The 55,530-nt window shown below is 61.7% G+C and carries 55 protein-coding genes (1 of these 55 only partly in view); 30 read left to right on the top strand and 25 right to left on the bottom strand.

The features are described 5' to 3' along the window. Together tkt and AMM41_RS07340 are read right to left on the bottom strand one after the other, a co-directional pair. Positions 1-1,115, bottom strand: partial view of a transketolase gene (tkt, locus tag AMM41_RS07345; protein WP_089955484.1) — the 5' portion only. The gene continues 916 nt to the left of window position 1, outside the view; the window shows 1,115 of its 2,031 coding nt (coding positions 1-1,115); its start codon is at positions 1,113-1,115; the stop codon falls past the left edge of the window. A 92-nt stretch (positions 1,116-1,207) separates the two neighbouring features. Beyond that, on the bottom strand, positions 1,208-2,302 hold the full coding sequence (locus AMM41_RS07340; RefSeq protein ID WP_089955480.1) for an aromatic ring-hydroxylating dioxygenase subunit alpha: 1,095 nt from the start codon (positions 2,300-2,302) through the stop codon (positions 1,208-1,210). Between the two features lie 189 nt (positions 2,303-2,491). Here AMM41_RS07340 and AMM41_RS07335 point away from each other — a divergent pair, with 189 nt between their 5' ends. The 8 genes from AMM41_RS07335 (at position 2,492) to AMM41_RS07300 (ending at position 9,388) form a co-directional block, all read left to right on the top strand. Further along, a complete protein-coding gene (locus tag AMM41_RS07335; protein WP_089956298.1) occupies positions 2,492-3,199 on the top strand; it encodes a sugar phosphate nucleotidyltransferase in 708 nt (235 codons plus the stop codon). Between the two features lie 46 nt (positions 3,200-3,245). Next, on the top strand, positions 3,246-3,587 hold the full coding sequence (locus AMM41_RS07330) for a hypothetical protein (RefSeq protein ID WP_089956295.1): 342 nt from the start codon (positions 3,246-3,248) through the stop codon (positions 3,585-3,587). Between the two features lie 103 nt (positions 3,588-3,690). Continuing rightward, entirely contained in the window at positions 3,691-5,079 is a 1,389-nt protein-coding gene (locus tag AMM41_RS07325) for an aminopeptidase P N-terminal domain-containing protein (protein WP_089955476.1), read from the top strand. A gap of 7 nt (positions 5,080-5,086) precedes the next feature. Beyond that, complete coding sequence (locus tag AMM41_RS07320) at positions 5,087-5,680, top strand: MOSC domain-containing protein (RefSeq protein ID WP_089955473.1); 594 nt, start codon at positions 5,087-5,089, stop codon at positions 5,678-5,680. A gap of 198 nt (positions 5,681-5,878) precedes the next feature. Further along, on the top strand, positions 5,879-8,182 hold the full coding sequence (locus AMM41_RS07315) for an NADP-dependent malic enzyme (RefSeq protein WP_089955469.1): 2,304 nt from the start codon (positions 5,879-5,881) through the stop codon (positions 8,180-8,182). Positions 8,183-8,336: 154 nt separating this feature from the next. Then, entirely contained in the window at positions 8,337-8,750 is a 414-nt protein-coding gene (locus AMM41_RS07310; RefSeq protein WP_089956292.1) for a guanyl-specific ribonuclease, read from the top strand. Positions 8,751-8,780: 30 nt separating this feature from the next. Continuing rightward, complete coding sequence (locus AMM41_RS07305) at positions 8,781-9,206, top strand: barstar family protein (RefSeq protein ID WP_089955465.1); 426 nt, start codon at positions 8,781-8,783, stop codon at positions 9,204-9,206. Beyond that, a complete protein-coding gene (locus AMM41_RS07300) occupies positions 9,185-9,388 on the top strand; it encodes a hypothetical protein (RefSeq protein WP_089955461.1) in 204 nt (67 codons plus the stop codon). The genes AMM41_RS07305 and AMM41_RS07300 overlap by 22 nt, the downstream gene beginning before the upstream one ends. 163 nt (positions 9,389-9,551) lie before the next feature. Here AMM41_RS07300 and rsmA read toward each other — a convergent pair whose 3' ends face one another. Genes rsmA through AMM41_RS07285 form a run of 3 tightly spaced genes read right to left on the bottom strand, consistent with a single transcriptional unit; the run spans position 9,552 to position 14,081 of the window. Continuing rightward, positions 9,552-10,331 carry a 16S rRNA (adenine(1518)-N(6)/adenine(1519)-N(6))-dimethyltransferase RsmA gene (gene rsmA / locus AMM41_RS07295; RefSeq protein ID WP_089955457.1) on the bottom strand — a complete coding sequence of 260 codons (780 nt, stop codon included), beginning with the start codon at positions 10,329-10,331 and terminating at the stop codon, positions 9,552-9,554. Next, a complete protein-coding gene (locus AMM41_RS07290; RefSeq protein WP_228769147.1) occupies positions 10,328-11,659 on the bottom strand; it encodes a peptidylprolyl isomerase in 1,332 nt (443 codons plus the stop codon). Before AMM41_RS07290 ends, rsmA begins: the two co-directional genes overlap by 4 nt. A gap of 4 nt (positions 11,660-11,663) precedes the next feature. Beyond that, positions 11,664-14,081, bottom strand: a complete 2,418-nt coding sequence (locus AMM41_RS07285) for an LPS-assembly protein LptD (RefSeq protein ID WP_228769146.1) — start codon at positions 14,079-14,081, stop codon at positions 11,664-11,666. Positions 14,082-14,158: 77 nt separating this feature from the next. Here AMM41_RS07285 and AMM41_RS07280 point away from each other — a divergent pair, with 77 nt between their 5' ends. The 3 genes from AMM41_RS07280 (at position 14,159) to AMM41_RS07270 (ending at position 17,890) form a co-directional block, all read left to right on the top strand. Then, positions 14,159-15,280 (top strand): aminoglycoside phosphotransferase family protein, encoded by a 1,122-nt coding sequence (locus AMM41_RS07280; protein WP_089955447.1) that lies wholly within the window; start codon positions 14,159-14,161, stop codon positions 15,278-15,280. Between the two features lie 2 nt (positions 15,281-15,282). After that, the gene (locus tag AMM41_RS07275) at positions 15,283-15,984 is read left to right on the top strand and encodes a 16S rRNA (uracil(1498)-N(3))-methyltransferase (protein ID WP_089955443.1); all 702 of its coding nucleotides are present in this window, start codon (positions 15,283-15,285) and stop codon (positions 15,982-15,984) included. 736 nt (positions 15,985-16,720) lie between these two features. Beyond that, positions 16,721-17,890, top strand: a complete 1,170-nt coding sequence (locus AMM41_RS07270) for an MFS transporter (RefSeq protein ID WP_089955440.1) — start codon at positions 16,721-16,723, stop codon at positions 17,888-17,890. A gap of 8 nt (positions 17,891-17,898) precedes the next feature. On the opposite strand, the gene AMM41_RS07265 is transcribed toward AMM41_RS07270, so the two are convergent. The 3 genes from AMM41_RS07265 to AMM41_RS07255 are packed head-to-tail and all read right to left on the bottom strand — an operon-like array spanning position 17,899 to position 20,891. Then, the gene (locus tag AMM41_RS07265) at positions 17,899-19,110 is read right to left on the bottom strand and encodes a Bcr/CflA family efflux MFS transporter (protein WP_146186221.1); all 1,212 of its coding nucleotides are present in this window, start codon (positions 19,108-19,110) and stop codon (positions 17,899-17,901) included. Positions 19,111-19,164: 54 nt separating this feature from the next. Then, the gene (gene metW / locus AMM41_RS07260; protein ID WP_089955434.1) at positions 19,165-19,749 is read right to left on the bottom strand and encodes a methionine biosynthesis protein MetW; all 585 of its coding nucleotides are present in this window, start codon (positions 19,747-19,749) and stop codon (positions 19,165-19,167) included. Next, positions 19,746-20,891: a homoserine O-succinyltransferase MetX gene (locus AMM41_RS07255; RefSeq protein ID WP_089955430.1), complete on the bottom strand. Its 1,146-nt coding sequence runs from the start codon at positions 20,889-20,891 to the stop codon at positions 19,746-19,748. Before AMM41_RS07255 ends, metW begins: the two co-directional genes overlap by 4 nt. Before the next feature lie 190 nt (positions 20,892-21,081). On the opposite strand from AMM41_RS07255, the gene AMM41_RS07250 reads away from it, so the two are divergent. Next, positions 21,082-21,897 (top strand): formate/nitrite transporter family protein, encoded by an 816-nt coding sequence (locus AMM41_RS07250; RefSeq protein ID WP_089955426.1) that lies wholly within the window; start codon positions 21,082-21,084, stop codon positions 21,895-21,897. A gap of 46 nt (positions 21,898-21,943) precedes the next feature. On the opposite strand, the gene AMM41_RS07245 is transcribed toward AMM41_RS07250, so the two are convergent. The 3 genes from AMM41_RS07245 to AMM41_RS07235 form a co-directional block, all read right to left on the bottom strand. Continuing rightward, a complete protein-coding gene (locus AMM41_RS07245; protein WP_228769145.1) occupies positions 21,944-22,702 on the bottom strand; it encodes a cytochrome b/b6 domain-containing protein in 759 nt (252 codons plus the stop codon). 12 nt (positions 22,703-22,714) lie between these two features. Next, positions 22,715-23,185: a diheme cytochrome c gene (locus AMM41_RS07240; RefSeq protein ID WP_089956283.1), complete on the bottom strand. Its 471-nt coding sequence runs from the start codon at positions 23,183-23,185 to the stop codon at positions 22,715-22,717. A 121-nt stretch (positions 23,186-23,306) separates the two neighbouring features. Beyond that, positions 23,307-23,660, bottom strand: a complete 354-nt coding sequence (locus AMM41_RS07235) for a DUF1924 domain-containing protein (RefSeq protein WP_089956278.1) — start codon at positions 23,658-23,660, stop codon at positions 23,307-23,309. A gap of 218 nt (positions 23,661-23,878) precedes the next feature. Between AMM41_RS07235 and AMM41_RS07230 the strand changes: the two genes are divergently transcribed. The 3 genes from AMM41_RS07230 to AMM41_RS07220 are packed head-to-tail and all read left to right on the top strand — an operon-like array spanning position 23,879 to position 26,337. Beyond that, positions 23,879-24,226, top strand: coding sequence for a PepSY domain-containing protein (locus AMM41_RS07230; RefSeq protein ID WP_228769144.1), 348 nt, complete (start codon positions 23,879-23,881; stop codon positions 24,224-24,226). Between the two features lie 9 nt (positions 24,227-24,235). Beyond that, complete coding sequence (locus AMM41_RS07225; protein ID WP_089955418.1) at positions 24,236-24,910, top strand: response regulator transcription factor; 675 nt, start codon at positions 24,236-24,238, stop codon at positions 24,908-24,910. Next, positions 24,907-26,337: a sensor histidine kinase gene (locus AMM41_RS07220; RefSeq protein ID WP_089955415.1), complete on the top strand. Its 1,431-nt coding sequence runs from the start codon at positions 24,907-24,909 to the stop codon at positions 26,335-26,337. Before AMM41_RS07225 ends, AMM41_RS07220 begins: the two co-directional genes overlap by 4 nt. A gap of 127 nt (positions 26,338-26,464) precedes the next feature. Here the strand turns inward: AMM41_RS07220 and AMM41_RS07215 are convergent, their stop codons facing one another. The 4 genes from AMM41_RS07215 to AMM41_RS07200 form a co-directional block, all read right to left on the bottom strand. Next, the gene (locus AMM41_RS07215; RefSeq protein ID WP_089955412.1) at positions 26,465-27,043 is read right to left on the bottom strand and encodes a YceI family protein; all 579 of its coding nucleotides are present in this window, start codon (positions 27,041-27,043) and stop codon (positions 26,465-26,467) included. Positions 27,044-27,182: 139 nt separating this feature from the next. Further along, the gene (locus tag AMM41_RS07210) at positions 27,183-27,749 is read right to left on the bottom strand and encodes a YceI family protein (RefSeq protein ID WP_089955409.1); all 567 of its coding nucleotides are present in this window, start codon (positions 27,747-27,749) and stop codon (positions 27,183-27,185) included. Positions 27,750-27,787: 38 nt separating this feature from the next. Next, positions 27,788-28,321, bottom strand: a complete 534-nt coding sequence (locus AMM41_RS07205) for a cytochrome b (protein WP_089955406.1) — start codon at positions 28,319-28,321, stop codon at positions 27,788-27,790. Between the two features lie 22 nt (positions 28,322-28,343). Beyond that, complete coding sequence (locus AMM41_RS07200) at positions 28,344-29,129, bottom strand: DODA-type extradiol aromatic ring-opening family dioxygenase (RefSeq protein ID WP_089956275.1); 786 nt, start codon at positions 29,127-29,129, stop codon at positions 28,344-28,346. A gap of 98 nt (positions 29,130-29,227) precedes the next feature. On the opposite strand from AMM41_RS07200, the gene AMM41_RS07195 reads away from it, so the two are divergent. The 3 genes from AMM41_RS07195 (at position 29,228) to pcp (ending at position 32,346) form a co-directional block, all read left to right on the top strand. Further along, a complete protein-coding gene (locus tag AMM41_RS07195; protein WP_089955402.1) occupies positions 29,228-30,115 on the top strand; it encodes a LysR family transcriptional regulator in 888 nt (295 codons plus the stop codon). Between the two features lie 123 nt (positions 30,116-30,238). Continuing rightward, positions 30,239-31,675, top strand: a complete 1,437-nt coding sequence (locus AMM41_RS07190; protein WP_089955398.1) for an NAD-dependent succinate-semialdehyde dehydrogenase — start codon at positions 30,239-30,241, stop codon at positions 31,673-31,675. Between the two features lie 14 nt (positions 31,676-31,689). After that, positions 31,690-32,346: a pyroglutamyl-peptidase I gene (gene pcp, locus AMM41_RS07185; RefSeq protein WP_089955395.1), complete on the top strand. Its 657-nt coding sequence runs from the start codon at positions 31,690-31,692 to the stop codon at positions 32,344-32,346. Positions 32,347-32,576: 230 nt separating this feature from the next. Here the strand turns inward: pcp and ltrA are convergent, their stop codons facing one another. Continuing rightward, complete coding sequence (gene ltrA / locus AMM41_RS07180) at positions 32,577-33,905, bottom strand: group II intron reverse transcriptase/maturase (RefSeq protein ID WP_228769143.1); 1,329 nt, start codon at positions 33,903-33,905, stop codon at positions 32,577-32,579. Between the two features lie 1,388 nt (positions 33,906-35,293). Between ltrA and AMM41_RS07175 the strand changes: the two genes are divergently transcribed. Together AMM41_RS07175 and AMM41_RS07170 are read left to right on the top strand one after the other, a co-directional pair. Beyond that, entirely contained in the window at positions 35,294-35,722 is a 429-nt protein-coding gene (locus AMM41_RS07175; RefSeq protein WP_089955392.1) for a c-type cytochrome, read from the top strand. Between the two features lie 168 nt (positions 35,723-35,890). After that, entirely contained in the window at positions 35,891-36,511 is a 621-nt protein-coding gene (locus AMM41_RS07170) for a hypothetical protein (RefSeq protein WP_089955390.1), read from the top strand. Positions 36,512-37,048: 537 nt separating this feature from the next. Here the strand turns inward: AMM41_RS07170 and AMM41_RS07160 are convergent. After that, positions 37,049-37,573 carry a lipocalin family protein gene (locus AMM41_RS07160; protein WP_228769170.1) on the bottom strand — a complete coding sequence of 175 codons (525 nt, stop codon included), beginning with the start codon at positions 37,571-37,573 and terminating at the stop codon, positions 37,049-37,051. 171 nt (positions 37,574-37,744) lie between these two features. Continuing rightward, on the bottom strand, positions 37,745-38,539 hold the full coding sequence (locus AMM41_RS07155) for an SDR family oxidoreductase (protein WP_089955377.1): 795 nt from the start codon (positions 38,537-38,539) through the stop codon (positions 37,745-37,747). A 71-nt stretch (positions 38,540-38,610) separates the two neighbouring features. Between AMM41_RS07155 and AMM41_RS07150 the strand changes: the two genes are divergently transcribed. Continuing rightward, positions 38,611-39,483, top strand: coding sequence for an isocitrate lyase/PEP mutase family protein (locus AMM41_RS07150; RefSeq protein ID WP_089955373.1), 873 nt, complete (start codon positions 38,611-38,613; stop codon positions 39,481-39,483). A gap of 28 nt (positions 39,484-39,511) precedes the next feature. Continuing rightward, positions 39,512-40,531 (top strand): Bug family tripartite tricarboxylate transporter substrate binding protein, encoded by a 1,020-nt coding sequence (locus AMM41_RS07145; RefSeq protein ID WP_089955370.1) that lies wholly within the window; start codon positions 39,512-39,514, stop codon positions 40,529-40,531. 1 nt (position 40,532) lies between these two features. Here AMM41_RS07145 and AMM41_RS07140 read toward each other — a convergent pair whose 3' ends face one another. Next, entirely contained in the window at positions 40,533-41,306 is a 774-nt protein-coding gene (locus tag AMM41_RS07140; protein WP_089955366.1) for a FadR/GntR family transcriptional regulator, read from the bottom strand. A gap of 211 nt (positions 41,307-41,517) precedes the next feature. On the opposite strand from AMM41_RS07140, the gene AMM41_RS07135 reads away from it, so the two are divergent. Both AMM41_RS07135 and AMM41_RS07130 read left to right on the top strand, forming a co-directional pair. Beyond that, a complete protein-coding gene (locus AMM41_RS07135; RefSeq protein ID WP_089955362.1) occupies positions 41,518-43,185 on the top strand; it encodes an FAD-dependent oxidoreductase in 1,668 nt (555 codons plus the stop codon). A gap of 18 nt (positions 43,186-43,203) precedes the next feature. Beyond that, positions 43,204-43,446 (top strand): DUF2783 domain-containing protein, encoded by a 243-nt coding sequence (locus tag AMM41_RS07130; protein WP_089956263.1) that lies wholly within the window; start codon positions 43,204-43,206, stop codon positions 43,444-43,446. Positions 43,447-43,938: 492 nt separating this feature from the next. On the opposite strand, the gene AMM41_RS07125 is transcribed toward AMM41_RS07130, so the two are convergent. Further along, on the bottom strand, positions 43,939-44,187 hold the full coding sequence (locus tag AMM41_RS07125) for a hypothetical protein (RefSeq protein WP_146186220.1): 249 nt from the start codon (positions 44,185-44,187) through the stop codon (positions 43,939-43,941). 500 nt (positions 44,188-44,687) lie between these two features. Continuing rightward, positions 44,688-47,618 carry a DNA topoisomerase III gene (locus tag AMM41_RS07120; RefSeq protein ID WP_089955353.1) on the bottom strand — a complete coding sequence of 977 codons (2,931 nt, stop codon included), beginning with the start codon at positions 47,616-47,618 and terminating at the stop codon, positions 44,688-44,690. Between the two features lie 133 nt (positions 47,619-47,751). Here AMM41_RS07120 and AMM41_RS07115 point away from each other — a divergent pair, with 133 nt between their 5' ends. From AMM41_RS07115 to AMM41_RS07100, 4 genes are read left to right on the top strand one after another with little or no spacing between them, the layout of a single operon-like run. After that, entirely contained in the window at positions 47,752-48,264 is a 513-nt protein-coding gene (locus tag AMM41_RS07115; RefSeq protein WP_089956259.1) for an SET domain-containing protein, read from the top strand. A gap of 14 nt (positions 48,265-48,278) precedes the next feature. Beyond that, a complete protein-coding gene (locus AMM41_RS07110; protein ID WP_089955350.1) occupies positions 48,279-49,046 on the top strand; it encodes a biotin--[acetyl-CoA-carboxylase] ligase in 768 nt (255 codons plus the stop codon). Continuing rightward, positions 49,043-49,306: a hypothetical protein gene (locus AMM41_RS07105; protein WP_089955346.1), complete on the top strand. Its 264-nt coding sequence runs from the start codon at positions 49,043-49,045 to the stop codon at positions 49,304-49,306. Before AMM41_RS07110 ends, AMM41_RS07105 begins: the two co-directional genes overlap by 4 nt. 16 nt (positions 49,307-49,322) lie before the next feature. Continuing rightward, entirely contained in the window at positions 49,323-49,982 is a 660-nt protein-coding gene (locus AMM41_RS07100) for a glutathione S-transferase family protein (protein WP_089955343.1), read from the top strand. A gap of 38 nt (positions 49,983-50,020) precedes the next feature. Here the strand turns inward: AMM41_RS07100 and AMM41_RS07095 are convergent, their stop codons facing one another. The 3 genes from AMM41_RS07095 to AMM41_RS07085 form a co-directional block, all read right to left on the bottom strand. Next, positions 50,021-51,481: a sensor histidine kinase gene (locus tag AMM41_RS07095; RefSeq protein ID WP_228769142.1), complete on the bottom strand. Its 1,461-nt coding sequence runs from the start codon at positions 51,479-51,481 to the stop codon at positions 50,021-50,023. Between the two features lie 48 nt (positions 51,482-51,529). After that, positions 51,530-52,204, bottom strand: coding sequence for a response regulator (locus AMM41_RS07090; RefSeq protein WP_089955340.1), 675 nt, complete (start codon positions 52,202-52,204; stop codon positions 51,530-51,532). A gap of 90 nt (positions 52,205-52,294) precedes the next feature. Further along, positions 52,295-52,795 (bottom strand): MarR family winged helix-turn-helix transcriptional regulator, encoded by a 501-nt coding sequence (locus tag AMM41_RS07085; RefSeq protein ID WP_089955338.1) that lies wholly within the window; start codon positions 52,793-52,795, stop codon positions 52,295-52,297. A gap of 143 nt (positions 52,796-52,938) precedes the next feature. Between AMM41_RS07085 and recA the strand changes: the two genes are divergently transcribed. Both recA and recX read left to right on the top strand, forming a co-directional pair. Then, positions 52,939-53,982 (top strand): recombinase RecA, encoded by a 1,044-nt coding sequence (recA, locus tag AMM41_RS07080; RefSeq protein ID WP_089955335.1) that lies wholly within the window; start codon positions 52,939-52,941, stop codon positions 53,980-53,982. Next, on the top strand, positions 53,979-54,437 hold the full coding sequence (gene recX / locus AMM41_RS07075; protein WP_089955332.1) for a recombination regulator RecX: 459 nt from the start codon (positions 53,979-53,981) through the stop codon (positions 54,435-54,437). Before recA ends, recX begins: the two co-directional genes overlap by 4 nt. A gap of 38 nt (positions 54,438-54,475) precedes the next feature. Here the strand turns inward: recX and AMM41_RS07070 are convergent, their stop codons facing one another. Continuing rightward, complete coding sequence (locus tag AMM41_RS07070; RefSeq protein ID WP_089955330.1) at positions 54,476-54,937, bottom strand: DUF3717 domain-containing protein; 462 nt, start codon at positions 54,935-54,937, stop codon at positions 54,476-54,478. Between the last annotated feature and the right edge of the window lie 593 nt (positions 54,938-55,530).

Genomic DNA, 55,530 nt, shown 5'->3' with positions numbered 1-55,530 from the left:
AGGGCAGCGGTGAAGGCTTCCAGCGCCAGCTGGCTGGCCTTGCGGCTGGCCACGGTCTCGCCCTTGGTGTGGGCGGCGACCACGGCGTCAAACGCCACCTGGTTGAAGTTCTTGGGCAAGTCGCCCTTCATGCGGCGCACAAACTCTTTGGCTTGTGCCGGGAAGGCGGCTTTGTAAGCGGCAAAGGCGGTGTTCCACTCGTCTTCGCGGGCTTTGCCAGCGGCTTTGGCGTCCCAATCGGCGTACACCTCTTTGGGGATCTTGAAGGGCTCGGCCGTCCAGCCCAAGGCTTCGCGGGTGAGTTTGATTTCTTCAGCACCCAAAGGCTCGCCGTGGGCTTTGGAGGTGCCTGCACGGTTGGGCGAGCCTTTGCCGATGGCGGTCTTGCAGACGATCAGGGTGGGCTTGTCGGCGCTGTGTTTGGCACTGGCAATGGCGGCCGACACGACAGCGGCGTCGTGGCCGTCCACAGCGTCGATCACGTTCCAGCCACAGGCGGCAAAACGCTGGGGCGTGTTGTCGATGAACCATGGGGCGACTTGGCCGTCGATCGAGATGCCGTTGTCGTCGTACAGCGCAATCAGTTTGTTCAGTTTCCAGGCACCGGCCAGGGCCACGGCCTCGTGGCTGATGCCTTCCATCAGGCAGCCGTCACCCATGAACACGTAGGTGTGGTGGTTGACGATGGCGTGGCCTTCTTGGTTGAACTCGGCGGCCAGCATTTTTTCGGCCAACGCCATGCCCACGGCGTTGGTGATGCCTTGGCCCAATGGGCCGGTGGTGGTTTCCACGCCGGGGGTCACGCCCACTTCGGGGTGGCCTGCGGTTTTGCTGTGCAGGGTGCGGAAATTCTTGAGTTCTTCAATCGGCAGCTTGTAGCCGGTCAGGTGCAGCACCGAATAGATCAGCATGGAGCCGTGGCCGTTGGACAGCACGAAGCGGTCGCGGTTGGCCCAGTGCGGGTTTTTGGGGTTGTGTTGCAGGTGATCGCCCCACAAAGCGACGGCCATGTCGGCCATGCCCATGGGGGCGCCGGGGTGACCGGAGTTGGCTTGTTGAACGGCGTCCATTGCGAGCGCGCGGATGGCGTTCGCCATTTGTTGTTGATTGGCCATGAGAGGGCAACTCCGGTGAAGAATTCGGGAAAACCCGAGATTTTAGCGTTTGTCCATGGGGTGGCGCTGCGCTTGCAGCCTGTGCGCTGGACTCAGGCTTGGGCTTCGCTTTGTTGACGTGCCAGCACGTAGCGGCGCATGGCCACAGCGGGGGCATCGGCAGCCACTGAAAATTCGTACAAATCCTCGGCCGGTGTGTTGGCCAAGGCCAGTTCCTGCAAGACCAGGCCGTCCACATCTTCTTGAAAAGCCACAAACAACTGCTCGTGCATGAAGCGGGTGGTGGCCGAGTCTTGCAAGGCAAAGTCGCGCCCGTGCACGATGAAGTAGTGCGTGCTGGTGGCGATTTCGGGCGTGGGCATGTGCGCGGTGCGAATGCGGTATTGCGGGCGTTCGTTTTCGGGCAGGTGGCAGTCGTAGAAAGTCACCGAGACTTCGTGCAGCCCCAAGCTGCGGAACTCCGAGCGCACGATGCGGGCGGCTTGGCCCTTGCCCGTCAAGCCCGTGGGCACGGCCCACACCGGGGGCAAGGTGGTGGGCACCACGTTGCGCAGCAAAGCGAATTGGCCATCGCCTATTTCACTTTCGAACGCGGCTTTGGCGTAATCGGGGGTGCCAAAACTTTTGGCGTGCAAAAAGCTCAGGTGCGTCAGGTCCAGCAGGTTTTCGTGCAGGCGCACATAGCTCGCTTGCAGGCCGAGGTAGCCTTGTGAACGCTCCCAGTCAACGCTGTCCATCCAGTCTTGTGGGGGCAGCTTGGACAAGTCGGCTTGCTCCGCCTCGCCCATCCAAATCCAGACCACGGCCCCGCGTTCGTGGGTGCGGTAAGCCCGGATGCCCACGTTTTTGGGACACGTCGCCTGCGAGGGCACCTCGATGCAATCACCCTCGGTGTTGAAACGCAGTCCGTGGTAGGCGCACACGATGGTGTCTTGTTCCAATGTGCCGGCCGACAAGGGCATGGAGCGGTGTGGGCAACGGTCTTCCAGGGCCACCACTTGGCCAGCGGTGGTTCTGTAAAAAGCCAGACGACGGCCCAGCAGCGTGCGGGCGAGCAATTGGTCCGTGATCTCCTGGCCAAAAGCGGCCACGTACCAGTCGTTCATGACAAAGGGGGTGTGGCGGTCGGCCATGCGTTGGGATGCGCTTTGTGCAGCGGCGATGACGGGAGGCAGCGGGCGTGTCATGACAATCTCTTTCTTCGGCCCCACCCCTGAACCGGACTTGAGCTGGTGGGTGGGACGCGGGTCAGCAGTTTAGGGTCAGCCCGTGGGCTTGTTCTGTCTCGTGAGCGCCTCAAAGCGTGGCAACATGCCGTGATGTCGATTTCAACTTCTGCACAAACACGCCCGAACGGTGCGGCCCCAGCCCAAGCCATGATCCTTGCCGCCGGACGCGGCGAGCGCATGCGTCCCCTGACCGATGTGACCCCCAAACCGCTGCTGCGCGTGCGCGGCCAGCCCCTCATGCAGTGGCCCATGCAGGCGCTCGCACGGGGCGGTTTTGTGCGCCAGTTGACCAACACGGCCTGGTTGGGCGAGCAAATTTCGGCGCAATGGGGTGAGCGCATCACCTGGCCTGGCCTGCCCGAGGTGCAGATGACTTATTCGCACGAAGGCCAAGACTTTGGCCAGGCGCTGGAGACGGCGGGTGGCATTGTGCGGGCCTTGCCTCTGCTCGATGACGTGTTCTGGGTGGTTGCGGGCGATGTGTTTGCGCCCGATTTTGTGTTTGCGCCAGAGGCTGTGCAGCGTTTTGAGGCCAGTGCTGCCTTGGCCCATTTGTGGCTGGTGCCCAACCCCGAGCACAACCTGGCTGGCGACTTTGGTTTGTCGGACACCGCTCAAGTGCTCAACTTGCCCAAAGGCGCGGCGGCTTGCAAGTACACCTTCAGCACCATCGCGCTGTACAAACAAGCTTTTTTTGCCCATTGCGGTGTGCCTGCAGGCAACCCCCAAGGCGTGGCACTGGCACTGGCGCCTTTGTTGCGTGCCGCCATGGACCGGGGGCAAGTGACCGGCGAGGTATACGCGGGTGCCTGGGCCGATGTGGGCACGCCGCAGCGTTTGGCCGACTTGGTATGATCAAAGTACCCATTTAATGGGCATTTTTATCAAAAAAATCATATCAATGAACTCAAAATTCAAATTCTGCTTGGCTGCAGTGTCTTTGTTGACCTTGGCCGCATGCGCCACACGTCCGGAAAGTATTTCTGCCTCGTATGTGTCGCACGAAAAATATGCCGGCCGTGACTGCACACAGCTGAACACGGACATGAGCACGGCCCGTGCCGAGTTGCAAAAGTTCTCGTCCATGCAAGACTCCAAAGCCAACATTGATGCGGCCACGGTCTTTGTTGCCTTGATTCCTGCCAGCAAACTTTCTGGCGATCACGCAGGCGACGTCGCAAAGTGGAAAGGTGAAGTTGAGGCGGTGGACACGGCCTTGATCAAGGCCGGTTGCAAAAAGTAAACCCTCAAAGTCGCACAAACTGGGCGGGCGCGAGCCCCTGTTTGTGCATGGGTCTACCGCTGCGCGGACATGGGTCACAGGGGTGGCCTTCTACAATGTTCAAATGACTTCAAACCCCCTCTACGCCCAACGCCGTGCCCGCCTCGCTGCCCAATTGGGCGCAGGCGGTATTGCCATCATCCCCACCGCGCCCGAGCGCCAGCGCAACCGCGACAGCGATTACCTGTACCGGCATGACAGTTACTTTTATTACCTGACCGGCTTCACCGAGCCGCACGCCAGTTTGGTGATCACGGCCGAGGGCGAGTGCACGCTGTTTTGCCAGCCCAAAGACTTGGAGCGCGAAATTTGGGACGGCATCCGTTTGGGGCCAGACGCAGCACCCGCCGCTTTGGGCGTGAACCGGGCCTTGCCCATCGGCGAGATGGCCGCGCACATGCCCAAGTTGCTGGAAAACCGCAGCACCGTGTGGTATCCCTTTGCCATCCACACGGGGCTGGAAAGCCTGGTGAACGGTTGGCTGCAGTCGGTGCGTGCGCGGGTGCGTTATGGCGCTTTGTGCCCCGAGCAGCAGCGCGATTTGTGCAGCCTGCTGGACGAGATGCGCTTGGTCAAAGACGCGCACGAACAAGACATCATGCGCCGCGCCAGCGCTATCAGCGCCCGTGCCCACATCCGCGCCATGCAACGCAGCGCGGCCATGCTGCGTGCGGGCCAAGAGGTGCGCGAATACCACCTCGACGCCGAGTTGCTGCACGAGTTCCGCCAGCACGGCTCGCAGTACCCGGCCTATGGCTCCATCGTGGCCGGCGGGGCCAATGCCTGCGTGTTGCATTACCGCGCCGACACGGCCTTGATCCAAAACGGCGACTTGGTGCTGATCGATGCCGGTTGCGAGTTGGACGGTTATGCCAGCGACATCACACGCACCTTCCCCGCCAACGGCACATTCACCGGGCCGCAACGCGTTTTGTACGACCTGGTGCTGGCCTCGCAAGACGCGGCCGTGGCCGCCACCAAGGCCGGTGCCCGTTTTGTGGACCCGCACGAGGCCACCGTGGCCGTGCTGGCGCAGGGCCTGCTCGACGTGGGCTTGCTCGACAAAAACAAGGTGGGCAACGCGCAAGACGTGATCACCAACCGCAGCTATTTCCAGTTCTACATGCACCGCACCGGCCACTGGTTGGGCATGGACGTGCACGACTGCGGCAGCTATGTCGAGCCCTCGCAGGTGGGCCAGGTCAGCGAGCGCAAAGACCCGCTGAGCGGCGAGTTGATCAAAGACCGCCCCAGCCGCATCCTGCAGCCGGGCATGGTGCTGACCATCGAGCCAGGCTTGTATGTGCGCCCTGCCCCCGGCGTGCCCGAGCAGTTCCACAACATCGGCATCCGCATCGAAGACGATGCCATCGTGACCGCCACCGGTTGCGAGCTGATCACGCGCGGCGTGCCGGTGAAGGCCGACGAGATCGAAGACTTGATGCGGGGCTGAAAGGCCCATGCCGCCGCACGCCTCAGGGCAATTGCTCTCTATCCAGACCGGCCAGGTGCGCCCCCTCATGGTGGGCGGGCGCAAACTGGTGTCGGCCATTGGCAAAACCACGGTTTCTGGACCCGTCGAGCTGGGACTGCTGGGCTTGGCCGGTGACGAGCAAGCCGACTTGTCGGTGCATGGGGGCCTGAGCAAGGCGGTGTACGCCCTGCCATCTGAACATCTGCCCTGGTGGCAGGCGCAGCGACAGGCCCAGGGCGCAACGATGTTTGAAGAAGCGTTGGCACCAGGCTATTTGGGCGAAAACCTGAGCTTGCAAGGCCTGCTCGAACATGAACTTTTCATTGGCGACCGCCTCGACTTTGGCGACGTGGTCTTGCGTGTCACTCAACCGCGCGAGCCCTGCGGCAAATTCAACGCCGTCATGGGCTACGCGCAAGCCGCCAAAGACATGGTGCAAAGCGGGCGCTGTGGCTTTTATTTGGCGGTCGACAAACCCGGCTTTTTGCAAGCTGGGGCCACATGCCAAGTGCTGGCAGGCTCTCGTTCGACCCGCGTGACCGAGGCCTTGCAGCACAAAGCCTGGAAGCATTTGCGCTGAACCCCGCCATTTGTGCGCAAAAGTCAAAAGCCAACTCACTTTCTATGGGCATTACCCGGACTCAACACCTTGAATCCCGGGTCTACAATGAAAATACCGCCCGACTGTCGCCATGCGCGTTGACAAATTCTTTGCCATGCGCCTTGGCTGCTGAACCCCGGCAGCCCTGACAGCACTTCCCTACAACGGAGCCAAAAAATGACCAACAAGGTCCAAGCCGAAGAAAAACGCGCCCAGCTGCGCAAAGCCGCACTCGAATACCACGAGTTCCCCACCCCCGGCAAAATCGCTATCGCCCCCACCAAGCAGCTGGTCAACCAGCACGATCTGGCCCTGGCCTATTCGCCCGGCGTGGCTGCCCCTTGCGAAGAAATCGTCAAAGACCCGGCCAACGCCTTCAAGTACACCAGCCGGGGCAACCTGGTGGGTGTGGTGACCAACGGCACCGCCGTGCTGGGCCTGGGCGACATCGGCCCGCTGGCCAGCAAGCCGGTCATGGAAGGCAAGGGCGTCTTGTTCAAGAAGTTCTCGGGCATCGACGTGTTCGACATCGAGATCAACGAAAAAGACCCGGACAAGCTGGTCGAGATCATTGCCTCGCTCGAACCCACTTTTGGCGGCATCAACCTCGAAGACATCAAGGCGCCCGATTGCTTCTACATCGAGCGCAAGTTGCGCGAGCGCATGAAGATTCCGGTCTTTCACGACGACCAACATGGCACCGCCATCGTGGTGGGCGCGGCCATCTTGAACGGCCTGAAGATCGTGGGCAAAGACCCCAAGCAGATCAAGCTGGTCACCTCGGGTGCTGGCGCAGCGGCCTTGGCTTGCCTGGGTTTGCTGGTCAAGCTGGGCATCCCGCGTGAAAACATCTGGGTCACCGACCTGGCCGGCGTGGTGTACGAAGGTCGCACCGAGCTGATGGACGAAGACAAGATCCAGTTCGTGCAAAAAACCGAGCACCGCACCCTGCGTGAAGTGATTGCCGGGGCCGATGTGTTCCTGGGCCTGTCGGCAGGCGGTGTGCTCAAGCAGGACATGGTCCAGTCCATGGCCGCCAAGCCATTGATTTTTGCGCTGGCCAACCCCAACCCCGAGATCAACCCCGAAGACGTCAAAGCTGTGCGCGACGACGCCATCATGGCCACAGGCCGCACCGATTACCCCAACCAGGTCAACAACGTCCTGTGCTTCCCCTACATCTTCCGGGGTGCTTTGGATTGCGGCGCGACCACCATCACGCTGGAGATGGAAATCGCCGCGGTGCACGCGATCGCCGAGCTGGCCCAGGCCGAGCAAAGCGAAGTGGTGGCTGCAGCCTATGTGGGCGAGCCGCTGGCCTTTGGCCCCGAGTACCTGATTCCCAAGCCCTTTGACCCGCGCCTGATGATGAAAATCGCCCCAGCCGTGGCCCAGGCTGCAGCGGAGAGCGGCGTGGCTTCGCGCCCGATCGCCGACATGGACGCCTACCGCGAACGCCTGCAAGGCTTTGTCTATGCATCAGGCACCATGATGAAGCCGATTTTCACGGCCGCCAAACGCGCCCTGAAAAAGCGCATCGCCTACAGCGAAGGCGAAGAAGAACGCGTGCTGCGTGCATCCCAAATCGTGGTGGACGAGGGCATTGCACGTCCCACTTTGATCGGTCGCCCGGCCGTGATCGCCGAGCGCATCGAAAAATTTGGCCTGCGCTTGAAAGAAGAGCTGGACTACGACGTGGTCAACGTCGAGATGGACCACCGCTACCGTGATTTTTGGCAGACCTACCACCGCATGACCGAGCGCAAGGGCATCACCGAGCAAATTGCCAAGATCGAGATGCGACGCCGCTTGTCCCTGATTGGCGCCATGTTGCTGCACAAAGGCGATGTGGACGGCATGATCTGCGGCACCTGGGGCACCAACCCCATGCACCTGAACTACATCGACCAAGTGGTAGGCAAGCGGGCGGGCGTCAACACCTTTGCCTGCATGAACGGCTTGATGCTGCCGGGCCGCCAAGTCTTCATGGTCGACACCCATGTGAACTACGACCCCACGGCCGCGCAATTGGCTGAGTTCACCATCATGGCCGCCGAAGAAATGCGCCGTTTCGGCATCCAGCCCAAGGCGGCCCTGTTGTCGCACTCGAACTTTGGCTCGTCCAACCAGCCCAGCGCCGTCAAGATGCGTGAGGTGCTGGACCTGCTGCGTCAAAACGCGCCCTGGCTGGAAGTGGATGGCGAAATGCACGGTGACGTGGCCCTCGACGCTGCCTCGCGCAAGGTCATCATGCCCAACAGCACCTTGGTGGGTGATGCCAATTTGCTGGTTTTGCCCAATATTGACGCCGCCAACATTGCCTACAACCTGCTCAAAACCGCTGCGGGCGGCAACATTGCCGTCGGCCCGGTTTTGCTGGGTGCCGCCAAGCCCGTGCACATTTTGACGCCCAGCACCACGGTGCGTCGCATTGTGAACATGACGGCGCTCACGGTGGCAGACGCCAACGCGGCCCGTTGAGCGGCATGAAGACGGTGTAAGTTCACATTTGATAAAAGTATGCAAACTGTCTTTGCCTAATTATTGGGCAATCGCTTGCATTTTTGTCGCATTTGTCGCACACTAGCGCCTTCGAGTTTTCGGGTAAACCCGGATGCTCCTGAAAGGTAAATTCATGAGGGTGGCACAACAAGCCGTGACCCGTCATCCTTGGCTTGCCATGGTGATGGGTTTGTTTTTGATGGTTTGCACACATGCTGTGCAGGCCCGCACATCCCAAGAGGTGCAAGCTTTGTCAACCATGTTGACAACAGAATTGCCCCGCGAAGGCCAAGAAACGTACCTGAAGATCCGTCAAGGAGGTCCTTTTCCTTACGAAAAGGACGGTACGATTTTTGGCAACCGCGAGCGCATTCTGCCGCGTGAGGCGAGGGGCTATTACCGTGAATACACCGTCAGGACGCCGGGTGCGAGGAACCGGGGAGCTCGCCGCATTGTTTGCGGTGGTTTGGTGCCCGCTGAACCGAAAGCCTGTTACTACACGCAAGACCATTACGCGAGTTTTCGCATGATTGTCGACAAGCCCTGATTTTTTTAGACTTTAAGAAAGACCACGGAGATGGACATGCCGATTCGCCCGGACCAAGAGACACCCTTGAAAGGTGTGCGGTCCAACATCGTGCAGTCGATTCGCGCTTACCGCGTGAGCGATTTGCAAGAAGCCGCCCAAGGCCTGGGCCACCACTTTTTGTACGCCAACCTGGCCGAAGCCCAGAGCAAACAAGACGTGTTGGACCTGATTGGTGCGCAATTCACCCTGCCTTCGCACTTTGGCAAGAACTTTGATGCCTTGTACGACTGCATGACCGACCCTTTGCACAAGTCTGGCCCACAGCCTGGCTTCATCGTGGTGCTGGAGCAAATTCCTGCGCACGTCAAGTTTGACAAGGAAGCACGCGAGCAATTGCTCGACATCTTCCGTGACACGGCCGATTACTGGGGAGACCGGAAAGTTCCTTTCCGATGCTTCTATTCTTTTCTGTAGCCCGTTCTGCGCAAAACAGCCAAGCAGGACGGGCGAATGAGGCACAAACCGAAGACGCCGTGATGGCCGAATCGGTCGAAGACGGCGAAAAAATGCCCACCGACAAATTGGTGGACGTGTCGCCCTTGGCGCTGCGCATGAGCAGCCCATTCAACGCAGGTTACTGGCTCGCAGCCGCCTGACCCCACCATGAGCCGCTTTCAGCGGCCCTCCAGAAAAAGCCCGTCATCGACGGGCTTTTTCTTTGGCCAAGGGCAAACACCCATCGCCAGCAGGCTGGCTCCCACAAAGACAAGCATCAGCTGCTGACCCCCTGTAGGAACCCACCCCGAGGCTGACGTTCGTTCAGACGGCTTGGGCCAAGGCCACAAACTCGGCCACGGGCACCTCTTCGGCGCGGCGCTGCAAATCAAACTGCCCAGCAAAGCCTTTTTCATCCAACCATTTGCCCAAGGTGTTACGCAAAATCTTGCGGCGTTGACTGAAGGCCACTTGCACCAAGGTCTCCAAGGTTTTGACGTTCACCACTGGCGGAGTGGCCAGTGGCACCATGCGCACCACCGCGCTGTCCACCCTGGGCGGTGGATCAAAACTTTCGGGGGGCACAAACAGCACATTGGCCATCTCGTATCGCCACTGCAGCATGACCGACAGGCGGCTGTAGTCCGAGCTTGCGGGTTTGGCCACCATGCGGTCGATGACTTCTTTTTGCAGCATGAAATGCTGGTCTTCGATCACATCGACTTGCGCCAGCAAATGAAACAAGATGGGGGTGGAGATGTTGTACGGCAGATTGCCCACCACACGGATTTTTGGGCTTGCAGCGGCTTCAGACGAGGCCAGCATGTGCGTGGCCAATGCGCCAAAGTCCACTTTGAGCACATCGGACTCCACCACCGACAGGTGGGGGTGTTCACGCAAGCGCACGGCCAAATCACGGTCCAGCTCGATCACCGTCAAGTGTCCCAGGCGTTCCACCAGGGGTTGGGTCAAAGCGGCCAAGCCAGGCCCGATTTCGACCATGGCTTGCCCTGGCTGTGGGCTGATCGCGTCGACGATGGCATCGATGATGCCGCCATCGGTCAGAAAGTGCTGACCAAATCGTTTGCGGGCAATGTGCTTCATTGGGGCGGCTCGCGCATCTCGACATAGGCGCGGCCACGCAGGTCTTCGGCCCAGACGGTGTAGGCCTCGTCGAGCTTTTTCTCACGCAAGACTTTGCGAACCATGTCGCGTTGCTCGGCATCGGACAGCGGGGCATTGCGGCGATCGGTCACCTCGATCAGGTGCACGCCAAAACGAGACACCAAGGGCTCTGCCAGCTGGCCCGGGCGCAATCGGTTCATGACTTGTTCGAACTCGGGCACAAACATGCCCGGATTGGCCCAGCCCAAATCACCACCTTGTTGAGCGCTGCCGTCTTGCGACAGGCGTTTGGCCACCGCTGCAAAATCAGCTTTGCCCGCGAGAATGTCTTGCCGAACGCTGGCCAACTGCGCCAATGCTTGGTCTTGCGACAACTGAGCCCCCGGGCGCAACAAGATGTGCCGAGCGCGGGTTTGGGTGATGGTCAAATTGGCCGAAGGTTGCCGACGCTCCAGCACTTTCAAAATATGAAAACCAGCCCCTGAGCGCACGGGCTCGGTCACGCCCCCTACGGCCAAAGCTTGGGTTGCATTGACAAACAATTCGGGATAACGACTGGCCGAGCGCAGACCCAGCACGCCGCTGTTGGCGGCCAGGTCAGGGGCTTGTGAATAGGTTTTGGTCAGGGCCGCAAAATTTTCACCGGTGCGTGCCCGTTGTGCAATTTGGCGGGCCTGCCCGGCGAGTTGCTGGATTTGGGCCTCGGTGCTGTTTTCGGGCACCGCAATCAGGATCATGCCCAGGTTCAACTCAGCAGGGGCTTGGGCAGATTGGGCCGCTTGCTCTTTCAGGCGGTCCTGCAAAAACTTCTCGACTTCCAGGTCGCTCACGCGCACACGTCCCTCGACTTCACGCTCGCGAATGCGCGTCAGGGTCAGTTGCTTGCTCAGTTGCTCGCGGTATTGGTTGACCGACATGCCTTCTTGTTGCACGCGTTTGCGCAACTCATCGCGCGTGAGCTGGTTGCTGCTGGCCACATTCTGTTCGGCCATGTCCAGTGCCTCGGCATCGATCACGATGCCCATGTCCCGCGCTTGCTGAAGCTGGACTTTTTCGCCAATCAGTTGCTCCAGCGCCTGGGCCTTGATGTCTTCAGCACGGGGACGCTGGGCTTGGTTTTGTGTTTCACGCGTCAGGCGCTGGGCCAGTGCTTGGACTTCCTGGTTGGTAATGGGTTCTGAATTGACCACAGCCACAATGAAATCGGCCGGGCGAATGGCGACTGCAGAGGTCGGGGCCTGAGCCGTTGCCAACCCCACAGTGCCCATGCAAAGAGTGGTCAGCAAAGCCCATCGAACAGAAGACATGGATTTATTCATAGTTTTGAAAACGACTGGGTGCGACAAAGTTATCGCGCAGATTCTGATATCGGGGAATGTTGTTGCGCAGGGCCGACAAAGGACTGGCACCCACACGAGCCAAGCCAATGAACTCCAATTGGAACAGCAAACGGCTGGTGGCGGTGCTCACGGTGCTTTGCAAACGCTCAAAAGCAATGCGCCCCAGCCAGCAGCCACCGTCGTATTCAAAGCCCAACAAACTGTCCACCAAACGGCGCTCGTTGATGCTGAAGTTCATGCGCCCCACGGTGTACCAGCGGTCAGGGCCCAAGCCTTGACCGGGGGCACGGGTCCAGGCCGATTCTGCCGCGTCGTCGCGTCGCCCCATGAGGTCGCTCAGTGGCCACTGCCAGCCCAGGTCCACTTGTTCACTGACATCGCGGTTAAGGCGGTAAGCCGCGTTGACCACGCGGTAGGGACTGGGGCTGTAGCGGCCTTGCAAAGTGTTGCGGCTGACTTTGTTGGTTTGGTTGTTCAGTTGCACGGTGGCATCGAGCGCCCACCGGTCATCCCAGCGCACACCGGCCCCCAAGAGCATGTCGCTCAAACCGGTCTTGGCAGCGGTTTGTCCGGGCAAGACCACCTGCTGGTCAGAAAAACGGATGCGCTGCGCCATGCCCACGCGCAGCATCTCAGCCCCATTGGCCGCATCAAAAAAGCGACTGGTCACGCCCAGCGTCAAGGCGTCGTTGTCGATCAAACGGTCGTGACCCACGTAGGCGTTTTCGCTGTAAATGGTGGAGAGGTTGAAGTCGGTGGCACCGCTGTCATACACCGGCAGAAAACTCTGATCGCGGTAGGGTGTGCGCACATAAAAAGCCCGAGGCTCCAGGGTCTGCACCACTTGGCGGCCAAACCATTGGGTTTCGCGCTCCAGCACAAGACCCGAATCGAGCGAATAGGTGGGCAACACCCGGTTGGCCGAGCGGTTGCCGTTGTCCATGACCCCATCGAGCTGGTAGCGGGTCGCGTGCAATTGCAACTTGGGTGTGACAAAGCCCCAGGGCCGTATCCAGGGGCGGCTGACTTGGGCTTGCACAAAGCTGCGCTCGCCGTTGCGCGGCAAAGCGGTGCTGTTGGGGATGCGTGAATAGTCGGCCTCAAACCGGGTGGTGTCCCCGACGATGGACCAATCCATGCCATCGGCTTGCCATTGGCCGTAGCGCAAAGTGATTTGAGGGGCCCGGTCATAAGGCGGGGTGATGGGCGCACTGACGTCCTGCAAAGTTTGCCAGCGCTGCACCTGAGCGCTCATGCTCAAATCACCCAAGGCCCAGGCCAAAGTGCCGGTCGAGGGCAGCAAACGTTGGGTCAGGACTTGGCCCGACCGCGAAAAATCGCGCCAGTAATTGTCGTCACTGACCCGGTTCACGCTCAAGCCCAGACCGATCCGCCCAAGACCTTGCAGACCAGTCTCGATACCGCCTTGGTGCTGGGCCGACAAGCCCCAGCGGTTTTGCTGACGCAAGCTGTCTGAGGGCATCAGGTTCAAGCGCAACTGACCGTTGTAATCGGGTTCCAAGTAACGAAACTCGGTGTCCACGGCCACGCCGCGTTTGCTCATCACATGGGTGTTGACCGTGGCATCGCGGTTGGGCGCAATGTCGAAGTAATAGGGCTGCGAGACCTGCACACCATTGGTCGTGTCAATGCCCACCAAAGGCGGCAGCAAACCCGACTTGCGGTCTTCGGTCAGGGCAAAACTGACGGCCGGCAAAGCCATCAATGGCACGTCCTGAAAGCGCAACTGAACCCCCTCGGCCAAGGCACTGGACTCTTCGTTGTCCAGTGTCAGGCGCGTGGCCTTGAGCACCCACTCTGGCAGCCACTCGGGACCGGGTTTGCGCCGACAGGTGGTGTAGCTCACTTGCTGCATCACCGCACGATCGCTGTCCAAAAACACCAAAGATGCCGCATCGCCATAGCCACTGCTTTTGTACAACTCAAAGCGCGGTTGCATCAACTGGCCCCGAAAACTGTCCATTTGAAGGACCAGACTTGGGCCCACAAACAAACTCCCATCCCGGCTCACACGGACATCCCCCGAGGCCTTCACCTCGTCTTGTGTCTGGTCATAGTCCAGGCGATCGGCCCGGATGCTCAGGCCCGGACGGCGGATGGTGGCCTGACCCTGCAATTGCACATCCAGGTCGGGCCGCACCGTCAGCTGCTGCGCTTGTACAAAGGTTGGGGCTTCTTTTTTTTGCCTGTCTGAAACCGCCTCTTCCAGCAAAGGGCTGCTGCGCAAAGTCAGCACGGAGCCATCGACGCGGGCTTGCGCCCAAACTGTGCCCACAGGCATGCCGCACAACACTGCGCCCGCCAGGCCAAGGGCCAAGGGCGAAGCCAACGTGGGCAGCAGCAAAAAACGGGCAGAGATGAACTTCACAGACAGAGGGCAGGGTAGAGGAGGCAGTCAGGTCACACGGCGGGTGCAACAACAGGCTTTGTAGAATCGGATTATCCATGAGCCACCCCCACCTGCCCCCCACTTTGCCCCACACCAGCGCTGACGCTGCGAGCCACGAGGTCCTTTGGGCCGATTCCCTGCGCCAAAGTCACTTCAATGCTTGGCTTGAAAGCTTGTCCCGTCCCCACAGTCTTGTGCCCGAATCGGTCCGTATCGCCTCTGCCGATGCGAGCTTTCGGCGTTATTTGCGGGTGGACACCCAACAAGGCCAGACCCGCATCATCATGGATGCACCACCGGACAAGGAAAACAGCCGTCCCTTTGTGCAGGTGGCCACATTGATGCAAAACGCAGGCCTGAAGGCACCCGAGGTGTTGGACTGGCACGAAGCCCACGGCTTCATGCTGCTGAGCGACTTGGGCGACGCCACCATGATGTCGGCCATCGACCCCGAGCGCCCTCAGGCCAACCACGGCCTGTACATGCAGGCGGTCGATGCACTGGTGCAGTGGCAGCTGGCCTCGCGCCCGGGCGTGCTGCCACCCTATGACGCCGCTTTGCTGAACCGCGAACTGAGCCTGTTCCCCGATTGGTATTTGGCCCAGCACCGGGGCGTGCAGCTGCAAGGTGCGCAGCGCGAGGTGTTCGACAAGGCCTTCGCCCTGATCGTGCAACGCAATCTGGCCGCGCCCAGTGTGTATGTGCACCGCGACTTCATGCCGCGCAATTTGATGATGCCTTGTGGCAGCAGTGCACAACTGGGTGTATTGGATTTTCAGGACGCGGTTTACGGCCCCATCAGCTACGACATCGCCAGCCTGATGCGCGACGCCTTCCTCACCTGGGACGAAGACTTTGTGCTCGACATCACCATCCGCTACTGGGAAAAAGCCCGCAAGGCGGGCTTGATGGACTTTGAAGACTGGCACAGCGACTTTGGCTCGTTCTACCGCGCAGTCGAATGGATGGGCCTGCAGCGCCACCTCAAAGTGGCCGGCATCTTTGCCCGCCTGACCCTGCGCGACGGCAAGCCCAAATACCTGGCCGATGCGCCGCGCTTCCTCCACTACATCCGCAGCACCTGTGACCGTTACCGCGAACTGGGCCCGCTGCTCAAATTGATCGACGAGATCGAAGGCACCACGCCCCAAGTCAGTTTTGCCTACGGGCGCATGTGAGCATGCCGCGCTTTTTCTGCCCCGCCCCTTTGGCCACAGGCTTGTCGCTCAGCCTGCCTGCGGGAGCCGCCCGCCATGTGCAGGTGCTACGCCTGCAGCCGGGCGATGTCATCACCTTGTTCAACGGCGAAGGCGGCGAGTTTGACGCCACCGTCACCCGCATGGGCCGCAGCGATGTGGATGTGGAAGTGGGGGCGCACCGCGCGGTGGAGCGCGAAGCGGCACGCGCCATTCACCTGCTGGCCGGCATCACCGCCAACGAGCGCATGGACTGGCTGGTCGAAAAAGCCACCGAGCTGGGCGTGGCCAGCATCACGCCCCTGGTGGCCGAGCGCAGCGTGCTCAAGCTCAAAGGTGAACGCGCTGAGAAAAAACTGGCGCACTGGCAAGGCGTGGCCGTGGCTGCTGCTGAGCAGTGCGGGCGCAACCGGGTGCCCACGGTGCACGCGGCCGTGACCCTCAAGGAGTGGTTGGCGCGGGCCGAAGCCGGGGAGTGCTGGGTCTTGTCTTTGTCCGAAGGCACCCAAGCCCTGTCGGCCATGACCGGCAGCGGCCCCGTCACCGTGCTCAGCGGTCCCGAAGGGGGCCTGAGCCCGAGCGAAGAAGCCTGCGCCCTGGCGGCAGGATTTGTGCCTGTCACCTTGGGCCCGCGTGTGCTGCGCGCTGAAACCGCGCCCTTGGCGGTGCTGGCCATCTGCGCCTGAAGCCTGCGGGCAATTCTTGGTGGTCTGCGAGGGTTATCGCGACGGGGGCGTCGCTCCTACAGGGGGGATGCTCTGCTTTTTGTGGGAGCCCCGCCCTCGGGGCGATTGTTGGGGGTCTGCGAGGGTTATCGCGACGGGGGCGTCGCTCCTACAGGGGGATGCCCCGCGTTTTGTGGGAGCCCCGCCCTCGGGGCGATTCTTGGGGGTCTGCGAGGGTTTTCGCGACGGGGGCGTCGCTCCTACAGGGGGATGCCCCGCGTTTTGTGGGAGCCCCGCCCTCGGGGCGATTCTTGGTGGTCTGCGAGGGTTATCGCGACGGGGGCGTCGCTCCTACAGGGGGATGCCCCGCGTTTTGTGGGAGCCCCGCCCTCGGGGCGATTCTTGGGGGTCTGCGAGGGTTTTCGCGACGGGGGCGTCGCTCCTACAGGGGGATGCCCCGCGTTTTGTGGGAGCCCCGCCCTCGGGGCGATTCTTGGTGGTCTGCGAGGGTTATCGCGACGGGGGCGTCGCTCCTACAGGGGGATGCCCCGCGTTTTGTAGGAGCCCCGCCCTCGGGGCGATTCTTGGGGGTCTGCGAGTGTTTTCGCGACGGGGGCGTCGATCCTACAGGGGGGTCGCTCTGCTTTTTGTGGGAATCCCGTCCTCGGGGCGATGGGGGGTGGGGCGCAAAGGTTCATCGCGGGCAGTGCGCCGAGGCGACAGGGTTTTATAAGTGGCTGGCGATACACTGCCTGTCATGAACCCCAACTTGATCCTCCTCACGCTCTGCCAGGGCCTGTTCTTCACCAACAACGTCACCTTCATCGCCATCAACGGGCTGGTGGGTTTGTCCATGGCACCGCTGGGCTGGATGGCCACTTTGCCGGTCATGGGCTATGTGGTGGGCGGTGCGCTGTCGACCGGGCTGGTGGCCAAGAGCCAGTCACGCTGGGGGCGCAAGGTGTCTTTTCAGCTGGGGCTGGTGGTGGCTTTGTTTTCGGCGCTGCTGGCCGCTTATGCTGCCTGGAGCCACAACTTCTGGCTGCTGGTGTCGGCCACGGTCATTGCGGGTTACTACAGCGCCAACGGCCAGTTGTACCGTTTTGCGGCGGCCGAATTAGCGGCAGACGGATTCAAGGAAAAAGCGGTTTCGCTGGTGCTGGCGGGTGGCTTAATCGGCGCCATCGTCGGCCCCAACCTGGCCTCGCGGACCCGCACTTTGTATGAAACGCCGTTTTTGGGCGCTTACATGGCGCTGGGCATCGTGGCGATTTTGGCCATGGTGTGCATGGCCTTCATCCGATTTCCGGCAGTGCCCGCCAAAAAGCCGGGCGACAGCGTGGGCAGGCCCCTGTCCGAGATCATGCGCCAGCCGGTGTTCATTGTGGCGGCCGCCGCTGCGGCACTCAGCTACGGCGTGATGAACTTGCTCATGGCAGCCACACCGCTGGCCATGCAGGTGTGCGGCTTCAGTTTTGACGATGCGGCACTGGTGCTGGAGTGGCATGTGATCGGCATGTTTGCGCCAGGCTTTTTCACGGGCCACTTGATCAAGAAATTCGGCACGCTGCAGATCATGGCGGTGGGCGTGGTCATCAACTTTGTGTGCATTGCAATTGCCTTGTCGGGCGTGGAGCTGCACCAGTTCCTGATCTCGCTGTTCTTACTCGGCCTGGGCTGGAACTTCCTGTTCACCGGCAGCACCACACTGGCCATGCAGGCTTGGACCCCCGCCGAAAAAGACCGGGGTCAGGCGGCCATCAACTTCTTTGTGTTCGCCACCATGGCCGTGACCTCGTTCGCCTCTGGGGCACTGGTCACCACACAGGGCTGGACTTGGCTCAACATCGGCTCGCTCTTGCCTGTGACCCTGACAGGGGCAGCCTTGATGTGGATGGTGGTGCAGCAAAAAAAGAACGCCGCCTGAAACACGGCTCAACGACGGCGCAAACCCCACTGCGCAGCCACCGCCATCGATGTGAAAGCCAACATCATCCAAGCCAGATTGACTGCGCCTTGGTGCGGCACCAGCCCGACCAAATAGCCGCCCGTGGCCCCGGTCAGTTGTTGCATCAGGCCAGCCACCGCTGCGGCTGATCCAGCCAGTGCGGGCAGCACGCCAACCGTGCCCGCCAGTGCTGGCGGGTTGATGAAGCCGTGACCGAGCCCCAGCAAAAGCAGTGGCAACGCCACGGCCAGCGGTGTTTGTACGCCCGCCAAACCCAGCGCCAGCATGATGAGCAATCCTGCGACCGTCAGGCTCTGACCCCAGGCCATGACGCGCGATTCGCCTGCACGCGCAATGAACCGGGAGGTCATGAAATTGCCCAAAATATAGGACACAGGCACGGCCATGATGAACCAACCAATGCCGTCCGGCCCGATGCCATAACCCTTGAGCACGATGGGTGCCCCGGCCAGAAAAGCGTAAAACGTGGCGGTCGTGGCGGCAAGGATGACCACATAAAGCACATAGCGGGGCTCGCGCAACAGGCGGGCATAAGCGCTGAGCATGGCCCGCAGCCAATGGCCAGCAGCTGGCGCAGCGGGGGTCACACGCGGCAAACCGAGCCACGCCGCCACCGCAAGCAACAGCGCCAGCACCGCCAACAGCACAAAGTTGGTTTGCCAGCCAAAGCGCACATGGATCTGCCCACCAATCAACGTGGCCAGTGGCGGACACATGCCCAGCGCCATGCCTATATAGGCCATGACGCGGGTGCGCTGTGGACCCGTGAACAGGTCTTGCACCATGGAGCGCCCCACCACCATGCTGGCCGCACTGCCCGCGCCTTGCAGCACCCGAGCGGCAGTGAGCATCGTGATGTCGGTGGCCAACGCGGCCATCACCGAGGCCAAGCCCGCCACCCCCAGGCCCAGCATCAACATGGGCTTGCGCCCGTGTCGGTCCGACAAGGGGCCATACACCAGCTGCAAAGCACCGTAGGCGACCACATAAGCACTGAAGGTCAGCTGCACATGGGCCTGATCGGTGGCAAAAAGGGTGCCCCATTCCTGCATGGAGGGCAGGCACAAGGTCATGGCCAGCAAGCCAAATGCGATTTGGGCCAACACATTGGCAATCAGCCACGGGGAGTGGCTGCGGGATTGGGCGGGATGATCGGTGTGAGCGGCAGAGGGAGTCATGAAAGGCCAAAAAATGGGGTGCGCATGACCCACAGGATCAGCCCGGGCAAGGGCTCAAGGACGCTGCAACTTGAACACCGCCGTGCCCGCCATGAGGTTGGGCAAAAACCGCACTTCCTGACCGTGTTGCAGGCCAAACCCATCGAGGATGCGCAAATCGTTCTTGCCGGCCAGGTCGGCAAAGTCGGCATAAGTGCCCACGCGGATGTTGGGCGTGTCGTACCACTGGTAGGGCAGGCGCTTGGTCACCGGCATGCGGCCACGCAGCACGCTCAGGCGGTTGAACCAGTGCGCAAAATTGGGGAAAGCCACGATGCCGATCTTGCCGACACGGGCGGTCTCGCGCAGCATGGTTTCGGCGTTGCGCAGGTGTTGCAGCGTGTCGATTTGCAGCACCACATCAAACGACTGGTCGGCAAAAACTTTCAGGCCCTGGTCAAGGTTGAGCTGCAACACGTTCACGCCACGCTGGGCACAGGCCAGCACATTGGCGTCGTCCAGCTCCACACCGTAGCCGGTGCAGCCGTTGTGCTTTTGCAAATAGGCGAGCAAAGCACCGTCGCCGCAGCCCAGGTCGAGCACGCGGGCGCCTTGGGGCACCAGGCGGGCGATGGCTTGCATGATCAAAGGGTCGCTCATGCGGCACCTCCCAGGCTGTTGGCGATCTGGCCGAAGTAGGCCCGCACCACGTTCATGTAGCGCTCGTCGTCGAGCAAAAAGGCGTCGTGGCCGTGCGGCGCGTCAATCTCGGCGTAGCTCACGTCACGGCGGTTGTCGATCAGGCCTTTGACGATTTCGCGGCTGCGGGCCGGCGAAAAGCGCCAGTCGGTGGTGAAGCTGATCAGCAAAAACTTGCAGATGGCACGCTCCAGTGCTTTGGACAGGTCGCCGCCAAAGGCACGGGCCGGGTCAAAGTAATCCAGCGCCCGGGTGATCAGCAAATAGGTGTTGGCGTCAAAGTACTCGCTGAACTTGTCGCCCTGGTAGCGCAGGTAGCTTTCGATCTGGAATTCGACTTCCTGCGTGGAGTATTTGTAGCCGGTGGGGCTGTTGACGGCACTGCGCAGCTCGCGGCCAAACTTTTCGTTCATCACGTCGTCGCTCAAATACGTGATGTGGCCGATCATGCGGGCGATGCGCAGGCCGCGTTTGGGCACCACGCCGTGGGCATAAAAGTGCCCATCATGAAAGTCGGGGTCGGTCACGATGGCGCGGCGGGCCACTTCGTTGAAAGCGATGTTTTCGGCGTTCAGGTTGGGGGCGCTGGCCACCACCACCGCGTGCTTCACGCGCTCGGGGTACTGCAGCGTCCAACTCAATGCCTGCATGCCGCCCAAACTGCCACCCATCACGGCGGCCAGTTGTTCAATGCCCAAAGCGTCCAGCAAGCGAGCTTGGGCGTTGACCCAGTCTTCCACCGTGATCACGGGAAAGTCCGCGCCATACACGCGCCCGGTGTCGGGGTTCACATGCATGGGGCCGGTCGAGCCAAAGCACGAGCCCAGGTTGTTCACGCCGATCACAAAAAAGCGGTCGGTGTCGAGTGACTTGCCCGGGCCGATCATGTTGTCCCACCAGCCCAGGTTTTTGGGTTGGTCGGCATACACGCCTGCCACATGGTGCGAGGCGTTGAGCGCGTGGCAGATCAGCACGGCATTGGATTGGTCGGCGTTGAGCGTGCCGTAGGTTTCGTAGCTCAGCGAATAGCCACGGAGGGACGCACCACTTTGCAAAGGCAAAGGGGCTTCAAACAGCATGCTTTGGGATTCGGCGATCAGCATCGAATGTGTTCAGGTGTGCAAAAAACAAAACCCGGCTTCGCAGTCAGCTGGGCCGGGCTTCAGTGGGTTGAAACACACGCCATTTAGCTGAATTTCGAAACCATCACGGTTTCGGCGCCCGCAATCGGGTTCAAATCGGCGCATGGGTCAAGTATATGACGAACGCCACCCGCCCTTTTCAGGAGCACGCATGTCAGATCTCTATGGCTCGGACGCCTACAGTCCCGTCGACATCGCCCGCCGCATCGAGGCCGTGGGCGAGACCAAGGCCCGCATGGCCGCGCTGCCACTGGCTTTGCTGGGCGTGTTGGCCGGGGCCTTCATTGGCTTGGGGGCCATGCTGTTTGTGCTGGTCAAGTCCGACCCGAGCCTGGGCTTTGCGGCCAGCTCGGTGCTGGGCGGCCTGGTGTTTGCCATGGGCTTGCTCATGGTCGTGGTGGCCGGGGCCGAGCTGTTCACCGGCAACAACTTGATTGTCATGGCCTGGGCCGACGGCCGGGTCAGCACGGGGCAGGTGCTGCGCAACTGGGGCATTGTGTGCCTGGCCAACTTCGTGGGGGCCGCTGGACTGGCGCTGCTGGTGTTTGCCAGCGGCCACACCAGCTTGAACGGCGGCGCCATTGGCCTCAAGGTGGTGCAGATCGCCGTGGCCAAGCAAGAGCTGCCCTTTGTCTCGGCCTTGTTGCGCGGTGTGCTGTGCAACGTGCTGGTGTGCATGGCCGTGTGGATGGCCATGGCCGGGCGAAGCGTGACCGACAAGGCCATGGCGGTGATGCTGCCGGTGATGGCCTTTGTGGCGGCTGGCTTTGAGCACAGCATCGCCAACATGTACCTGATGCCGCTGGCCATGCTGCTGCAGCACGACGGCCTGACGGGCCACCCCACCGTCACTTGGGCCGGCATGCTGGGCAATCTGCTGCCCGTGATTTTGGGCAATGTGTTGGGTGGCGCGGTGCTGGTGGCCGGGGTTTACCACGTCATTTACAAGCGTCAGCCGCTCACTTGAAAACCATCGTTTTCAGTCCCTCTTGTGGGGACCTTAGGCACCGCCATCAGGCCAAGCTCAGAAAAAACTCCCAAGCCCAATAGACCCCCACACTCAGCAACAGCCCAGCGGCCAGCCAGACGCGGTTGCTGGGCACCAGGTCCGGGCCTTTGCCTTCGATGCGGCCGGTCAGCATGGGCAGGGCCAGGTTCTTTTTGCGCCAAAAACTTTGTCCGGCCAACAAAGCCAGGTGCGCCAACACCAAAACCAAAGCGGTGTTGCCAAAAAATTCGTGCAGCGCCTCGAACACCTCGACCCCCACATCCCCGCCCCATTCGTGGAAGGTGCCGTAACCGCTCAGGGTCAAGGGCAACACGACCAGCAACAAGCTGGTCAGCGATGCGGCCATGAGCAAAATGGGGCCTTGTCGCCAGGCCACAGTTTGCCAACTGCCACCTTTGGACAACGCCGCTTTGACCGTTTGGAGCCAGGCCCAGGTACCGCTGCTTTTGCGCCACAAGGTGCTCAGCCGCGCCGGTCTGGGGCCGACCAGTCCGTACACCAGCCGAAAGGCCAGCATGCCAGCCAAGGTGTAACCCAGCACCACATGCACCAAGCGCCAGTGTTCACTGTCGGCCGTGATGTAGGCCCCACAAAAGCTCAGGGCAAACAGGGCGTGGAACATGCGCATGGGCGCATCGATGACCAAGCGGCCCGGTGCCGGGTTGCTGGGCGTTTGAGGGGGGGCTGAGGCCATGGATGGGGACGATGTGCGCACCGGAGCCGATGGCGGCGAGGCGGGAATGAGGGGCGTGGTGTGGGTCATGTGGGGCTTTCTTCAGTCGTTCCAAGCGCGGCTTTGCGAGGCGCTCAGGCCGGCCGGGCGTTTCAAGTTGTGGTCGTCGAACATGCCGCGTTCGGTGCCGGTGTGGCAGGCGGCGCAGTTGGCGGCTGACTTGACGCTGGGCAGCTGCCAGACGGCCTTGTCGATCTGGCGGTGCTTGCGCTCGAACCAGGCCGAGCGGGTCAGGCGGTCTTGCGGCGGCTCTTCGGCCACGCGCTTGTAGGTGCCCGCATGGGTTTGCAGCCATTGGCCGATCTCGGTCACGGTTTTGGCGTCCAGGGAAGCGTCGCTGCCGTAGTGTTGGTCCAGCCCTTTCATGACGCGTTGCCAGGACCGTGCGGGCAGCATGCCGGGCGGGTAGGCGGTGTGGCATGCGGCGCATTCGGCGGTGTAAGAGGGCAAAATTTTGGCGGGCATGCGCGAGCCGTCGGCGTGTGCGGCGGTCAAGCCCAAGCTGCTCAACATGACGACAGCCAAGGTGTGCAGCACCCAAGGCGGCGCGACGGGGTGAGCCCAGTGTCTGGAGGGTGTGGTTTTCAAGTGCGGGTTCATGGGTTTTGTTTCCATCATGCGAGCCGTGGGGGCTTCAGGGTTTGATGCGGGTCAGGTAAGCCAGCACATCGGCTTTTTCCTGGGCGCTGCATTCGCGGCTGAGCACGTCTTTGCAGTTGCGTTTGAACCATTTGTCGGTTTTGGCCGTGTCGGTGAAGGCTTTGGCATTGAAGGCCGGGGCCAGAGGCTCGATGCTTTTGCCGGTGCTGGCGTGCTTGCCCTGCGCTGTGGGCGGTGTGCCGTGGCATGAGGCGCAAGACCATTCGCCGCCGTGGCCTTGCTTGAAAAAGGCCTCGCCCCGCGCAGCCTGGGCCGGGGCACCCGCTTGCGCTGTCCAGTGGCTCAGCTGCTGGGCAGGGGTGGTGTCGGCGGCTTGGGCTCCGGGCATGATCAGGGTTTGGGCGGCGCACAACGCTGCCAGTGCCCACAGGCGGGTGGGGAGCCGGGACGGACGGGACGAATGAGATGAATGTTGCGATGGGCGCATGGGGGTTCTCCTTTCAGGGGTTCAATGAGCGAATGGCTGCATTGTGTGAAGCCCCACTTGAACGGCAGCTGAAGCCTTTGTTCAGAGTCTGTTCAGCTTTCGTGCGGGACAATGGCGCTGTGAAAAACACCTCCCACTGCGCCTGCTTGCCGCTTGCTTTGAGGGCCCAGGCCATCTGCGCCCTGCTGGCCGTGTCTGCGTTGGGCTGGCATGGCGGCGCAGGGGCCAGCGACAAGGGCGACCACGAACGCGCCCGGCAAGCGGTGCAGTCCGGGCAGGTCATGCCCCTGTCCAAGGTGCTTTCCAACATCGAGCGGGACCATCCCGGGCAAGTGCTTGAGGTGGAGCTGGAAAGCCGCGACCGGCAATGGCAGTACGAAATCAAATTGCTCAAGCCCGATGGCCGTTTGAGCAAGCTCAAGATCGATGCCCGCACGGGTGCCTTGCTTGAGCAAAAAACACGCTGAGACCCCCCCATGCGCATCTTGTTGGTAGAAGACGAACCCACCTTGCGTGAGCAGTTGCGCTCAGGTCTGGCCGAGGCCGGTTATGTGGTGGTGCCCGCTGACAACGGGCGAGATGCCCATTTTTTGGGCGAAACCGAAGCGTTTGACGCCGTGGTGCTGGATTTGGGCTTGCCGCTGATGGATGGCTTGACCGTGCTCAAGCGCTGGCGCGACCAAGGCCACAGCATGCCGGTGCTGATTTTGACGGCGCGTGACAACTGGCATGACAAGGTCTCGGGCATCGATGCCGGGGCCGACGATTACCTGACCAAGCCCTTTCACATGGAAGAGTTGCTGGCCCGCGTTCGCGCCTTGATCCGGCGGGCCCATGGGGTGGCCTCTGCGGTGCTGCGCCATGGCGAGGTGGCGCTGGACACCCGCAGCGGCCGCGTGACCGCCATGGGCCAGACCGTGCAATTGACCAGCCACGAATACAAAGTGCTGGACTACCTGATGCACCGCCCCGAGGCGGTGGTTTCGCGCAGCGAACTGATCGCGCACATTTACGCGCAAGACTTTGACCGCGACTCCAACACCATTGAGGTGTTTGTCGGGCGTTTGCGCAAGAAGCTGCCCACGCTGAACATCGAGACCGTGCGCGGCCTGGGTTATCGGCTGGTCCAGCTCAAGGACCTTGGACGATGACCCCCTTGGGCCTTCGGCCCCACAGCCTGCTGGGCTCTTTGCGTTTTCGCTTGCTGGCGGCCACGCTGCTGGGTTTGTCGCTGGCCCTGGTGTTGGCGGGCTTGGTGCTCAATGGCTTGTTCCATGAGCATGTGCTGCGGCAGTTTGAAAAAAGCCTGGCCCAACAGCTGACCCAAGTCACCGCCCGTCTGTCGGTCAATGCGCAGGGCCAGCCCGTGGTCGATGCGCTGGCGCTGTCCGATCCGCGCTGGCAGCGGCCCTTGTCGGGTCTGTATTGGCAGTTGGACGAGCTCACCCCCGGCCAGGTGCAGCCGGGGGTGCTGCGTTCACGTTCTTTGTGGGACACGCAATTGGTCTTGCCCCCGGATGTGTTGCGCGATGGCGAAACACATGCCCACGAATTGCCCGGTCCAGGCGACACCCGCTTGCGCGTGCTCGAGCGCACGGTGCGGCCCGATGAGCGCTTGCGTTGGCGCTTGAGTGTGGCGGGGGATTTGAAAGACACGCACGAAGCGGTGGCGGGTTTTCAGCGCGTGCTGGGTGTCTCGCTGGCGGCGCTGCTGGTGCTTTTGCTGGCGGCCGCATGGGCACAAGTGGCTTTGGGCTTGCGGCCATTGCAGGCCCTGCACCAGAGTTTGCAAAGCGTTCGGGCCGGTCGTTCGCCCCGTCTGCAAGGCGATTTTCCCAGCGAAGTGCAGCCCTTGGTGAGTGATTTCAACAGCGTGCTGGACCGCAACGACGAGGTGGTGAGCCGCGCCCGCACACAGGCGGGCAATCTGGCGCACGCCCTGAAAACGCCCTTGACGGTGCTGGCGCAGGCTGCGCATGCGAGCGAGGACTCGGGTTTGGCGCTGCTGGTCAAGGAGCAGGTGCAAGCGGCCCGGCGGCACATCGACTGGCACCTGGCCCGCTCGCGCATGGCCGCCACCGTGGGCTTGCCCGGTCAGCGCGTGCCCGTGGTGTCCACCTTGCAAGGCTTGGTCCGAGTGATGCAGCGCGTGCATGCCGATCGTGGCCTGAGCATCAGCTGGGATGACGCCGACGCCCAAGTGCAATTTGCCGGTGAAGCGCAAGACCTGCAAGAGATGCTGGGCAATGTGCTGGACAACGCCTGCCAATGGGCGCACAGCGCGGTGCGCATCCGGGTGATGCCCTGGGCCGATGGCGTGCCGACCGGCACAAGGGATGAGGGCCCAAGGCGCTGCCGCATCGACATCGAAGACGATGGGCCGGGCATGTCACCGGCGCAAATGCCGCAGGTCTTGCAGCGCGGCGTGCGCCTCGACGAGTCGGTGCCCGGCAGCGGCTTGGGCCTGGCCATCGTCAGGGACTTGGTGGATGTGTATGGTGGTGAACTTTCACTGCAAACCCCCAGTTCGGGCGCGGGTCTGCAAGTCACCTTGGTGCTGCCTGCCGCGATGCCATGACCGGTCGGCGAGGCCATCGCGACGAGGGCGTCGCTCCTACAGGGGGGTCCATCGCGACGAGGGCGTCGCTCCTACAGGGGGGGGCGTTCGCAGGGTATCACCTGCTCAACGCCCGCCACTCAAGGGATCAAGGGGCCACAGCTTCAATGGCGATGTCGATGCGCACCTCGTCACCCACGTAAGGTGCGTATTTGCCGGCATTGAACTCGGTGCGCTTGACGGTGGTGAAAGCGTTGGCGCCCAGAGCGGGTTTTTTCATCATGGGATGGGGCATGGCCTGAAAGCTGGTGACCGTCAAGGTCACGGGCTTGGTCACGCCTTTGATGGTCAGCTCGCCTTCGATGGTTTTGGGCTTGTCGCCTTCAAACACCACCTTGGTCGACTTGAACGTGGCGGTGGGGAACTTGGCGGTATCCAGGAAGTCTTCGCCCTGGATGTGGCCGTTGAAGAGCGCCGAGCCGGTGTTCACCGATTTCATGTCGATCACGATGTCCACCGAGCCGGTCTTGGCGTCGGCGTCAAACACCACTTTGCCGGTGGTGTTGCTGAAGCTGCTCAGCTGCGTGGACAGGCCAAAGTGCGAATACGAAAAACGAGGGAAGGTGTGCGAGCCGTCCACGTTGTAGGTCACGGGCGCGGCCAGGGCCGAGCCTGCGGCCACCGATGCGAAGGCCAAAGCGGCGGCGATTTTTTTGAACGATGTCATGAGAAAGCTCCTGTTGAAAAAAGAAATTTGCGGTTGAAAAAAAGGGATCTTGTGCTTGTCGGCAAGTGTTGGACTGCTGGGCGGCGCGTGCCGCGCCGATCGCCCACAGGGTGGGCTCCTACCGGGGGGCATCGCTGGTTTATTTGCCCAAGGTGGTGGCGATGGAAAAGTTGACCTGGATGTCGTTGGCCACCACATCGAATTTGGCCCACATGCCTTCACCGATGCTGTAGTCGGCGCGTTTGAGGGTGAAACCGCCCGTCAGCAGGCCGTCCTTGCCTTGTGCGGTGTGTTTCATGGGAAATTTCACCTCACGCGCCAGGCCCTTGATGCTCAGCGTGCCCTGCACTTCGTACTGGTTGAGCGCGGTGGGTTTGATCTGTTTGGCCACAAACTGGGCTTTGGGGAAAGCCGCCGCGTTGAACCACGATTTGGTCACCACTTCGTCATCGGCCTCGCTCGATCCCGCATCCACGCTGGCCAGATCGACTTCAAAGCTGACCTTGGCTTGTTCTGCTTTGGCGGGGTCAAAGTTCACCTGGGCGGCAAATTTCTTGAAACGGCCGTCCATGGCCACGCCCATTTGTTTGTAGCTGAAGGTGACGCTGCTTTTGGCTGGCACGATGGCGGTGTATGGCGCGGCCTGAGTTTGCATGGCCAGGGCGAGCACCGCCAGGGGGAAGGTATTTTTCAAAGCGGTTTTCATGGGGGGTCTCAAATCACGGGGTCAAATCAAGGGGTCATTCAACGGGCAGGCAACATGCGGCGCAGCGTGTCGTCTTTGTGAAAAAAGTGGTGGAAAAACGCGGCTGCGGCATGGCCTGAAATCAGCACCAGCAAGCCGATGTTCAAGGCCTCATGCAACTCGGCCAGGCTTTTGCCCAGTGCCTTGTCTTTGCCAATCAGGTCGGGAATCGGCAGCACGCCAAACCAGACGGTGGGCACGCCTTTGGCCGAACTCATGAGCCAGCCGCTCAATGGGATGGCGATCATCAGCACATACAGCACAAAGTGGCCCGCATGGGCCGCCCACTGCATGTGACGCGGCATGCTGTCCGGCAGAGCCGGTGGACGGTGCGTGAGGCGCCACAGCAGGCGCAGCCAAACCAGCAAAAACACGCTCACACCCGCCCATTTGTGCCACGAGTAGTACTGCAGTTTTTGAGGCGACAGCGGCAGGTCGCTCATGTAAAAGCCCAGTGCCAGCAGGCCCAAAATCATCAGGGCCATGAGCCAGTGCAGGCTCTTGGCGGTGCGCGTGTAGTGCGGCGCGTGCATGGTGTGTGCTCCTTGAGGGGGTTCAGTGAAATGTGTAGCCGTCCATGGCGATCACATGGTCACTGATACCCCGGAAAAACGCCTCTGGCTGTGCGTCAACACCCGCAGCACCCAGTGCAGTGAACAAGGGCAACAGGTGCTCGTCGCTCGGGTGGGCGCGTTGGCCCGAGGTTTGCTGTCGGTAGGCCAGCAGGCCAGTCACATCCCGCTGGACCATGTGGGTGTGGATCCAGTCGGCAAAGGCCTGCACATAAGCGGGTGTGGCACCGCCTTGTGACCGCAACACCATCAGGTCGCGCAGGTTGTGGGTGATGTTGCCCGAGGCCATGACCAGAATGTTTTGCGCAGCCAGAGAGGCCAGGGCCTGACCCACGCGATAAGCGTGTTCAGGACCCAGATGGCTTTGCACCGACAGCGGCACCACCGGCACGTCGGCGTCGGGGAACATCTGGCGCAGCGGAATCCAGGCCCCATGGTCCAGGCCGCGTTGGGCGTCTTGTGCCACGGGCAAACCGGCCTGTTGCAAAGCTTTGACGACCTGAGCGGCGACTTCGGGGCAGCCCGTGGCGGGGTATTGCATCTCGTACAAGCGCGGGTCAAAGCCGCCAAAGTCGTGAATGGTTTCGGGCCGGGTGGCAAAGCCCACAGTAGGCACCGCCGTGTCCCAGTGCGGGCTGACCACCACGATGGCGCGGGGTGTGCCCAGTTGGGTCGCGACGTGGCTCATGGCCGCGCCCGCTGCACCGGGCTGCAAGGCAAACATGGGTGAGCCATGGGGAACAAACAGAACGGGACGTGGGGCAGACATGGTGGTGTGGCTTGTGTGGTGTTGCATTGGACTTTAGACGGCTCAGTCGATTTGAAAAAGTAGCGAATTTTCAAATCTTTGTTGCACAATCAGCAACAATGGACAAACTCGATGCAATGCAAACCTTTGTGCGGGTGGCCGAAGCGGGCAGCTTCACCGCCGTGGCCGACCAACTGCAGGTGGCCCGCTCGGTGGTCACGCGCCAAATCGCGGCACTTGAAAAGCGCCTGCGCGTCAAACTCATCACGCGCAGCACCCGCAGCCTGACCCTCACGCCTGCAGGGGCGGCCTACCTCGAAAAATGCCGCGTGATCCTGAACATGGTGGACGCCGCCGAAGCCAGCCTGGACGAAGAAAAAGCCGTGCCACGCGGGCGCATCCGCCTGGGCTTGCCGCTGAGCTTTGGCCTGCAGCGGCTCATGCCCGCCTTGCTGGAGTTCGCCAAAGCGCAGCCGCACATCGAGCTGCTGATGGACTTTTCGGACCAAAGGGCCAACCTGATCGAAGAGGGCATCGACCTGTCGATCCGCATCACCGCCGACCTGCAGCCCGGCGACATTGTGCGCAGCCTGGGGCATTGCCGATTGCTCACCTTGGTGTCACCCGCTTACCTGTCCGAACACGGCACACCGCGCCACCCCGATGAGTTGCGTCACCACGAATGCTTGGTCTATTCCATCACCGCCAAAGGCGCAAGCTGGCCGTATCGGGTTCAAGGCCAGCCGCAGTTGTTTGCGGTGCGCGGCCGCATCCAGGCCAACAATGGCCTGGCTTTGGTGCAGGCGGCGGCGCAGGGCATGGGCATCACCTTGCAACCCGACTTCATCGCCGAGCCGTTCTTGCAAAGCGGCGAAGTGGTCGAGATCTTGCAAGACTTCGAAGCGCCGCCCTTGGGCATTTACGCCGTCTTGCCCAGCAACCGCTACATCCCGCACCGGGTGAATGTGCTGATTGAACACCTCTCGGCTTGTCTGGCGGGACCTTGATGGGCCTGCCCGCTGTCACGGTGTTGACGGCAGCCCTCGGGTTTCAAGCCACAATCAGCCCATTGTTTTTACGCCTCCTTTTCTCTCCATATTGAACGCCTGTTTTTTTGACTGGACCCCGCCATGACCTACCCCAACACCCAACTCTTCATCAACGGCCAGTGGTGCGATGCCGAAGGCGGCCGCACCCTGGCCGTGTTCAACCCCGCCACCGGCACCGAAATCGGCCGCCTGGCGCATGCGGGCATCCCCGACCTGGAGCGTGCCGCGCAAGCGGCGCAAAAGGGCTTTGAGTTGTGGCGCGATGTGCCGGCCAACGAGCGCAGCGCCATCCTGCGCAAGGCCGCCGCCCTGATGCGTGAACGTGCCCCCCAAATTGCCGAGCTGCTCACCCAAGAGCAAGGCAAGCCCTTGGCCGAAGCCAAGGTCGAGGCCATGTCGGCCGCCGACATCATCGAGTGGTTTGCAGAAGAAGGCCGCCGCGTGTATGGCCGCATCGTGCCACCGCGCAACATCCACGTGCAGCAGCAAGTGCTCAAGCAGCCTGTGGGGCCTGTGGCCGCCTTCACGCCCTGGAACTTCCCCATCAACCAGGCCGTGCGCAAAATGTCCGCCGCCTTGGCCACCGGCTGCTCCATCATCGTCAAAGCACCCGAAGAAACGCCTGCCGCGCCCGCCGAGTTGATCCGCGCCTTTCACGACGCTGGCGTGCCCGCTGGCGTGATTGGTTTGGTCTATGGCACACCCGCCGAGATCTCGAACTACCTGATCGCGCACCCGCTGATCCGCAAGATCACCTTCACCGGCTCCACACCTGTGGGCAAGCAACTGGCCGCCTTGGCCGGCCAGCACATGAAACGCGTGACCATGGAGCTGGGCGGCCACGCCCCGGTCATCCTGGCCGAAGACGCCGACATTGGCTTGGCGCTGAAGACCGCCGGTGCGGCCAAGTTCCGCAACGCGGGCCAGGTCTGCATCTCGCCCACCCGCTTTTTGGTGCACCACAGCATTGCCGACGCCTTTGCCGAACAATTTGCCGCACAAGCACAGGCCCTGAAAGTGGGCGATGGCCTGGCCGCAGGCACACAAATGGGGCCACTGGCCAACGATCGCCGCTTGGCCGCCATGCAGTCCATCGTGCAAGACGCCCGCGCCAAGGGTGCCAAGGTGCTCACAGGTGGTGAGCGCATTGGCACCCAAGGCAACTTCTTTGCGCCCACAGTGCTCTCGCATGTGCCGCTGGACGCCGATGTGGTGGTCAACGAGCCCTTTGGCCCGATCGCCGCGATCCGCAGCTTCGAGAAGATCGAAGACGCGATTGCCGAAGCCAACCGCCTGCCCTTTGGCCTGGCCGGTTATGCCTTCACCAACTCCATGAAAACCATGCACCAGCTCAGCCAGCGTCTGGACGTGGGCATGCTGTGGGTCAACCAGCCTGCCGCGCCTTGGCCTGAGCTGCCTTTTGGCGGTGTCAAGGATTCGGGTTACGGCTCCGAAGGCGGCCCTGAGGCGCTGGAGGCTTACCTGAACAGCAAGACGGTGTCGATCTTCAACGCCTGAAGGGCCTGACCGTGATGCACATCCTGGTCACCGGCTTTGAGCCCTTTGGCGGGCAAAGCCTCAACCCGTCGTGGGAGGTGGCGCGTGCCTTGCACGGTTTGCAACTGCAAGGCGCTCAAGTCACGGCGGTGCAGTTGCCTTGTGTGTTTGCCAAGGCCCTGCCCGCTTTGCAGCAAGCCTTGGCTCACCTCAGCCCTGACATCGTGCTGTCCCTGGGCCAGGCCGAGGGGCGTTGTGATTTCTCGGTTGAGCGTGTGGCCATCAACGTGCAAGACGCCCGCATCCCCGACAACGCGGGGGCGCAGCCCATCGATGTGCCGGTGATCGCGGGGGGACCTGCGGCCTACTTCAGCACCTTGCCCATCAAGTCTTTGGTGGCGGGCTTGAAGGCCGCGGGTTTTCCAGCCTCGGTGTCGCAAACGGCGGGCACCTTTGTCTGCAACCAGGTGTTTTATGCCCTGCAGCACACGCTGGCGGGGCTGGGCGTGCACAGCGGCTTCATGCACCTGCCGCTGCTGCCCGAGCAAGCCGCGCAGTGGAAAGGCCCCACCCTGCCCAGCTGGCCGGCCAGCTTGCAAATCGCCGGCGTGACGCAGGCCCTGACTTTGCTCCTGGCGCAGCGCCAGCAAGGCCTGGCCGATGCGGCCATCAGTGGCGGCACCTTGAACTGAAGCACCCCGGTTTGGCCAAGGGGGGTGGGTTCCCACACAATGCAGGGCCCCCCGTAGGCGCGACGTCCCCGTCGCGATCAAGCCTCGCAGGCCACCAACAATCGCCCCGGGGGCGGGGCTCCTACAAAACGCAGGGCCCCCCCGATAGGGGTAGGAAAGGCCAAGGCCTCCCCTCCCTCCGAACCGTGCGTGCAGTTTTCCCGCACACGGCTCTCCAGTCAGTGGTTTCCTCATCGGGATTGGCTCGCTTGCATTCGGGCCTGCGTCATGGTGAACAGCCCCAACTGCGCGAAGTACTCGTTTGGCCAGCGTTTGTGATCAACTTGGCTCCTCCCCATCCCCGGGCTCTTTTGCTGCTTGCGCAGCATCGCCCTCAACCTCCTGCGGATGAATCCGTCTATGCTGGGGAATGTGCTTTTATAGGCGTGCTTGAAGTAGCCAAACCATCCCTTGAGCATGGGGCCAAGCTCTTGTATGACAACGCGCAGACTCTCGCCTCTCGTGCGCTTGGTCTTTTCTCGCACCTTGTCCTTCAGCCCCTTTAGGCTCTTGTCCCGCACCCAGCGCCTGCCCGCCTCAAATCGGTAGCCCAGGAACTCAAAGCCCTGTCCCCTTTGCGTGCAGTCCCCCACATGGGTCTTGTCCGGGTGCAAGCTCAGCCCGTTTTGCGCCACCCACTGCCTGACCTGCTCCAGTGCCTCTTGCGCTTGTGACGCCGTCTCGCACAGGATCACGAAGTCGTCCGCGTAGCGCACCATTCGGTAGCCCTGCGCCTTCATCTTCACATCCAGTGGATGCAGGTAAACATTGGCCAGCAACGGACTGATGACCGCCCCTTGCGGGGTGCCCGCCGTCGGCGTCCATCTGCGCATCTCTTGCACGATGTCTTGCTGTAACCAGCTCTTGAGCAAGGCCAGCAGCCTTCCATCGCTGATGTGCGCTGCGATCCTGTCCATCAAGCCCTCGTGCGGGATGCTGTCGAAGTACCACCGCAAGTCAGCATCCACCACATGGGTGTAGCCTTCCTTCAAAAGTGCATCGACTTGCCGCAGCGCGTCTTTGCAGCCCCTGCCGGGTCGAAACCCGTAGCTCGTGTCCTCAAACTCTTGCTCAAAGATCGGCTCTATCACCCGCTTGACCGCCGTCTGCACGATCCTGTCCTTGACCGTCGGGATGCCCAGAGGCCGCGTTTTACCGCCCGCTTTGGGTATCTCTACCCGCCGCACCGCCTGGGGCCTGTACTCTCCTTGCTCCAGTTGCCTGGACAACTCGCTCAGGTACTGCGCTTCATGCGCCGCAAATACTTCTATGCTTTGCCAGTCTATCCCCGCTGACCCTTTGTTCCCTTGGACTTGTTGCCAAGCCGCTTGCAAGGTGCTCAGCCGGTAAACCTTGTCGATCAAACTGAACCACTTGTTTCCTTTGACGCCGTTGCCCAGCGCCGCCAACATACGATCCGTCCAGACTTCACGGTCCACCCACGCCCATTGGGCAGGGTCTGACTCGGCTTGTTTAGCCACAAGGGGCACTGCCGCCGTTTCGCTTTCGCTCTCGTTCATTTCTGTCCTTTTCGTATCCACTTTCCTGCCACCCTTGGCTCGTGCGGCTTTCCTATTCCGCATTTCTCAGGCTGCCGTCTGCTCGGTTTAGGCTCAAGGGGCGCACCCCGGTCATTTCAAACTCTCGTTTGCACACACCGTTTCCAGTGCGGTTTGGCCCTGTCTGCTCTGGCAGCCCATCGCTACTACGATGGCTCTGACTGCTGCAGCCCGTCACCTCGGGCCACAGCTCTCCCCGCTTATCTCACGCACACTTCCTGACGTTGCGCCTCCAACCACATGGGTGGCCCGCATGTCGTTTTATCCACCAAAACAACGCATGCGATGTGTTTCAGGCTTCGCCTTCTCCTAGCCAGCTCGCCGCCACACCCTGCCGAATCGAGTTCGCTTTACTGCGCACCGCCAGTTCGCCTCCGGTTGCTCCCCACCCCGCCTCGCAGCGGCGCAGTTACCTTCGACTACGGGGCCTTGGCTTACCCCGACACGGACTCTCACCGTGCTGTGTACGCGCCTTCACGGGCGCACTAGGAGCGACGCCCTCGTCGCGATCAAGCCTCGCAGACCACCAACAATCGCCCCGGGGGCGGGGCTCCTACAAAATGCAGGCCCCCCGTAGGAGCGACGCCCCCGTCGCGATCAAGCCTCGCAGACCACCAACAATCGCCCCGAGGGCGGGGCTCCTACAAAACGCAGGGCACCCCCCCCGTAGGAGCGACGCCCTCGTCGCGATCAAGCCTCGCAGACCACCAAGAATCGCCCCGAGGGCGGGGCTCCCACACAATGCAGGGCCCCCCCGTAGGAGCGACGCCCTCGTCGCGATCAAGCCTCGCAGACCACCAACAATCGCCCCGGGGGCGGGGCACCCACAAAACGCAGGGCCCCCCCGTAGGCACGACGCCCTCGTCGCGATCAAGCCTCGCAGACCACCAACAATCGCCCCGGCGGCGGGGCACCCACAAAATGCAGGGCACCCCCCCGTAGGAGCGACGCCCTCGTCGCGATCAAGCCTCGCAGACCACCAACAATCGCCCCGAGGGCGGGGCTCCTACAAAACGCAGGGCACCCCCCCGTAGGAGCGACGCCCTCGTCGCGATCAAGCCTCGCAGACCACCAACAATCGCCCCGAGGGCGGGGCTCCTACAAAACGCAGGGCACTCCCGTAGGAGCGACGCCCCCGTCGCGATCAAGCCTCGCAGACCACCCACCATCGCCCCGAGGGCGGGGCTCCTACAAAGGCAAAAAACCGTCACTGCGAGAACGCCGCCTGTTCGCCCGACTGCATGACCTGTCCATGGGCGTTCTATCCCACCGTTTTGGCATGCCAGCGCACAGACGGCGGCGGGTATTTTCACGATCATGGGGCTCATACCAAAACGTCAGGAGCCCACTTGAACAAACAAAGCATTTGCCGTTGCGTCGTTGCCAGCTTGCTCAGCATCACCGCCGCCTCGTGGGCACAGACTTCAGTGGGCTTGGGCCGCGCCGATTACAAGGACAACTGCGCCAGCTGCCACGGCGCGTCGGGCAAGGGTGATGGCCCCATGCATTCATTTTTGCTCAAGCCACCTTCCGATCTCACACGCATTGCGCAGCGCCATGGCGGCCAGTTTCCGCAGGAGCTGATGTGGGAGGTGATCGATGGCCGCTGGTCGGGCGACGGTGGCCCGCACGGCTCGCGCGAGATGCCGGTGTGGGGCCAAGAGTTCAAGGCCCGGGCCATGACCGAACCCGGCGACTCACCCCGCACCGCCGAGTGGTCAGCACGCCAACGCATCGCGTCTTTGCTCAAGTACCTCGAGACGATCCAGCAGCCGTGAACCTTGGGGCCATGCACGATCAAGGGCAATGGCCAGGGCCAAGAACTGGGTTGCAGCGCGGCTTGTCGACCCAATAACCCGGCACAAAACAAGTCCATTGCACAAGCAAGGGGGCTGTACCCCGAGACCATGGCCGAACATGCAGGGCTCAATTTTGGAGATACCCGTATGGCTTGGTTGGACTTTTTGAAAAACGGCAACGAACTGAGTGAACTGTTGATCGAGGGGAACAACCCCTACAGCGCCCAGCTGCTCAAGCAAGCCGATGTGGACCAGATGCGCAACCACATCCAGCCCGACGAGCGGGTGTTGGGCTATGTGCTGGGCCGCGTGGTGCTGTCTGGCCGTGGCCTGTGGCTGCTGACCGACCGCCAACTGCTGGTGTCAGAAAACGACACGGGCACCTTGGTGCACCACTTGGCCTTGAAAGACATCACCCAGGCCGAGTGCGTCAAAGGCAAATACGGCTACACCCTGCGTGTGACCGCTGCTGGCCAGCAGCGCAGTGTGTACGGTGCGTCGGCCCATCTGGCGGCGGTGTTTTACCGCGCCTTAGGCCAAAAAGTCTCTTGCAGCCCGGTCTTTAAACCCACCGCCCTGGACGCCGACGACGTGGCCGAGGTGGTGCACCACTTTTCAGACGCCGCCCTGCGCCTGCAACCCGTGGCCCTGGTCAACGCCGATGCCCGCGCCCTGATCGCCCAACTGGCCCAAGACGCGGCGGGCCAAGGCTGGCTGCAAGCCAGTGAAGCGCGTCAAGTGCACGAGACTGAAGTGGTCTCTTCGTAGGTCGGCGGCTTCAGCCCCGACATGACTGGACGCGCCGAAGCCTGCATCAGTCGGAGCTGAAGCTCCGACCTACAAAATACCTCTGCCCCGAAGAAGCAACGGCTTCGCAGGTCGGCGGCTTCAGCCCCGACATGAGGCCTTGGCTCAGCACCGATGGTCAGCGCCATTGAAACCACTGTCGGAGCTGAAGCTCCGACCTACCAAATACCTCTGCCCCGAAGAAGCACCGGCTTCGCAGGTCGGCGGCTTCAGCCCCGACATGAGGCCTTGGCTCAGCACCGATGGCCAGCGCCATTGAAACCACTGTCGGAGCTGAAGCTCCGACCTACCAAATACCTCTGCCCCGAAGAAGCACCGGCTTTGTAGGTCGGCGGCTTCAGCCCCGACATGAGGCCTTGGCTCAGCCCCGATGGCCAGCGCCATTGAAACCACTGTCGGAGCTCAAGCTCCGGGCTACAAAAGATCGACACTGGGTAAAAACTTCACCGAAGGGCGGGCCTTTGTGGGGCGACCGCCTTTAACTCTGGCGTCGACAAATCAAGGTTTACTGGGTTCGATCCGTTTCAGGTCGAAGCCCCGGTCGTGCAGCTTGCCCAGCAATTCCTGGTAGGTGGCCGCAGGCATTTGGGGCGTGCGTGACAAGATCCACAAATAGTCCCGATCAGGCTCGCTCACCACCACCCACTGGTAGTCCGGGTCCAGATCGATGATCCAGTAGTCGCCCCAGACCATGGGAATGAAGGACAGCCACTCGGGGGCAAAGCGCACCTTGAGCCGGGGAGAGTTCGGTCCGCCGATTTGGCGTGCTGCGCCCAGCGCCTCGCTCCATTCGCCCTTGTCGGTTTTGCAGCGGTTGAGCACCTGCACCCGGCCGTCGGCTTGCAGGGTGTAGGTGGCCTGCGTACTGCTGACGCATTTTTTCTGAAACCAGTTCGGGTATTTGGCAATCTCGTGCCAAGTGCCCATGTAGCGCGGCACATCGACCGAGGGCACGGTTTGCAAGGGCGCGGGGTTGGCCTGCGCCGGGCCGATGGCCACCCCAACAGTCAAGGCCAAAGTCATCAGAGCTGCCGCCATTCGATGCGTGGCGGCTTGACCGGCCCCTCGTTTAGGCGCATTCATCGCGTGGGTTGTGGGGCTCATGGGCTTGTCCTTTGGGAGGTGTCTGGGCAGTCGCAGGAAGGCGGTGTCGCTGCAGCAAGCTTGCCACAGCGATCACACAGCGTCTGTCCGTTACACCACGATCGGGTTCAGTGCGCCGTCCATGCTCATGCAAATGCCGGTGACGTAGCTGGCTTTGGACGAGGCCAAAAAAAGCACGGCGTTGGCGATTTCTTCGGGCTCGGCCATGCGGCCCAGCGGAATTTTGGCGACCGACTGGGCCATGACCTCGTCGGGGCTGATGCCTTTGAGTCGGGCTTCAGCGGCCAAGCCTTCGTTGAGGCGGTCGGTCAGGGTGAGGCCGGGGTTGACGGCATTCACGCGGACGCCCTGCGCCCCATAAGCAGCGGCCAAGCCCGCGCTCACCAGCATCAGCGCCGCGTTGGCCGCGCCACCGGGCAGGTGGATGGGGCTGGCCACTTTGCCGCCGTTGCCCACCACGTTCACCACCGCGCCTTGCCCGCGTGCGGCCATGCGCTGGATGCAGGGCGTGACCATGTGGATGGTGGTGAAGTACTTGGCCTGCATGGCGTCGGCAAAGGCCTCGGGTGTGAGCTCGGGGGCGGGTGTGCGCTTGGCCGCACCCGCCGAGTTGACCAACACGTCGACGGGGCCGAACGCGGCTTCGGCCGCGTTCAGGGCCACCAAGGCGGCCGAGGCGTCGCGCAAATTGGCGGCCACGGTGTGGATGCGCTCGGCGGGAAATGTGGCCTGCAGCTGGGCGCGTGCGGCCTCGAGGTTGGCGCTGTCACGCGAGACCAGGCTCACGCGGGCGCCTTCGGCCAAAAAGCCCCGCGCACAGGCCAGGCCAATGCCTTTGCTGCCGCCGGTGATGAGGATGTGTTTGTCGCTTAGGTGCAGGTCCATGGTGTTGTTATCTGATGAAATCAAAAATTCTGACCATGTCACTTTAATCACTCTTGCACAAGTCCTGTTCCATGAATTCCAAAACCTCTGCGCTGCGTGCGCGATTGAACCAAGCTGGCCTGGTGGTCGCCCCCGGTGTGTTTGACATGGTCTCGCTGCGCCTGGCCGACAGCTTTGGCTTTGATGCGCTGTACATGACCGGCTATGGCACCGTGGCCTCGCACATGGGCCTGCCCGACGCGGGCCTTGCCACCTACAGCGACATGGTCGGCCGCGTCACCGCCATGGCGGGCATGGCCCGCACGCCACTCATTGCCGATGCCGACACTGGCTACGGCGGCCTGCTCAACATGCGCCACACCATCCGGGGCTACGAGGCGGCAGGCGCTTGCGCCATCCAGCTCGAAGACCAGGAGTTCCCCAAAAAATGCGGCCACACGCCGGGCCGCCGCGTGATCCCCATGGCCGACATGGTGCGCAAGATCCAGGTGGCGGTGGACTCGCGCGAGTCCAAAGACTTTTTGATCATCGCCCGCACCGACGCCCGCACCACGCTGGGCCTGGACGAGGCGCTGCGCCGGGCCGAGGCTTACGCCAAAGCCGGTGCCGACATCTTGTTTGTCGAGTCGCCCGAGTCCGAAGAAGAAATGCGCCGCATCGGCCAAAGCTTTGATGTGCCGCTGGTGGCCAACATGGTCGAAAAAGGCCGCACCCCGGTGCTGACGAAGCCCGAGCTGGAAGCGCTGGGCTACAAGATCGCCATCTTCCCCGTCACGGCCTTGCTGGCGGGTGTGCAGGCCATGACGCAGGTGTACCAGCAGTTCAAAGACACCGGCTCGTCGGCCCAAGGCAGCACGCCTTTGTACGACTTTGCCGACCTGACGAAGCTCATGGGTTTTGAAGACGTGTGGGCTTTTGAAAAGCGCTACGCTGAAACCAATTGATTCACCTACAAACCCATTGGAGACAACGATGACCCAGAAGACCCCAACACCCCGACGCCAATGGCTCAAAGCCGCGCTCAGCACGGGCTTGATGGCCGCTGCCTGCGGCGGCCTGGCCCTGAGCGCTGGCACAGCCGCTGCCCAAGCAGCCTACCCCGCCAAACCCATTCGCCTGGTGGTTCCCTTTGCGACCGGCGGCGTGACCGACACGAGCGGCCGCCTGATTGCCGAGCAGCTGTCCAAGCGCTTGGGCCAGCAGGTGATCGTGGACAACAAACCCGGTGCCTCGGGCAACATCGGCACACAAATGGTGGCCACGGCCGAACCCGATGGCTACACCTTGCTCTTGGGCTTTGACGGCACGATGGTGATCAACCCCCATGTGTTTCCCAAAGTGGGTTTTGACACCGCCAAAGACTTTGCCCCCATCGGCAAAATTGGCGATGCGATTTTGATTTTGGTGGCGCACCCCGGCGTGAAGGCCAAGACGCTGCAGGAAGTGATCGCCCTGTCCAAAACCCAGTCGGGCGGCCTGTCGTATGGCACCTCCGGCACGGGCGGCACCCCCCACATTGCCGGTGAATTGCTCAAGCAGCGCACGGGGGCCAACCTCACGCACATCCCCTACAAAGGCGGCGGTCAGGCCATGATCGATGTGATGGGCGGCAACATTCCGCTGGTCTACACCGCCGTGGCGGGGGCGATTTCGCACGTCAAGTCGGGCAAGTTGCATGCGGTGGCGGTGTCCAGCGCACAACGCGCCCCGTCCATGCCCGAGGTGCCGACCTTCATCGAAGCGGGTGTGGCCGATTTCGACATCAACTCATGGGTCGGTTTGCTGGCCCCGGCCAAAACGCCCCGGGCGATTGTGGACAAACTCAACACCGAGCTGAATGTGGTCTTGAACGACCCGGCCGTGCGCGAGCGCCTGAACACCCTGGGCATCACGGCCAGCCCGGGCGGCCCCGAGAAGTTTGGCCGCGACATGGCGCGTGACCTGTCGCGCTATGCGGCGGTGGTCAAGGCGGCCAACATCAAGGCCGAGTAACTCAGCCCTGCAGCCCCTTGACCAGGGGCTGCGCCAGCCGCTCGCCTTCTTGCACCCAGAACACCGGATCGGCTTTGCGAATGCGGCCAATGGCGTTGCCCATGTGGGCGGAAGCAGCTTCGCGTGCCCGCTCGGGATCACCCGCCTGCACGGCCTGCAAGATGGCCTGGTGCTCGCTGCGCACAGCGGCCGCAAAGTCACCGCGCCGGGCCTCGTTGGCCCGGGTCACCTGGGTGGCCCCGTGCAAAAACTGGCTCAGATAGCCCAGCGTCTGGATCAAAAATGGATTGCGCGTGGCCTCGGCAATGGCGCGGTGAAAATTCACATCCTCGGCCACGCCATCACCACCCGACTGCACGGCTTGGTCCAGCGCCTGGACCGCCTGCTCGATGGCCTGCAGGTCGCTGGCACTGCGCCGCTCAGCCGCCAGCGCTGCCACCTCGGCCTCCAGGGCGCGGCGCACCTCCACGATCTGAACCACCGCCTCTTGCGAAGCAGCATGCCGGGCTTCGAAGTTCAGGGGCGCAAAAGGCTGCTGCACACTCACAAACACCCCACTGCCCTGGCGCGAATCCACCAAGCCCAGCGATTTGAGGCGCGACACCGCCTCGCGCACCACGGTGCGGCTGACGGCGAACTGCTCAACCAGTCGCGCCTCGGTGGGCAGTTTGTCGCCCGGTGCCAAACGACCTTGCTTGATCTCGGCGCTCAATTGCTCGGCCACCTGATCGGACAGGCGAGCGCCGCTGGAGACGGGGGTGAAGTGTTGACTCATGTGGTTGTCATACAAGAAACAAGTTCAAGCATAACGGACCATGCGACGGGGTGCTGTCAAACAGGTGTCGTTGGGCGTTGAGCGTTCAACCCACCATGTTGGACGCTGAACCCTCAACGCGAAAAATTACGTTTAGGTAAACCGATTTATCAATGGTAAATTACAGTCTGGGCACCACAGGGTGCTTTTTGACCATTTTGGAGCTGTGCACATGGGTGCTTACGTCAACCCGATTTATCCCTACAAGTCGCCTGCCGACCTGATGGCCACACCGCCGCAGCGCAAACCGCTGATCGTGATTGGCGCAGGGCCGGTGGGCCTGGCGGCGGCCATCGATGCGCGTTTGCAAGGCCTTGAGGTGCTGGTGCTGGACGACGACAAGACCGTCTCGGTCGGCTCGCGGGCGGTGTGTTACGCCAAGCGCTCGCTCGAAATCCTGGACCGCCTGGGCATTGCCGACGAGGCCTGCGGCTTGGGCGTGAGCTGGAACATTGGCCGCACCTTTTTGGAAGAAGACGAGGTCTACCAGTTCAACCTGGTGCCCGATGCCGGCCACAAGCGCCCCGGCATGATCAACCTGCAGCAGTACCACGTCGAGGAAATGCTGATTGCCCGCGCCCTCGAATTGGGGGCCGACATCCGCTGGCAGCACAAGGTGACCGCCGTGACACGCCACGACGATCACGCCACACTCACGGTGGAAACGCCCGAAGGCCACTTTGACATCGAGGCCGACTGGCTGGTGGTGGCCGACGGCGCACGCAGCCCGATCCGCCGCCATCTAGGTTTGGACATCGAAGGCCGCGTGTTCCAGGACCGCTTCTTGATCGCCGACGTGATCATGAAAGCCGACTACCCGGCCGAGCGCTGGTTCTGGTTCGACCCGCCGTTTCACCCCAACCAAAGCGTGCTGCTCCACAAGCAAAGCAACAACGTCTGGCGCATCGACTTTCAGCTCGGCTGGGACGCCGACCCCGAAGAAGAAAAGAAGCCCGAAAAAGTCATCCCGCGCCTGAAGGCCATGCTGGGCGACGAGCGGCCGTTTGAGCTGGAGTGGGTCAGCATCTACACCTTCCAGTGCCGCCGCATGACCGATTTTCGCCACGGCCGTGTGCTGTTTGTGGGAGACGCGGCGCACCAGGTCTCGCCCTTTGGCGCACGCGGGGCCAACTCGGGCTTTCAGGACGCGGACGATTTGATGTGGAAGCTGGGCTTGGTCATGCAAGGCCAGGCCAACGAAAAGCTGCTCGACACCTACGCGATGGACCGCCAGTTTGCCGCCGACGAAAACATCATGAACTCGACGCGCTCGACCGACTTCATCACGCCCAAGAGCCGCACCAGCAAAACCTTCCGCAACCAGGTGCTGGCGCTGGCCAAGCACCACCCCTTTGCGCGCAAGCTGGTCAATTCGGGCCGCTTGTCCATGCCGTCTTTCCTGACCGACTCGGTGCTCAACACCCCCGACGCCGATGCGTTTGAAGGCCAGATGGTGCCCGGCGCACCGATGGACGATGCGCCCGTGCAAGTGGACGGCCAAGACGCCTGGCTGCTGGACCAGGTGGGGCGCGGCTTTGCGGTTTTGCACTTTGTGGATGCTGTGCCCGAAGCCCAGACGCTGGCCACCCTGCAAGCCCTGAAGCAGGGTGTGGTGCCGGTGGACAGCCTGATCGTGTCGCGCCAGGCCCTGCAGGTGCCCGGCTTTAAAGTGTTGGTGGACGCGCAAGGCTGGATGGCCAAGCGCTACGACGCCCAGCCCGGCACCACCTATTTGCTGCGCCCCGACCAGCATGTGCTGGCCCGCTGGCGCAGCCTGGACAGTGCCCGGCTGCAAACGGCCCTGGCCCGTGCCTTGGGGCAAGTGGGCGCCCAGGCCTGAATGGAAGAGAAAACAGACATGCCCACCAACACCCCCACCGCCCTGAACACCGCGCCCAATTTCCACGAAACCGGCCGCCGCTTCTTCCGCGACTTTTCGCCTGGCGACGAGTTTTATGAACACCTGATCGACGCGCACAACGGCCTGAGTGACGAACAAAGCGAGGCGCTCAACGCCCGCCTGATCTTGCTGCTGGCCAACCACATTGGCGACTTGCGCGTGTTGCGCGAGGCGCTGCAGGCCGCCCGCCAAACCGACTGAGGTCTTTGAAAGGCCGCTAAAAACCCACCGCGTCCACCGCGTCGCCTGCAGACGCCAGAGACGCGATCCGTGAGGGAGCCCGGGCTTGGGGCGATTGTTGGTGGTGTGCGAGGCTTTTCGCGACGAGGGCGTCGCTCCTACAGGGGAGATGCCCTGCATTTTGTAGGAGCCCCGCCCTCGGGGCGATTCCTTGTGGTCTGCGAGGCTTATCGCGACGGGGGCGTCGCTCCTACAGGGGAGATGCCCCGCATTTTGTAGGAGCCCCGCCCTCGGGGCGATGCTTGGGGGTGTGCGAGGGTGATCGCGACGGGGGCGTCGCTCCTACAAGGGAGATGCCCCGCATTTTGTAGGAGCCCCGCCCTCGGGGCGATGCTTGGGGGTCTGCGAGGCTTATCGCGACGGGGGCGTCGCTCCTACAAAAAAAGTGTTGATGCGAACGTCGCAGGGCGGGATGCCTGGTTGACGTCAGGCAAGCAGTCAACCCCAGGCCTATCAATGGTTTGCAGCCGCCGCTTGACGTTTTCGCTTGGCCAGTATTCGTGCTGAGTTGAGTCCGGTGAGGACCATGATGGGCCACAAGAAACTGCAGACCAAGGCCCACAACACGCGACCGCCCAAGGTGGAGCCCCCTTGGGGTGTCTCGACCTTGTGCGGCCCTTCGCTGAAGATGTGCTGATAAGAATACGTCGAGAGACCAAATACTGCGCCAAACAAAAGGAACAGTGCTATGTAGATGTTCAAGGCCATCTCCTGGTTGAAAGCCATCAGGGACCGCCGAGTTCGCGGTTTCATGGCCTCGGGTTGACATGTTCGATAAGTGTAATGTCGAACCGACATTTAATAGTGTAAACATCTCATTACAGGCAGGGTTTATTGATCTGCCCAATGACTTTTTCCGTGGGAGCGACGCCCTCGTCGCGATCAAGCCTCGCAGACCACCACCCATCGCCCCGGGGGCGGGGCTCCTACAAAATGCAGGGCACTCCCCCGTAGGAGCGACGCCCCAGTCGCGATCAAGCCTCGCAGACCACCACCCATCGCCCCGGGGGCGGGGCTCCTACAAAATGCGGGGCAGTCCCCCGTAGGAGCGACGCCCTCGTCGCGATCAAGCCTCGCAGACCACCCACCATCGCCCCGAGGGCGGGGCTCCTACAAAAGGCAGGGCTCCTTCAGGGCTCGCACACTGCTGGCTGTGCCCAAGACAAGCTCGACACAGCATGGGGTTCTGCCCCTTTCGTGCCTCAGCTCAGGTGCTTGCCGATGATGCCGGCCAGCTCGAACATGGTGGCCTGGTCTTTGCCAAACACGGCTTGCAGCTTGCTGTCGGCCTTGATGGAGCGCTTGTCAGCCGGGTCTTGCAGGTTGTTGGCCTTGATGTAGTCCCAGATTTTTTTGACCACTTCGGTGCGGGCATAGCTGCCGTCGCCAATCACGGCCATCAAGGCGGGGCTGGGCTTCAAGCTGCCCACAGCGGCTTTGCGCGGGGCTTTTTCGGCGGCGGGCTTGGCAACTTTTTTGGCCGCTGGGGCTTTGGCGACAGCGGTCTTGGCCGTGGTTTTCTTCGCAGCTGTTTTGCCGAAAGGCGTTTTGGCGGCGGCCGTCTTGCGTGGTGGGTATTTTTTACCGCCTTCGCGCTGCTCAAATTCAAACGTCACTTTGCCCTCTTCGGGGTTCCAGGCCAGCATGGCCTTGAAGGTGCGGCGTGTGCGGTTGCTCAAGAACTTGTCCAGCAAGTCGGTTTTGCCCGTGCTCAGCAGCTTGATGACCTGTTCGCGTTCCACGGGTTGCTGCAAGATGACCTTGCCGGTCTTGAAATCGCAGCTGGGCGTGGGTTGCTCGTTCGTGGGCAGGGCTTTGCTGCAGACATAGTTGCTGCCATGCTCGTGCACCGGGCTGCCGCACTTGGGGCAGGCACCCAGCGATTCGTCGCTGAACTCGACGATCTCGCCGCTGTCTTCGTTTTTCTTGTCGTCGCCGAAGTCGAACTCGAGCTTCCAGTTCTTTTCTTCTTCGTTGTACTTGAGCGCCATTTCGGCCACAAAGGGCCAACCGGCTTTGGAGCGGAAGCCGTCCAGCGGCCCGATCTTCTTGTCGCGCATGAACTGCTCGACTTCAGCCGGCTCGAAGGTGCGTCCGGCAGGCGACTTGCCAAACGAGAAGCCGCAGCCGTCGCTGGCCCCATCGGCACCATTGCAGGTGTAGCGACGGTAGTTTTCCTTGACCACGCCGCCACAGTTGGGGCACGGCGCACTCAGCGTGGCGTAGTCGCCGGGCACGGTGTCGCGGTCGTATTCCTTGGCTTTTTTGACGATGTGCTCGGTCATGGCCGCGATCTCGGCCATGAAAGTGGCGCGGCTCAATTTGCCTTGCTCCATTTGCGCGAGCTTGTATTCCCACTCGCCGGTGAGTTCGGGGCGCGAAAGTTCTTCGACCTGCAGGCCGCGCAACAGCGTCATGAGCTGGAAGGCCTTGGCCGTCGGGATCATCTCGCGGCCTTCGCGCAGCATGTACTTTTCGTTGATCAGGCCTTCAATGATGGCGGCGCGGGTGGCGGGCGTGCCCAGGCCTTTTTCCTGCATGGCTTCGCGCAGCTCGTCGTCGTCGACCATCTTGCCCGCGCCTTCCATGGCGCCCAACAGCGTGGCTTCTGAATAGCGGGCGGGTGGGCGGGTTTTCAGGCCCTTGGCCTCGACCGACTCCACACCGACCTGCTCGCCGGGCTGCACAGGTACCAGGTTCTGGCCTTTGTCACCGTCTTTGGCGTCTTCGACTTCGGCGGCGGCTTCTTTGCCGTAAATGGCCAGCCAGCCGGGTTTGACCAAGACCTTGCCCACGGTTTTGAAGCTGTGGCCTGCGGCCACGCTGATGCGTGTGGTCACCTGGTATTCGGCGCTGGGGAAGAACACCGCCATGAAGCGGCGCACCACCAGGTCATAGAGCTTTTGCTCGGCCTCGGACAGGCCGCTGGGCGCTTGCAGCGTGGGGATGATGGCGAAGTGGTCCGAGACCTTTTTGTTGTCAAACACACGCGGAATCTTGCGCACGTAGTTGTTGTTCAGCGCCGTGAGCGCGTGCGGGGCCAGGTGGCGCATGCCGCTGTCGGCCAGCATTTCAAAGGTTTGCTTGGCCACGGGCACATAGTCTTCGGGCAGGTGGCGCGAATCGGTACGCGGGTAAGTCAGGGCCTTGTGGCGTTCGTACAGGCTTTGGGCCAGCGCCAGCGTGGTCTTGGCCGAGAAGCCAAACTTGCCGTTGGCCTCGCGCTGCAGGCTGGTCAGGTCAAACAAACCGGGGCTCGCTTGGGTGGTGGGCGTGGCCTCTTCGGTCACGCTGGCCGTCTTGCCGCGCACCGCATCCACAATGGCTTGCGCCTCGGCGGCGGTCCATTGGCGGTCGGCTTTCTTTTCGGCGTCTTCTTCTTTGCGCCACTTGGGGTCGAACCACTTGCCGGGGTAGGTGCCCGCTGCAGCCCCAAACTCGGCGTGGATTTCCCAGTAGTCGCGGCTCACGAACTTGCGGATTTGCTCTTCGCGCTCGACCACCACGGCCAGCGTGGGGGTTTGCACCCGGCCCACGGTGGTCAAGAAGAAACCGCCATCGCGCGAGTTGAAGGCGGTCATGGCACGCGTGCCGTTGATGCCCACCAACCAGTCGGCCTCGGATCGGCTGCGGGCGGCGTCGGCCAAGCCCTGCATTTGTTGTTCGCTGCGCAGGCTGTTGAAGCCGTCGCGAATGGCTTGCGGCGTCATGGACTGCAACCACAGGCGCTTGACGGGCTTGTTCAGCGGCTTGGCACCACCTGCGTACTGCTCAATCAAACGGAAGATCAGCTCCCCTTCGCGGCCCGCGTCACAGGCGTTGATGATGGCCGTCACATCTTTTCGTTTGGCTTGCCTGACCACGGCCGTCAAGCGGCTCTTGGTCTTGTCCACGGGCTTGAGGTCAAAGTGCGGCGGAATCACGGGCAGGTTGGCAAAGCTCCACTTGCCGCGCTTGACGTCGTATTGCTCAGGGGCCTGGATCTCCACCAGGTGGCCCACGGCGCTGGTCACCACATAGGTGTCGCTCTCAAAATGGTCATCGTGTTTTTCGAACTTGCCCGCCACCGGTGTGAGGGCCCGAACAATGTCTTGGGCCACTGAAGGCTTTTCTGCAATTACCAAGGTCTTCATGTCATTACAATCCCGTTGTCTCGCGTGTGTGTACGCGCCCGGGCACGCGCTCACGCGCACGCCCACATGAATTCACCATAACAAATTTTTCAACGCTGTGGCCAAAACACCTGCTCCGACCCCTGGCCGTTCTGTGCCACGCACCACCGGCAAGCGCATCCAGGTCCGCCGCTCAGGCGTGCATGGCAAGGGCGTATTTGCCTTGCAAGACATTGCCGAGGGCGACACCGTCATTGAATATGTGGGCGAGATCATCAGCTGGGACGAAGCCCAAGACCGTCACCCGCACAACCCCGAAGACCCCAATCACACCTTTTACTTCCATGTGAACGAAGACCGGGTGATTGATGCGCTCAATGGCGGCAACTCTTCGCGCTGGATCAACCACAGCTGCGATCCCAACTGCGAAGCTGACGAAGACAACGACCGAATCTTCATCAAAGCCATTCACGACATTGCCGCCGGTGAAGAGCTCAATTACGACTACGGTCTGATCATTGACGAGCCCTACACCAAGAAGCTCAAGGCCGAATACCCCTGCTGGTGTGGCAGCGACAACTGCCGGGGCACTTTGCTCTCCCCCAAACGCCGCCCGGCCACGCCCAAAATCCCAGCTCAGAAGAAAAAGTCAGCGCGGGGCGTCTGAGCCCCGTGACGCCCATGACACCCTGGCCTGCCGAATCAATCTGGGAACAGATTTTTCCCCTGCTGCCCGACTTCACGGTCGAGGTGTTGCCCGAATTGGATTCGAGCAACAGCGAGCTCATGCGCCGTGCGAGGGCGGGTCATCTGGAATCGACCTTGTTGGTGGTTGAACGCCAAACGGCAGGACGGGGGCGCTTGGGCCGGGTCTGGCAAAGCCAGCCGGGCGACTCGCTCACCTTTTCTCTCAGTCTGTCTTTAGCCCCTCAGGACTGGTCAGGTTTGTCACTGGCCGTGGGGCTGAGCCTGGCTGAGAGCCTGCACCCCGATGTGCAACTCAAATGGCCCAATGATTTGTGGTTTGAAGACCGCAAACTCGGCGGCATTTTGGTCGAAGCGGCCAGCATGGGCGGGCGCAGCCAAGTGGTGGTTGGTGTGGGCCTGAACATCCGCCCGCGCTTGGCCGATGGCCTGAGTACGCCACCCGCGTGCTTGTCAGAGTTGCGGCCCGAATTGACGGCACCCTCTTGCCTTGCACGCGTTGCCAGCCCGCTCATCCAAGCCTTGCTGCGTTTTGAGTCACAGGGTTTTGCGCCTCTTCAGGCCGCTTTTGAAGCCCGTGACACGCTCAAAGGTCGACAGGTGCACACCAGCGATGGCCAACAAGGTCTGGCCATGGGGGTTGGCCCCAACGGGGCGCTGCGCATCCAAACCGATGGCCTGGTGCACGACATCGTCAGTTCCGAAATCAGTGTGCGTCCATTTTCATCTGGGGGTTCCCTTTGAAGCTCAAATACGGGGTTGGCATTTTGGTGCTGCTCAACACGGTGCTGCTGGCTTGGCAGTGGGAGCTTTTTGCGCCTTGGGGCTTTGACCCCCATGGTCACCGGGAACCGGCACGTCTTGCGCAACAAATTCAGCCCGAAGCCCTCACCGTCTCCCCTCTGAGTGCCCAAACCCCTGCCAAGCCAGCCCTCGTGGCCGAACCCGTTTTACCCCCCGTGGCGGCGGATGCCTCGGCGGCCCCACCGTCTTCTCAGCCTTAGTTTTTTAAACACCCCCATGAGCCTTCAACTTTACTTTGCCCCCGGTGCTTGCTCTTTTGTGCCGCATGTGCTGCTGGAAATGAGCGGTGCCCCCTTTGAGCCTTGCATGGTCAAACTGCACAAGGGTGAACAAAACAGCGACGACTACAAAGCCATCAACCCGCGTGGACAGGTGCCGGTTTTGGTCAACAACGGTCAAGCGGTGACACAAATTGTGGCCATCGTTTTGCACCTGGACCAACTCTTTCCCGAATTGGGATTTTTGCCCACAGAGCCCTTGGCTCGCGCACGGGCCATCTCGACCTTGGCTTGGATGAACAACACTGTGCACCCCACGTTCACCCACATCTTCATGCCGCAAAAATTTTCGGACCAACCCGAAGTCCAAGCGGCCCTGAAACCCTACAACATCCAGCTGTTTCGCAGCATGCTGGGGGAGTTGCAAAGCTTGGTGAGCCAGGCAGCTGACTCCTCTCAAGCTTGGTTGAGTGGCGCACACTTTGGCCCGCTGGATGCCTATGCTTTGACCCTGACCCGTTGGGGCACGATCGCGGGCATTGCGCCCAAGGAACACCCCGTTTTGTGGACTTTTGTTGGTAAAGTGGCGGCCCACCCTGCCGTCGCGCGTGTCATGGAGCGCGAGCGTTTACAACTCGACATGAGCCCCACCGCCTGACATCGATGCACACCCAGCTTGTCTTGGTGGGCGGTGTCTCAACTCGTTGCAAAGCGCAAGGTAAAACACGCGCCATGCGGCGTTGGCCCATGGTGGGCATAGTCAATGCTCACCGTGGCCCCGTGCTGTTGTGCAATTTCCTTGACGATGGGCAGCCCCAAACCCGAACCGTCCACATTGGTTCCCAGTGCGCGGTAGAAGGGCTGAAACACCAAATCACGTTCAGGCAAGGGGATACCGGGGCCGTTGTCCTCGACCTGCATCACCAAGGCACGGCTGTACGGGTCCACCAAGACCCTGACCGTGATCACCCCCTGACGCTCGGAGGTGCTGGGCGTGTAAAGCATGGCGTTTTCGACCAAGTTGCGCAGCATCTCTTTGAGCAAAGTGGCATTGCCTTGCACTTGTGCGCCCAAAGTGCCCGGGTCAACCCCCTCATAGCCCAGGTCCAGGCCCTTGTCCATCGCCCGTGGCAAACAGTCTTGCAAGACTTCACTGGACAACAACACCATGTCGCAACTTTGCTGCGCCACATGCGTGCCCCCGCCTTCGGCACGCGCGAGCGACAGCAACTGGTTGACGGTGTGGGTGGCCTGAACACTGGCTCGGCCAATTTGCTGCAAGGATTTTTTCAGGTCCTCTTCGCTGGAGCCCGAGCGCTGCGCCAAATCGGCCTGCATGCGCAGACCGGCCAGTGGGGTTTTGAGCTGATGTGCGGCATCGGCCAAAAATCGTTTTTGGGTCACGATGGAGTCTTTCAGGCGCTCCAGCAATTCGTTGACCGAGACCACCAAAGGTGCGACCTCCATGGGCACGGCCTTGTCGTCCAAGGGGCTCAAGTCGTCGGGCTTGCGTTCCCGGATGCGCTCTTCCAGCTCAGACAAGGGCTTGATGCCGCGCACCAGAGCCAGCCACACCAGCAGCACCGCCAAAGGCAACAAGGCAAACTGGGGCAACATCACGCCTTTGATGATTTCAGCGGCCAGCACCGAACGTTTTTCACGGGTTTCGGCCACTTGCACCAATGCGGGCGGTTGGTTTTTCGCATCCAGCCGAATCCAGGTGTAGGCCACCCGCACTTCCAATCCACGCATCTCATCGTCGCGAATGTGGACCTCGTAGCTGCTGCCCTTGTCCTGGTCTGCCGGTGGCGCAGGCAAATCACGCTCACCGCTCAAATGCTCACCCGCTGCCCCACGCACTTGGTAATACACCAAATCGGTTTCGTCCGCCCGCAACAACTCACTGGCCGGCTGGGGCAAACTGAAATCAATCTTTTTATCGGGTCCCAGCCTGACTTGCTGGGCCAAGGCCTGCACGTTGTAGACCAGCGCACGGTCAAAGGGTTTGTTGGCCAAGCCTTGCGCCACCAGCCAGGTCAAGGCCAGGCTGATGGGCCAGAGCAAGAGCAAAGGGGTGAGCATCCAGTCCAGTATTTCCCCGAACAAGGAACGCTGCTCGCGTTTGAAAATTCGCACGTTCCAGCCTTGGGATTTCATGGGTAAAGGTATTTCAGCGCCGAAACCGGTGCTCAAAACCGAAATGTATTAACCCGGTATTTTTTCCAGGCAATAACCCAAACCGCGCACCGTGGCGATGCGGATGGGGCCTTTTTCGATTTTTTTGCGCAAGCGGTGGATGTACACCTCAATGGCATTGTTGCTGACCTCTTCACCCCACTCGCACAGACGCTCCACCAACTGATCTTTGCTGACCAAGCGCCCAGCGCGTTGCAGCAGGACTTCCAGCAAGCCCAACTCACGGGCCGACAACTCCACCATTTTGCCGTCGATGGTGGCCACCCGACCGGACTGGTCATAGACCAGCGGGCCGTGCTTGATTTGGGAGGTGGCCCCACCCATGCCCCGTCGGGTCAAGGCACGAACCCGGGCTTCCAGCTCTTGCAAACTGAAGGGCTTGGCCATGTAATCGTCAGCCCCGTAATCCAGCCCTTTGACGCGCTCTTCCACGCTGTCCGCTGCGGTCAAAATCAGCACAGGCAAGACTGAACCGCGCGATCGCAGACGCTTGAGCACGTCCAAACCATGCATTTTGGGCAAGCCCAAATCCAGGATCAACAGGTCGAATTCGTTGTTGGTCATGAGGGCCGCATCGGCTTCGCTGCCACTGGCCACATGGTCGACGGCAGCACCGGCACTGCGCAAAGTGCGCAACAAACCATCGGCCAGAACCTGGTCGTCTTCGGCTATCAAAATACGCATGGCTGTCTCCTGTTGTTGTGTGAGGCTCTCGGGTGTGCCGGTACGGGCTGTCTGATTCTAGTTCCACCGTGCACAGCCCTTGGGCAAAATTCAAGACGCATAGGCCTCCAAGCCCAAGGCCACCACGGTGGCCACATCCTTGCCCACGGCGGCTCGAAACTCCGCTTCGGCTTGGGCCACGGCGTCCTTGAATGCCTGCAACCAAGCCAATCCCACGGGCGTGAACACCACCCGACGGACACGGGCATCGGCTGTGTCCGCTTCACGCCGCACCAAACCCCAGGCCGTGCACTGGTCCACCAGGTCGCCCATGGCTTGTTTGCTCATGCCCGCCGCTTGGGCCAGATCGGTCAGGCGCGAGCCCTCCATCGCCAAATGCCGCGTGATGTGCACATGGGCTGCACTGATCTGGTCGCGTGCTGCCAAATTGGCCAAAGCCAAAGGCACACCTTCGTTGCCCGCCATGAGGTAAAGCACACGCTCATCAAAGCGGCGCATGGCGTGTCCGAGCAATCGGCCCAAATGGGTTTGCCGCCATCGGTCATCGTGTCTCTCAAGGCCCTCAGGCGGTGTGGTGGGGGTGAGTTCCATGGTCGCAAATGATAAGGTAAACTGACTAAAAATTGAGTTTACAGGTTTATACAGCTCGTTTACAGTACTGTTCAAGCATCCAGTCAACAGCACATGACCCAGCCCACTGGTGCCACAACCCATTGATATTCAAGGAGATTTTCATGAGCGACGTGAACAGCGAAAAGTCCAAAGCCCTGCAAGCCGCCCTGGCCCAGATTGAAAAACAATTCGGCAAAGGCACCATCATGCGTCTGGGCGAAGGCGAAGTCATCGCCGACATCCAAGTCGTCTCCACCGGCTCTTTGGGTCTGGACATCGCACTGGGCGTGGGTGGCCTGCCCCGTGGCCGCGTGATCGAAATCTACGGCCCTGAGTCCTCGGGCAAAACCACCCTCACTTTGCAAGTCATCTCTGAAATGCAGCGCTTGGGCGGCACCTGTGCTTTTGTGGACGCTGAACACGCCCTGGACGTGCAATACGCGCAAAACCTGGGTGTCAACCTGCAAGAACTGCTGGTCAGCCAGCCCGACACTGGCGAGCAAGCCCTGGAAATTGTGGACAGCCTGGTGCGCTCTGGCGCGGTGGATCTGGTCGTCATCGACTCGGTCGCAGCACTCACGCCCAAGGCCGAAATCGAAGGCGATATGGGCGACAGCCTGCCCGGCCTGCAAGCGCGTTTGATGAGCCAGGCCCTGCGCAAGCTGACCGCCACCATCAAAAAGACCAACTGCACCGTCATCTTCATCAACCAAATCCGCATGAAGATCGGTGTCATGTTTGGCAGCCCCGAAACCACCACCGGCGGCAACGCGCTCAAGTTCTACGCCTCGGTGCGTTTGGACATCCGCCGCACCGGCACCATCAAAAAGGGTGACGACGCCATTGGCAACGAGACCAAGGTCAAAGTGGTCAAAAACAAAGTGGCTCCACCTTTCAAAACCGCCGAATTCGACATCTTGTTTGGCGCGGGCATCAGCCGCGAAGGCGAAGTGATTGACATGGGTGTGACCGCCAAAATTGTGGACAAGTCGGGCGCTTGGTACGCCTACCAAGGCGAAAAAATCGGCCAAGGCCGTGACAACGCCCGTGAATTCCTGCGTGAAAACCCGGCGCTGGCTCGCGAGATCGAAAACAAAGTGCGCGAATCGCTGGGCATCCGTTTGCTCGAATCGGCCATCGCCGCCCCCAAGGCCGAAGCCGCTTGAACAAGCCCGGTTTTCAGCCCTCGCTCAAAGGCCGCGCCCTGCGGCTTTTGAGCCAGCGTGAACACTCCCGTGCCGAGTTGGAGCGCAAACTGGCACCCCACGAAGAAGTCCCTGGCGAATTGGCCAAGGCACTCGACGAGTTGCAGGCGCGGGACTTCATCAACGACGGCCGCGCCGTGGACTCCTTGGTCAACCGACGGTCTGCCAAATTAGGAAGCACCCGCATCAAGCAAGAGCTCGCCGCCAAGGGGCTGTCGGGCGAAGCGGTGACCGAAGCCATGGCGGGCCTGAAAGAAACGGAATGGCACCGTGCGACGGAAGTGTGGCGCAAGAAATTTGGACACCCCCCCCAAGACCCGCAAGACAGGGCCAAGCAAATGCGCTTCTTGCTGACCCGGGGATTCAACGCCGACGTGGTGCGGCGCGTGGTTCAAGGCAGTGACTTGGACGAATGAGCGCTCGCGGCCACAAAGCCGCCTGGTGCTCAACGTTGTCAAGGTTTCAAATCGAGCGGCACCTGCGCATCGGCCGCCGCTTTGGCCCAACGGCGGTCTTCGGCGGCGCGTTCGGCATAGCGGTTAAAGCGCCACGAGGTGCCCTCTGCAGTGATGCGCTGCCAAATGGCACGTTTTTCACCCGGACTCATCTCAATCCACAGCTGCACCTCTTCAAAACTCCGACCACAGCCTTTGCAGGTTTCGTCACCCTGGCTGGTCGAGCAAATGGCAATGCACGGCGTATCGGGCGTGCTGGCATACCAGTCTTGCCAAGCCTCGGCGGCTTTCACAGGCAAGGTGAATTCGTCAGCCAAGTCCTGCTGGTGGTAGACCATCAGCCCATACACCTGGGCCAATGCCCGCAGCTCAGGCGGCAGCGACACCCCGTCGGGCGAGGGGTTCTTGCTGCGCCAATGGTTGATGGCGGCTTCAATGTCGGTGATGTGGATTCCAGCCATAGCGTGTGTACCAAAGGTCGGCGATCATAGCCTCAAGCGGGACCGTGCACATCCTGCCCGGCTTGATTGATCCAGCCCGATGATGTGGGCATTGACGCTTTTTTTGTAGGAGCGACGCCCCCGTCGCGATCACCCTCGCAGACCACGACCCATCGCCCCGAGGGCGGGGCTCCTACAAAATGCAAGCAGCCCTCCTGTAGGAGCGACGCCCCCGTCGCGAAAAGCCTCACAGACCACCCCCATAGCCCCGAGGGCGGGGCTCCTACAAAATGCAGGCAGCCTTCCTGATAGGGGTAGGAAAGGCCAAGGCCTCCCCTCCCTCCGAACCGTGCGTGCAGTTTTCCCGCACACGGCTCTCCAGTCAGTGGTTTCCTCATCGGGATTGGCTCGCTTGCATTCGGGCCTGCGTCATGGTGAACAGCCCCAACTGCGCGAAGTACTCGTTTGGCCAGCGTTTGTGATCAACTTGGCTCTTCCCCATCCCCGGGCTCTTTTGCTGCTTGCGCAGCATCGCCCTCAACCTCCTGCGGATGCATCGCTCTACGCCGTTGAGTATGCTTTCCTAGGCCTGCTTGCAGTCGCCACACCATCCC

It is taken from the genome of Limnohabitans sp. 2KL-3 (assembly GCF_001269405.1).
Lineage (GTDB): Bacteria > Pseudomonadota > Gammaproteobacteria > Burkholderiales > Burkholderiaceae_C > Limnohabitans_A.
The sequence above is the reverse complement of the archived record's forward strand: the minus strand, read 5'-3'. Positions and strand labels throughout refer to the sequence as shown.

Excerpts from the sequence above, each read along its gene's own strand:
- ltrA (WP_228769143.1), bottom strand. The coding sequence starts at position 33,905 with ATGAACGAGAGCGAAAGCGAAACGGCGGCAGTGCCCCTTGTGGCTAAA.
- AMM41_RS07155 (WP_089955377.1), bottom strand. The coding sequence starts at position 38,539 with ATGGACCTGCACCTAAGCGACAAACACATCCTCATCACCGGCGGCAGC.
- AMM41_RS07305 (WP_089955465.1), top strand. The coding sequence starts at position 8,781 with ATGGACATGCCGATTCGCCCGGACCAAGAGACACCCTTGAAAGGTGTG.
- AMM41_RS07275 (WP_089955443.1), top strand. The coding sequence starts at position 15,283 with ATGCCGCGCTTTTTCTGCCCCGCCCCTTTGGCCACAGGCTTGTCGCTC.
- AMM41_RS07195 (WP_089955402.1), top strand. The coding sequence starts at position 29,228 with ATGGACAAACTCGATGCAATGCAAACCTTTGTGCGGGTGGCCGAAGCG.
- AMM41_RS07215 (WP_089955412.1), bottom strand. The coding sequence starts at position 27,043 with ATGACATCGTTCAAAAAAATCGCCGCCGCTTTGGCCTTCGCATCGGTG.
- AMM41_RS07085 (WP_089955338.1), bottom strand. The coding sequence starts at position 52,795 with ATGGAACTCACCCCCACCACACCGCCTGAGGGCCTTGAGAGACACGAT.
- AMM41_RS07235 (WP_089956278.1), bottom strand. The coding sequence starts at position 23,660 with ATGCCCGGAGCCCAAGCCGCCGACACCACCCCTGCCCAGCAGCTGAGC.
- AMM41_RS07250 (WP_089955426.1), top strand. The coding sequence starts at position 21,082 with ATGTCAGATCTCTATGGCTCGGACGCCTACAGTCCCGTCGACATCGCC.
- AMM41_RS07150 (WP_089955373.1), top strand. The coding sequence starts at position 38,611 with ATGAATTCCAAAACCTCTGCGCTGCGTGCGCGATTGAACCAAGCTGGC.
- AMM41_RS07325 (WP_089955476.1), top strand. The coding sequence starts at position 3,691 with ATGACTTCAAACCCCCTCTACGCCCAACGCCGTGCCCGCCTCGCTGCC.
- AMM41_RS07130 (WP_089956263.1), top strand. The coding sequence starts at position 43,204 with ATGCCCACCAACACCCCCACCGCCCTGAACACCGCGCCCAATTTCCAC.
- AMM41_RS07210 (WP_089955409.1), bottom strand. The coding sequence starts at position 27,749 with ATGAAAACCGCTTTGAAAAATACCTTCCCCCTGGCGGTGCTCGCCCTG.
- AMM41_RS07205 (WP_089955406.1), bottom strand. The coding sequence starts at position 28,321 with ATGCACGCGCCGCACTACACGCGCACCGCCAAGAGCCTGCACTGGCTC.
- AMM41_RS07145 (WP_089955370.1), top strand. The coding sequence starts at position 39,512 with ATGACCCAGAAGACCCCAACACCCCGACGCCAATGGCTCAAAGCCGCG.
- AMM41_RS07200 (WP_089956275.1), bottom strand. The coding sequence starts at position 29,129 with ATGTCTGCCCCACGTCCCGTTCTGTTTGTTCCCCATGGCTCACCCATG.
- AMM41_RS07120 (WP_089955353.1), bottom strand. The coding sequence starts at position 47,618 with ATGAAGACCTTGGTAATTGCAGAAAAGCCTTCAGTGGCCCAAGACATT.
- AMM41_RS07290 (WP_228769147.1), bottom strand. The coding sequence starts at position 11,659 with ATGTCTTCTGTTCGATGGGCTTTGCTGACCACTCTTTGCATGGGCACT.
- AMM41_RS07315 (WP_089955469.1), top strand. The coding sequence starts at position 5,879 with ATGACCAACAAGGTCCAAGCCGAAGAAAAACGCGCCCAGCTGCGCAAA.
- AMM41_RS07280 (WP_089955447.1), top strand. The coding sequence starts at position 14,159 with ATGAGCCACCCCCACCTGCCCCCCACTTTGCCCCACACCAGCGCTGAC.
- pcp (WP_089955395.1), top strand. The coding sequence starts at position 31,690 with ATGCACATCCTGGTCACCGGCTTTGAGCCCTTTGGCGGGCAAAGCCTC.
- AMM41_RS07240 (WP_089956283.1), bottom strand. The coding sequence starts at position 23,185 with ATGTTGAGCAGCTTGGGCTTGACCGCCGCACACGCCGACGGCTCGCGC.
- AMM41_RS07225 (WP_089955418.1), top strand. The coding sequence starts at position 24,236 with ATGCGCATCTTGTTGGTAGAAGACGAACCCACCTTGCGTGAGCAGTTG.
- AMM41_RS07270 (WP_089955440.1), top strand. The coding sequence starts at position 16,721 with ATGAACCCCAACTTGATCCTCCTCACGCTCTGCCAGGGCCTGTTCTTC.
- AMM41_RS07340 (WP_089955480.1), bottom strand. The coding sequence starts at position 2,302 with ATGACACGCCCGCTGCCTCCCGTCATCGCCGCTGCACAAAGCGCATCC.
- AMM41_RS07070 (WP_089955330.1), bottom strand. The coding sequence starts at position 54,937 with ATGGCTGGAATCCACATCACCGACATTGAAGCCGCCATCAACCATTGG.
- AMM41_RS07135 (WP_089955362.1), top strand. The coding sequence starts at position 41,518 with ATGGGTGCTTACGTCAACCCGATTTATCCCTACAAGTCGCCTGCCGAC.
- AMM41_RS07330 (WP_089956295.1), top strand. The coding sequence starts at position 3,246 with ATGAACTCAAAATTCAAATTCTGCTTGGCTGCAGTGTCTTTGTTGACC.
- AMM41_RS07090 (WP_089955340.1), bottom strand. The coding sequence starts at position 52,204 with ATGCGTATTTTGATAGCCGAAGACGACCAGGTTCTGGCCGATGGTTTG.
- AMM41_RS07300 (WP_089955461.1), top strand. The coding sequence starts at position 9,185 with ATGCTTCTATTCTTTTCTGTAGCCCGTTCTGCGCAAAACAGCCAAGCA.
- AMM41_RS07095 (WP_228769142.1), bottom strand. The coding sequence starts at position 51,481 with ATGAAATCCCAAGGCTGGAACGTGCGAATTTTCAAACGCGAGCAGCGT.
- AMM41_RS07170 (WP_089955390.1), top strand. The coding sequence starts at position 35,891 with ATGGCTTGGTTGGACTTTTTGAAAAACGGCAACGAACTGAGTGAACTG.
- AMM41_RS07220 (WP_089955415.1), top strand. The coding sequence starts at position 24,907 with ATGACCCCCTTGGGCCTTCGGCCCCACAGCCTGCTGGGCTCTTTGCGT.
- AMM41_RS07245 (WP_228769145.1), bottom strand. The coding sequence starts at position 22,702 with ATGACCCACACCACGCCCCTCATTCCCGCCTCGCCGCCATCGGCTCCG.
- AMM41_RS07320 (WP_089955473.1), top strand. The coding sequence starts at position 5,087 with ATGCCGCCGCACGCCTCAGGGCAATTGCTCTCTATCCAGACCGGCCAG.
- AMM41_RS07100 (WP_089955343.1), top strand. The coding sequence starts at position 49,323 with ATGAGCCTTCAACTTTACTTTGCCCCCGGTGCTTGCTCTTTTGTGCCG.
- AMM41_RS07310 (WP_089956292.1), top strand. The coding sequence starts at position 8,337 with ATGAGGGTGGCACAACAAGCCGTGACCCGTCATCCTTGGCTTGCCATG.
- AMM41_RS07265 (WP_146186221.1), bottom strand. The coding sequence starts at position 19,110 with ATGACTCCCTCTGCCGCTCACACCGATCATCCCGCCCAATCCCGCAGC.
- AMM41_RS07190 (WP_089955398.1), top strand. The coding sequence starts at position 30,239 with ATGACCTACCCCAACACCCAACTCTTCATCAACGGCCAGTGGTGCGAT.
- AMM41_RS07160 (WP_228769170.1), bottom strand. The coding sequence starts at position 37,573 with ATGACTTTGGCCTTGACTGTTGGGGTGGCCATCGGCCCGGCGCAGGCC.
- AMM41_RS07140 (WP_089955366.1), bottom strand. The coding sequence starts at position 41,306 with ATGAGTCAACACTTCACCCCCGTCTCCAGCGGCGCTCGCCTGTCCGAT.
- AMM41_RS07110 (WP_089955350.1), top strand. The coding sequence starts at position 48,279 with ATGACACCCTGGCCTGCCGAATCAATCTGGGAACAGATTTTTCCCCTG.
- metW (WP_089955434.1), bottom strand. The coding sequence starts at position 19,749 with ATGAGCGACCCTTTGATCATGCAAGCCATCGCCCGCCTGGTGCCCCAA.
- rsmA (WP_089955457.1), bottom strand. The coding sequence starts at position 10,331 with ATGAAGCACATTGCCCGCAAACGATTTGGTCAGCACTTTCTGACCGAT.
- AMM41_RS07335 (WP_089956298.1), top strand. The coding sequence starts at position 2,492 with ATGATCCTTGCCGCCGGACGCGGCGAGCGCATGCGTCCCCTGACCGAT.
- AMM41_RS07255 (WP_089955430.1), bottom strand. The coding sequence starts at position 20,891 with ATGCTGATCGCCGAATCCCAAAGCATGCTGTTTGAAGCCCCTTTGCCT.
- recA (WP_089955335.1), top strand. The coding sequence starts at position 52,939 with ATGAGCGACGTGAACAGCGAAAAGTCCAAAGCCCTGCAAGCCGCCCTG.